Source organism: Salinibacter altiplanensis, from assembly GCF_002894645.1.
Classification (GTDB): domain Bacteria; phylum Bacteroidota; class Rhodothermia; order Rhodothermales; family Salinibacteraceae; genus Salinibacter; species Salinibacter altiplanensis.
In genome coordinates this window covers 382,804-440,474 of record NZ_NCQY01000020.1, presented here as the reverse complement: position 1 = coordinate 440,474, position 57,671 = coordinate 382,804, and the positions used below count along the sequence as shown (strand labels likewise).

Genomic DNA, 57,671 nt, shown 5'->3' with positions numbered 1-57,671 from the left:
ATGTCGTCTACGACCTCGTCTATACCCCCGAGGAGACCCGGCTTCTGCGTGAGGCTGCCGCCGAGGGGGCAACGACCATCGGCGGCCTCGACATGCTCGTCGAGCAGGCCGCCGCGGCCTATCGGCAGTGGACCGCCTGCGACATGCCCCGAGCGGCAGTGTATGATGCGCTCCGGGCCGGCTGAATGCCTCCACGTCGGACATGTCCAGCGGGCCACCGTACCTGGAGATTGGAGGCTTCGACACGCTGAGTCATCTCTGCGGAACCAGCACGGGGCGCAGCTGTCGGGGCCCGCGGCTTCTACACTTTCCCCGTAGAGACAATTAATTGGGGACCCAAGGTTAAGGCGACCCAAGGTGCCGACAGGCAGGAAGATCAGCACGCGCAACGAACAGAAGGCCCCTCAAACAGTGGAATTTGTCGGGATGGCGGGACCGGTTGCACAAGTGTGCCACGACCGCCAGCGCCGGGTTGCGCCTGCAAACGGCACCGCCAGATTGTCCACGGGGCAGACGCACCCGCACGACGCTCCCCCTCCATTCCTGGTCCAGGTCCGTCCCCCTCGCCTCGTCTTTCGCTTCCACAACGTGGTTTGCCCATGAGCACCGTCGTCCGTCTCTCTCTTCGCCCCGCCGACGATGCCAAGGTTGCCCCGTTGGAAATGCTTCGCGACTTTGCCGACGTGAAGACCAGCTGGAGCTACCTGGAAGAAGACTCGCAGCACTACGCCAAGCTGAAGGAGACCCCGGGCCTCGTTCTCCGGCACCGCGCTGACCGCTCCCAGTACGTCGACCTGGGGTTTGTGGAGGCGGCCCCCACCACGGTGCAACTGGCCGTGCTGGACCGCCCCGGTGCCGATGCCCCGCTGTCCCCCGACGAGCGGGTCGACCTTCTCAACGCCTTCCTCGACGCGATGCGCGACTACCTGAGCACCCGGCCCGACCACGTCCGCCTCACGGTGAACCGCGACCCGGCCTCGTCCTGACGTCCGGCTCGTCGGCCGCTGCCAAACACAAAAGGCAGAGACGGCACCCTCGTCCTCTTATTCTACGACGCCGGGGTCTCGTCTGGCCAGTGAAAAGTGATTCGAACCTCAACGTCCGGGTGAAGGCTCTCGTCGACCGGACAGTGGTGGGCCGCACGCTCCAGTCGCTCTCGGGTTTGTTCGTCGAGGGCGCTCGGCATCGTCACCTCCGTCCGGAGCGACGTGATGCGACGCGGATTGGACGCCATTTCTTTCTCGACCGAAATCTCGATGCCCTCCAAGTCAAGGTCGTGCTCGTCGGCCTGAATGCCGAGAATGGTCGCGATGCAGGTGCCAAGTGCCGTGGCGACAAGATCCGTCGGGGAAAACGAGCGCCCCTCGCCATGGTTGTCTACCAGAGCATCGGTGGTGAGGGACACGCCGGACGGCCCATGCTCGGCCTCGCAGCGCAGGTCCCCAAGGTAGTCTGTATCGATTTGAACCATCGGACTGCAGCGGGTGGTGAAGGAACTCGAAGAAAACCTGTCCGAAGGGGGAGCGAAGCCGCACTGGAGTTGTTGCCCCCACGTCTCCACCAGCGCCCCGTCTAGTCCTCCCACCGCCGGTCGGTCAGCTCGCGCACGTCCGTTTCCGAAATCACGCTCCAGTACGGACTGCTCAGGTTGTTGCTCTTCGTGCGGTTGAAGGTAGCGCGGAGGAAGAGCGCCTTGTCGGCGTCCGGGTCCGCCCCTTCGAACGAAAACCCGCCCCAGTACAGCACCCAGTACGCCCGGGTGGGGGCCACGCCGAGCCGGCGTCCCACCAGGTCGGCCAGGTACTGCAGGTCTTCGATCGTCGACGGTCCCTGATTCTCAGCGAGCTCCCACAACACAACGGTGTGCTCTTCCTCCTCGTCCGGGGGGCCGGGGTAGACCTGCACCTGCACGGTTCCGGTCCGGCTGTAGCTGCGCCACGTGAGGGTCGTATCGGTCTGCGGCTGTGCAGCGGCCGGGGAGAGAACCAAAGCCCCGAGAACAGTGAGAATGAGACCCCGACACACAGAACCCATGGGCACGGCGACGGTCGATGGGACAGGCACTCCTCGTCCGCTAGACACGTGCACTCCTGGATTCGTAACGTGCAGGGCCGTCTCCACGGTTCTACCACGGGATGCGCTCTCGGTCGCGGAAAAAGCCCCCACTCGGGCCGTCCTCCGGAAGCGTAGCCAGCCAGAGGGCCGTGTCGGCTCCCTCCTCGGGCGTCCGGGGGGCCGCCTCGCCTCCCATACGGGTGTGCACCCAGCCCGGCCCCATCGAATTGACCTTCACGTCGGGGGCGTCGGGCAGTGCGTCGTCGAGGGTCATCGTTAGGGCGTTCAGGGCCGCCTTTGAGGCCGAGTAGGCGGCATGATTCGTGTCGAGCCCCTCCCCAAACGACCCAGATCCGGACGATACGTTCACGACGCGGCCGTACCCCCGATCAACCATGTCCGGCACGAAGGCCTTAACCAGCAGCCACGGGCCGCGCGTGTTGACCGTCCAGGCCTGGTCGAGCTGGTCAATCGAGGCCTCGAGCGCATCGCCGTCCGGGTAAACGCCCGCGTTGTTGACGAGCACATCCACCGTCACGTCGTCGGCGTCCAGGCGCTCCTTACAGGCCTCGATCGAGGCGGTCTCGATCACGTCGAGCTGCTCAACGCGCACCGAGCCACCGCGCTCTCGAATCGGGGCTGCGGCCTCCTCCCCACGTTCGTCGTCGCGCGCGCCCAGGACGACGTGCAGGCCCCGGTCGGCGAGGCCCTCACAGATCGCGAGGCCAATGCCGCGATTGCCCCCAGTGACAAGGGCGGTAGAGGGGGTATCCATCTGATCGAAACGTATGAATTGCAGACATTACGTCTTGCACGAATGAGGCACACGGATCCAGGTTCAGATCTTTTTTCGCCTCCGCTGGAGAAAATGAAGGGCTCCTCCGTGCCCTCCTACACGGACTTCTTTCAATTTTGTATAAAGTGTTATATTTTCAAGGAGCGGGGAACAGCCTCGCGTGAAAACGCGATGCCTACACCCATTAGACGAAGCGAGTGTTAATCCTGATGTGGTTACTGACACTTGCGCTCGTTGCCCGCTGCTCTTCATCGCCCCCCTCACCACAGCCCCTACCGGTACCATGAACCCACGAGATGGCCTTCTTGACACCCGTGTAAAGGACATTATTCGATACGGGCCCGCCTCCCCAGTCGACGACGAGAACGTTCTCACCACAGCCCCCTCGGCGACGGTGTTCGAATGTATTGGTCGGATGGCGGAGCGGGACGTTGGCTCCATCGTGGTGATGGAGGGGGACAGCATCGCCGGTCTTTTTACCGAGCGGGACTACATGCAAAGAATCGCCCTGGAGGGCCGGAGTTCGGACGAGACGGAGGTCCAGGAGGTAATGATCGAGGACGTCGTGACCGTCCGTCCCAACAAGCCGCTTGAGGAATGTCTGCGTCTGATGACGAGGCTCCGATGTCGTCACCTCCCCGTCGTGGACGAAGACGGCAGCCTGATGGACATCATCTCCATTGGGGACGGTGTGAAGCAGATTATCGAGACGGCCCAGCGGGAGACCAGTCGGCTTCGCCAGTACGTCACCGGGACGTATGCTGGATAGCGCCCACCCGGGCTGGCGTGCACACACGGTGGCGTCTGTGGCCTGAGAGGAGGCCCAGCGAGACGACCACGGATGTTCTCCGTCCGTCCCCCCTGTGGTGCCCCTCTGAACTGGGACGGGCGGACGAGGCCAATGCCGTCTCTCCCACGCTGCATCCCGGACCTGAGAAGATGCGGCGGCTATGTGCGCGTCGACGACGGCTCATCCACCGGAGAAGACGTCACAATGCGCTGTTCCGAGAGGCTCGGCTCGGCAGACCGGTCCACGTCTCGCCGCTGCAGTGCCCACAGCTCCGCGTAGCGACCGCCCTCCGCCAAGAGCTCATCGTGGGGGCCTTGCTCCACCAGTTGCCCGTCTTCCAGCACGAAGATCGTGTCCGCGTTCTCGATGGTGCTGAGGCGATGGGCGATGACAATGGACGTGAGTTGGTCGCCCCGCGCGAAGAGCCCATCCAGGGCATCCTGAATGACCGCTTCCGACTCGCTATCCAGATCGGAGGTTGCCTCGTCAAGCAGGAGGATGCGAGCATCGGTGAGGATGGCACGGGCAATGGCGACCCGCTGCTTCTGTCCGCCCGACAGTCGCACGCCACGCTCACCAATCTGGGTATCGTAGCCGTCGACCAGCTGCAGAATGAACTCGTGCGCGTTCGCCATCTCCGCGGCACGACGGACGGCCTCGTCGGGCACGTTGGGCTCGGCGTACCGAATGTTGTCTGCCACCGTGCCCGAGAAGAGGGTCGGGGCCTGCGGCACGAGAGCCACGTGCTTCCGTAGGGCCTCGAGATCGAACGCCCGCAGGTCGATCCCGTCGACCGTAACGCGTCCCTCCTGCGGATCCCAAAAGCGGCCGATGAGATTGGCCACTGTGCTTTTGCCGGCCCCGGACGACCCCACAAGCGCGGCCGTCTCGCCCGGCTCGATGCGGAGCGAAAGATCCCGGAGCGCCGGCTCATCGGCGTCCGGATACGAGAAGCGTACCTCCTCCAGCGCCACCGGCCCGACGGGCACGTCCGCACGGTCGCCTTCCGCTTCGGGCTCGGTGTCAACGAGTTCGGAGAGCCGCTCCAGGGCCGCCATGCCGGCCTGTAGCTTGTCGTTGAAGAACATCACCGACTGCACCGGCCCCTGCAGCTGGCGCTGGTACATGATGAACGCCGTGAGCTCGCCGAGTGAGAGGCTGCCCCCGGCCACCATCCCCCCCCCAACGAGCAGAAGGGCCCCGGTTCCATAGTTGGAGGTGATGTTGATGAGGCCCTCCATCTTGCCCACATCTTTGCGGCGGTCGAGGTTGATGTCGACGTACCTCTGGTTGTGCGTGCCAAAGCGCTCACGCTCCTGCTCTTCGCCGACGAAGGCCTTTACGACCCGGATGTTGGAAATCGCCTCGGTGGAGGTGGCGGTGAGACGCGCCACCGTCTCGCGGATGCTGCGCGAAGCGGTACGGAGGGGCTCCTGGTAGTAGTAGGTGACGAGGGCCAGAAGGGGCAGAATCACCAGGTTTACCAGGGCCAACCTCCAGTTCATCCACACCAGAAAACCGGCCACCACCAAAATGGCCACGAGCTGGCCGGAAAGGCGAGACGCCGCTGCCTGAATCATTCCCTTCAGCGCGTTCGGGTCGCTCACGACGCGCGAGCTGAGGGAGCCGGACTGCTCGTTGGAGAAGCGGGACACCGGCAGCGTTAACAGGTGATCGTAGGCCTGCATGCGCACGTCGCTCACCACCTGCTGCGTGAGGGCAAAGCTCCAGTACATGCCCCCGTACTCCACGACCGCCCGAAACAGGTAGAACCCGGCAAAGGCGAGCCCAAACCACAGAAACAGCGTCCCGCGCCCGTCCGGAATCACCACGTCGAACGCGTAGCGCACAAACTGGGGGCCCGCGGCCTGCAGTGCCGCCGAGAAACTGATCAGCAGGGCGACCCCGATGACGCGAGCCTTGTACGGGGAGAGCACCCCCCAGAGCCGGCTCAAAATGGTAAGGGTGGACTCACGGTCCGGAGCAGCCATAGACGTGCAGCGAAAGCGAGGAGAAAAATACAGGTGAGGCGGCGGCACTCCGACAGGCAGACAGGGACGGGCCTACGCGTGTCAACATCGTCACCATTCTGCCGCCCTTAGGATCTACGTAGGCCAGCAAAACAACGTTAAAAATCGTCATTCCGAGCGGAGCGAAGTCGAGGCGCTAGAAGCACAGCGACGGAGTGCTCCTGGAGTGAGTCTCTTCGCACACTGGCAACACCGTCCTCTGTCGGCGGTTTCCGCCTGGTCTCAAGAAATTCCCAGAGGATGCCCCTAGGGCCCCTTCGACTCCCTCTTCCCTTTGTTCGTCGGTCGCTCAGAATGACTTTCGGTTCACGTATTCGTTCTGATCTGCTTAGTTTTCCGACCAGAGCTTCATGGGCCGCAGCTCGGTCAGGGCCGCCACCATCAGCACGTGCTTCCAGGACACTCCAGCCGCCCGTTCGGCAAACTCCACAGATTCTTGGCGATGCGTAGCGGCGTCCAGCGCGGCACGGTGCACCGTTTGCTCCACCAGGTGGCTGACAAGGTGCTCTGTGGAGACCTGCTCCCCCGTCCCAAGGCGACGTCCTTGGGCCTGAGAGCCATCGAGTTCTTGCTCAAAGAAGTCGCGAAGAGGAGCCTGAACGGTCATGACTTTGAAGGTCGGTTGTGGAGACGGCACGTATGACGAGGGGGGCCGCGGGGCCCTCACTCAGGCGTCATCGGAGGGCGACTCGGGTCGGTAATATCGGTGATAGGTTACGTACGAGGTCATCAGAAGCGCAAACGCGATCCCCGGTGGAAGGAGCTCGGACGGGGGGTCTCCGACGGCCGCGTGGGCGATGACAGCAGACACAAAACTGATCGCAAAGCCGGCGTAGGCCCACTCTTTCAAAGCCCGAGGTAGAGGGGCAACCAGCACCACCGCCCCGGCAAGCTTGGCGATTCCGAGCTCGATCCGAAAGTAGTCGGGGAAGCCAAGTCGCTTGAAGGCCGCCGCCGGGCCGTCGGCCACAAAGTAGAGCGTCGCCGAGACCATCATGAAGAGGGCCACGAGGCTGGTTGACCCCCAGTAGAGATACTTCGTGCGCATGGGCTGACCTCTTCTTGGCTAGGAAGATGATTCCTCTACGACAAGGGATGACGGGGCCTGCCAGTCGTCTCCGAACACAAATTCATCGAGCGACTGGCGGGAGCGGGGCGCTTGTTCGGCCGTTCGCTTGTCGTCGCTCAGCATCTCCGGGTCGCCCAACTCCCCCACTGCGAGCCCCGCCATTGGCTCAAAATCGTCCGGCACATCGTAGGTCTCGCGGGCCACGTCTTTCCGAATACCGGCCATCTGGTGAACGTAGAGGTCCATCGCCGTCGCCTGGAAGGTGAGCGCGGCGGAGGCGGCCCCGACATCGTGAGGGGCACATCGGTTCGGACGATCGTTTTCCGAAAACGTCTTCTTGTAGAAGGACATCATCAGCACCGGGGCCTCCTGGGCCCAGGCCTGATTTCCGTCGATCAGGCAGGCGAGAAGCTGCTCGTGCGCCTCCGGGTCGTCGTGCCGCGACGCAACGACGTACCGCCACGGCTGCTCGTTGTAGGATGACATCGTCCACCGAGCCGCCTCCAGCATGCGCCGAATCTTCGCCGGCTCCACACGCCGGTCGGCGAAGGCACGCGGACTCCACCGCTCACGGAGGAGGGCTAGGACGTCGTGGTCGGGATCGGCGGTTTTCGGGTGCTGTGCGGCTGGAGACGAGGCCATTAGATTGGGCAGGCAAACACGGTGCAGGAGGTGTCGAGGAGATTTGCGCTATTCTGTATCGCTCGTTTCAATACCATGCATCTAAATTCTTTTTGGAATGAGTGTTCCAAATTAAGTCATCACGTTTTTGTGACGAGACTCAGAACCTGTTTTGGTTTTGGATCGGATGGGGAGAGCGAGCATCGATGAGCCGAAAATCGGCGCATGGCCGAGGGCTGTCGTGGTGCGCCCTGAGCGCCAGCGACGCGACGCGAAGCTAGTGCTGCCGTGCAGTGAAGTGCGTTCAGAGTGCTACCGCCTGAGACCGGAGGCGATGTGCAGGCCCTCACTGCCGCTCGGAGCCCCGAGACAGAAAGTGAAACAGGTTCTCAGTCTGGGTCGGGCGAGCCGGGTCGGTGCGCGGTCGGTGAGTCGCTGGTGGCACAGGTAATTCCCTGGAGGGTCGCCTCGACAATGTCCTGCACGACTTCATTGGGAGGATCGGTCTTGGCGGTCAGGTGGATGCCGTTGTAAGCGTTTGTGAGGTGACAGCCGAGGGCCTTCGCGTCGCGGGAAGCGTCGATGGCACCTGCCTCCTGGGCCCGCTCCACGGCCGCCCGAAACAGAGAGCGCATTTCTTTAAAGCTTTCTCGGGCTCGTTCTTGGGTTGACCCGTCCCGCGGGGCGCACTCCACCGCCGCGTTGGTCGTAAAGCATCCACAGCAGCTCTCCGTCGCCCGCTCGGCCACCGCCACGAAGGCCTGCCGAATGCCGTCCACCGCGGTCGGGGCCCCTCGAAGCTGCCCCCGCAGCCACTCGATGTCTTCCTGCCGGTACCGGTCGAGCGCCTCCAGGTACAACTCGTGCTTGCCCCCGAAGGCATTGTACAGGCTGCTCCGGTTGAGCTCCAGGTGGTCCACTAGGTCCTGCACACTGGTCGCCTCGTAGCCCTTTTCCCAGAAGAGCTGCATCGCCTGCTCAATTTTGGCATCGCGGTCAAACGTCGGGGATCGGGGCATGGGGAAGGGCCCACCGTGGACGGCGGAGGAACGTTGGAGAATGGGAGGTCGCTCTTTTGGAACGACCATTTCAACTAGATGTTCGGCGGCCCCTGTGGGACGTCACGTGCTGCCTCCGCGTGCCAAGGACGTTTGGACGACTGGGCCCCGACACCTATCTTGCCCGTGCCTTCCATTTCTCAATCGAAGTGCCACGTTCGCCCTGGGTCATTCCCCGGGACCGACCCATTCCGGGCCGGCAACCGTTCCCCTTCCGGGCTTCTCTTCTTCCGATCCACTCAATTTCGCCCATGTCCCTCACCATCGACGACGTTCGTGCTGCCCGCAAGCGCCTGGACGACCCGTCCGTCGTACGCAGAACCCCGATTGACTCCTGCCGCTCGCTCTCGGAGCTGTCCGGGGCCACCGCCATTCTCAAGATGGAGCACCTGCAGCGCACGGGGTCGTTCAAGACACGCGGGGCGTACAACAAGCTCGTTCAGGCGGCGTCCGGGGCCATCGCGCAGGTGGTGGCCGCCAGTGCCGGCAATCACGCCCAGGGCGTAGCCCTGGCGGCGACGACGGTCGGCCTGCCCTCGACGATCGTGATGCCCCGCAATGCCCCCCAGGCAAAGGTCGATGCAACGCGCAGCTACGGGGCCGACGTGGAACTGACGGGCGACACGTTTCAGGAAGCGATGACGCACGCTCAGAAGCTGGCCCGGGGCACCGACACCCTCTTCGTCCACGCATACGACGACCCGGCCATCGTGGCGGGGCAGGGCACCCTTGGGTTCGAGCTCCACGAGCAGGTGCCCGATGTCGACACCGTCATTGCCCCGATTGGGGGCGGAGGCCTCATCGGCGGCCTCAGCGTAGCCCTCGCGCACATCGCCCCGGACGTGCGGGTGGTGGGGGTGCAGGCCGAGGGCGCCGCGACGGTTCCTCAGAGTCTCGACAAGGGCGTTCCGGTGCCCATCGACCATCCGGACACCATCGCTGACGGCATCGCCACCGGCGGGGTGTCCGAGCTTACCCTGGGGCTCATCGACGATCACGTCGACGAAGTCCTCACCGTCAGCGACGGCGAGATTGCCGGGGCCATTCTGCTGCTGCTTGAACGGGCCAAGCAGCTGGTGGAGGGGGCGGGGGCCGCTCCGGTCGCCGCACTGCTGTCCGACAAGCTGGACGTGACGGGGGAGACGGTCGTCCCCCTCCTGTGCGGCGGCAACATTGACCCCGCGCGGCTGCAGGAGGTGCTCGACCACGCCATGGCCGACCGCATCCAACTCCTCCGTCTTCGGGTCCGCATCGACGATCAGCCCGGGAAGATGGCCGACATTTCCCAACGTATTGCCGGTCAGGGCGCAAACATCCGGCACGTGCGCCACGAGCGGGCAGTGCATGGTCTCGACGTGGGCCAGGCGTACCTGGTATTCGAAGTCATCACCAGTGGCCGAGGCCAGGCCGAGAACACCATTGCGGCCATCGAAAATGACGGGTACGAGGTAACGCGGGTCCACTAAGAACCCGTTTTGATTTTGGATCGGATGGGGGACGCGAGCATCGATGAGCCGAAAATCAGCGCATGGTCGAGGGCTGTCGTGGGGCGCCCCGAGACATGAATTGAAACAGGTTCTAAGCCGATGCCCAGCTGTTTCTCCTCCATAAAAACGTGAGGGACGGGGTCGAGTAACAGATCATGCACTCTGGACACATTGCCTTCGCAGCTCCCGGGCCCTTGATTCCCTGTTCCCTCACGATTCCCCGCGGCGGATGCCAAGTGCGACGGATTGTCGGGGCCTCCCCGCAGATTCTCCGGGATGGGATCGGCCCTCGTCCCGTTTTTGTCCGAGCATTGCCGAAGTGACAGGCCCGATCCGACCTCCCGTGCACTTGGTGCGCATGTTGCTATCTAAACGTCGTGTTGTTCACCACTGATTTCCAAACAAGTTGCTCCGCTTCATGCACTACTGCCTGCAGGACCCTCAGGACCAGGTGGTCGGATTTGTACTCGACGCCGACCAGCTCAGCCACGAGATCTACCAAATACTTGACTGGGCCGACGAGCACTTTGGGTCCTACTCGGTCAATCAGTCTGACGGACGTGTGTACGTTCGCTCCGACGAGATTACGGACGAATCGACCCTCCACACCGAGCCCCTGTCCGTTGGGGACCGCACCCCCGCGTCCGACGGCGGTCGCGATGAGAACAACGACGGAGGAGAAGCCGAGCCCATCGGGATGTAGTCGCTTGGCGGGAGTCATGCGGCTCCCCCTGCCGCCGAATCCATCGTCCGGTCGGTCTTGTTGTGCTCCCTCCGCATCGTCGACGGATTTGTTGAGCCGACTGTCCGTTTCATGGATCGCTCCCGCCACATCCCCGAGGCCGTCCGGCGACGGGTCGAATACTTCGATGGGCAGACGTGTCGAGAGTGCGGACGCACCATTGACGGTGAGATCCTACGGAAGCACCTCGATCACCGCACGGCCTTTTCGGACGGGGGGGCGCACGCCGTCTTCAACCTTGACCCGCTCTGCCACACGTGCAATCAGGAAAAAGGCGACCGATCCACCGAGCGCACGAGGGCCCTGCGGGCCCAGCACGACCAGCAGCGCACCAACACCCGACGGTACTTCCAGGACGCCGACGCCAGCATCGCGGGCAATGATCAGCTACGGACGCCGCAGGAGGAGGGGTATCTCGCACTGCGCGACTATTTCGACGCGGAGCGCACGGCGCAGCTCCCGGCCATCGTCGTCCTGCCTACGGGCTGTGGCAAGTCCGGTCTCATCGCCTGTGCCCCGTTCGGCGTCGCGGAGGGGCGGGTCCTGGTAGTGGCGCCCAACCTCACAATCAAGGACGGCCTGGCGGAGGGGACCTTCAGCGGCACCGGCAACTTCTACCAGTTCTGTGACGTGCTGCCCCCGGACGTGCGCCTGCCCCGCGTGGTGGCCCTGGAACGGGGCCGCGTGAACGAGGAGGACTGTCGGCGGGCGGACGTGATCGTGGCCAACGTGCAGCAGCTGCAGGGCTGGCTGCCTCTCTTCCCACCGGACTTCTTCGACCTCGTCATGGTGGATGAGGCACACCACGCCCCCGCCGACTCGTGGCAGAACGTCAACCGGGCGTTCCCCGACGCAAAAAAGATCTACTGCACGGCCACCCCATTCCGAAGCGACGAGCGCCCCATCCGTGCCGAGCCGGTCTATCGCTACCCGCTGGCCGATGCCATCAACGCCGGGTACGTAAAGAACATCGTGCGGGTCGACGCGGTGGCGTCGGAGATGACGTTTACCGTGGAGGGCGACGAACAATCGTTCACCCACGAGGAGATCATGAACCTGCGGGCGGAGACGTGGTTTTCACGGGGCGTGGCACTGTCGGACGTCTGTAATGAGACAATCGTCGATCGCAGCGTGCAGCTGCTCCGGGCCAAGAATCGGCGCGGCACACAGCAGCACCAGATCCTCGCCGCCGCCTGCTCCATCCGGCACGCCGAACGGGTCGCAGCCCTCTATCGGAGTCGTGACGTGGAGGCCTCGTTCGTGGCGAGCCGCGGCATGACCACCGAGGACCGTGAGCGGCGTCTCCGTGCCTACGAGCACGGCGACCTCGACGCCATGGTGCACGTCGGCATTCTGGGCGAGGGCTACGACAACAAACACATCTCCATCGCGGCCCTCTTCCGCCCGTTCCGCTCCGTGGCCCCCTACACTCAGTTCGTAGGCCGGGCCCTTCGCGCCCTGCCCGACGGCACCGACACCGACAATCTCGCCCACGTCGTGGCCCACGCGGGGCTCAATCAGGAGGGCCACTGGCAGTACTTCAAGCACGAGACAGAGGAGGCGCAGGTGCTGGCCGACCTCGACGCCCGGGCCCAAGCGCACGAAGAGGACGGAGCCGACGGACCCGAAGAGCCCCGGTCGCGGGATCACAGCGACAATGACCCGGCGCAGGTGACGAGCGAGGAGATCGAGGGCTTCGACGTGGACGCGTACCTGCCGGTGGAAGGGGCCGAGGCCGAAGAGGCGGAGGAGCACCTGAACGACATGGAAGAGGCCCTCGAAGGGTTGCGCGAAAAGGGACTCGACGTGCCCGACGCCGACGACATCAAACAGGAGATTGCGGAGCGCAATCAGCCTTTGGGCGACGAGGACTTGCCGCCCCCATCCAACCGCCCGGCCCGCGAGCGACACGCCCACCGCAAAATCCTAAATCACGCCGTCCGCCGCGCCGCGGGCACCGTGCTGCATCAACTCGACCTTCCAGCGGGGGATTCCCTCGTGGGGACCGTGGGCCAGGGCGACGAGGAGAGCAACGTCGAGGTTGTGATCCGGATGCTGCACCGGCGCGTGAATGCCGCGGTGGGTCGAGACGACGAGACAGAGGGCCGCAACGCGTGGCCGCTCACCGCGCTGAAGGCCGCGAAGGAGCACATTCCTGAGATCCGGAGCGCTGTGCGTACCGACATCAGCGCCACCATCGGAGACGGCACGGAGGAAGGCGCCGCTCCTGCCCCCTCGCCCCCCAACCAGACGGGGCAAGAAGACGGACCGTCGGGGGACACGTGGACGGCCGACGACGTGGATTGGGGAAATCCGTTCTCATCGTCACACTGACGCGTTCTACGTCGCCTCTGGCCTCAACCGCCTCGAAGCACTAGGAGACTTGTTGCACATCGGCCCGCCGCTGCCTTGAGCGCACCACCTCACAGGTCGCTCCGTTGGGGACCATCACTGCTCGTTTTACTCTCTTCCACGGCGGATGCCTTTTTTTCCCTCGGTTCGGCCCCCTCCCCAGACACATTCCACCGTCCTCTTGGTCGGGGCGTGCCTTCTCCTGATCGGGAGCACGGCTCCGTACGCAGTGGCGCAGGATGCACGGGTCGGCGTGCGCACAGGCCCCACGTTCGGGTTTCTTAGTGACGGCCCACGCCTTTTCTCCGGAGGCCAACGCAGCACCAACGCAAACCCGCGGATCGACCTGCACGCCGGAGCGTTTTTGCTTCTCCCATTCACCGACGCCTACGCCCTCCAGCCGGAGTTGCTGTACGTCCGGAAGGGAGGACACTTTTCTCAGCCGTTGTCCGAGCGCTATTCCGTAGAGCGGTATCGTCTGTCCTACGTGCAGGGCCTACTTCTCGGGCGCCGTGCCCTCCCGATTCGGGGCCGCCTGTCTGCCCACGTCGTGGCAGGGCTTTCACTGGACTTTGCGCTCAGGGGCACCGTCCAGCGCGACGCACGCTCCGCTCAGGGGACATTTGAGGACCACATCGATCTCGTGGGCCACGATCATCTTCGACGCTGGGACGTGGGACTTGTCGCGGGGGCAGGACTGGGATACGGGATTGGGGACACCGGGCGCCTGAGCCTCGAACTTCGGTACAACCCGGGCCTCCGCTCCGTCTTTGATAGTTCGCAGAATGCGTTGGGCCCGTCGACGAGCGCGGGGGCGTTCCCACTGGCCTCCTCCCCATCTACGCTTCGCCACGACGTGGTGACCGCCAGCGTCACGTACACGGTGCCTCTGCAGCTCTTTTGACCAGCCACCTCTCTGCGGGGCCTACTCGGCCTCGCGTGCGAACAGGGTCCCCCGCATGTACGGCCCCGCCAGTGTGAGGATGCGGCCCACCATGAGCGTCGCGATGCCCCACCACACGCCGACCAGGCCCCAGCCCATTGGGGATACCAACAGCAGCACGACGGCCGCCGCCAGGGCCGTTCCGATCATGGCCTTCGCGAGGTACGGGAAGGCCTCGGCCCCCATGTAGATGCCATCTCCCACGAAGACGAGTCCGTTCAGGGGCTGGAGCACCACCACGAAGAGGTACACGTCGAGCAGTACCGCGACCGTGTCGGGGTCGTCGGTGAAGAAACCGGGCAGGACGGGCCGTAGGGCCCAGAATCCGAGGCCGAGCACGACGCCCACGGCCAGCCCCCACTGGACCAGTCGGTTGGCCACCTCCCGGGCCGATTCCGGATCGTCCGCCCCGAGGTGCTTCGACACGAGGGCCTGCGCCGCCACGGCCAGTGCATCGACCAGCAGGGCGAGGAAGGTCCAGAGCTGGGCCGCGACCTGATGCGCCGCCACCGCCGTCACGCCCACGCGGGCCGCCATGGCCGTCGCCAGCGTCATGGTGCCCACGAGCGAGGCGGTGCGCAAGAACAGGTCCCGCCCCACCTTCAGAAACGGCACGAGCGTGTGGGGGGACGGCCCCCGGAGCGTAATCCCGAGCTCGTCCCGCCGCGAATGGAGGAGCAGGTACAGAAACGTGAGTGCCCCGACCCACTGGCCGACGGCCGTGGCCGCCGCGGCCCCCGCCAGGCCCCAGTCAAAGACAAAGATGAGAACCGGGTCGAGCCCCCCATTGACGACGTTGAAGCCGAGCGTCACCACCATTGGGGTTCGGGTGTCCTGATACCCCCGAAAGGCCCCGTGGCTGGCCGTAATGAGGAGTACCGCCGGGCCCGCCAGGGCGCGGATGCGCAGGTACGAGAGAGCCGGAGCCATCAACTCCTCACTCGCCCCCATCGCAAGTAGGATGGGCCGGGCGAAGGCTTGAAGGGCCACGAGGGCCACGACTCCCACCCCGACGGCGAGCACGAGGGCCCGCACCACCACCCGCCCGGCCTCATTCCGGTCATCGTTCCCCAGGGCCCGTCCCACGCGCGGGGTAGTACCGTACGCGAGGAAATTGAAGACGACGAACGTCATCGAAAAGATCGACGTGTTCACCCCGAGGGCCCCCAGGGGCACACGTCCGAGCTGCCCCACGAACGCGGTGTCGACCAGCGAAACGAGCGGCCCGGCGGCAAGTCCCGCAAGGGCCGGCACCGCCAGGTCCAAAATGTCACGATCGTACGGACTCGAAAGAACCAAGCGTGCCGACCCCACACATTCGACGCAACCACGAAACTGTCTTTCCTCACGGTCCCCACCACCAATAGATTCCCCCATGCCGCATCCGCGCGGCCCGCCCCCCAAAATTCACCGAGGGGCCATACCCGCCTCCTCGAATTTGGACGGCAGACACAAAAACCGCTCATGCCAAAACCAAAAAAGCTCTCGCCAACAAGAGGCTACGGGGGCTTTGCCGGGCCGAACGCCCCATTTGCAAAAATTCCCTCCGGAGCCTCTTCCTCAACAGGTGGACGCCGTCGTTCGTACGTCACCTCCCCTACGTCATTGCCCTTGGGGACCAACGACTCCATTTCATTTTACGCACGCCCGCCCGACCGCGATCGGAATGGGCGCAACGTCGGCGTCGGAGCCGCCCCTTTCTCCCATCAGGGCCCTGCATCCCCTCGACGGCCCCGTGTGCCCGGTGGATCGCGATCATGTTGAGCTTGTTCTGAAGGAGGGCTCTTGCCGTGCCATGGGTCCGATTCTCCACGAAAAACCGGCGAAGGGAACGCATCGGAGGCGGATGATAATGGTTCGATAACAACAGCGACGTAGATCTGGAAGTAGAGTGCACACCATGCGCACTCTTCGGGATGATTGCCTTCACACACCGTGACGGAACAGCAGCTCGGAACGAAGGAGTCCACCATCCTCGTCGTTGACGACGAGGAGGATCTGCTCAGCCTCGTGGAGTACAATCTGGAGCAGGAGGGCTTCGGCGTCGTGCTTGCCCGCAACGGGGTAGAGGCGCTTGAACAGGCGCGTGAGCACGACCCCGACCTCATCATTCTTGACATCATGATGCCGAAGATGGATGGCATCGAGGTGTGTCAGAAGCTGCGCAAGGATGCCCACCTTCGCACCATCCCCATCATGATGCTAACAGCCCGAGACGAAGAGGACGACAAGGTGCAGGGCCTGGACGTGGGGGCAGACATTTACCTCGGAAAGCCGGTGTCTGTGTCCGTCATCGCAAGCCAAACTCGGGCCCTGTTGCGCAGTGCGCACCGCTACGAAGACCCCCCCGATCAAATTGAGGTGCACAACCTGCGGGTGGACCGGGACCGTTACCTCGTGTACCAGGAAAATGGAGACGGCGAGACGGAAATGCGCTTTCCCCGAAAGGAATTTGAGCTGCTTTACTTTCTGGCCTCCCACCCTGGACGCGTGTTCTCTCGCCAGGAGATCCTCGACGAAGTCTGGGGCCGCGATGTCTACGTCGTCGACCGGACCGTGGACGTACACGTCCGCAAAATCCGTGAGAAGATCGGCAGCGAATACATTGAAACGGTCAAGGGGGTCGGGTATCGAATGAAAGAATAGGGGCTCAGCGCGGCACACGGGCTTTCTCTTGGCCCGACTGAGTATTATGATTGATTCAGCGTCTTCTCTACCGCCATCCTTTTTACTCGTCCACGTCCACAATGTCTAGGTTTTGGTCTTTGCTCGCGCAGTGTTCTTCGGGGTCATTGTCCGCCCTTCTCGGAAGCGCTGCACTGGCAATCGTACTCGTCGGATGCGGCGGCTCGTCGGTCGACTCCGTGAGCATTGATGGATCTAGCACGGTCTTCCCCCTCACGGAGGCCGTCGCCGAAGAGTTTATGGAGGACACGCAGAATGTCCGTGTAAACGTCGGCGTGAGCGGGACTGGAGGGGGGTTCTCAAAATTCCTGCGAGGAGAGACGGCCATCAACGACGCCTCACGGCCCATTTCGCCCGGAGAGATTGAGAAAGCCAAAGCGAACGGCATCGAGTTTATCGAAGTGCCGGTGGCCTATGATGGACTGGCGGTCATGGTTCACCCCACGAACGACTGGGCAAACTGCCTGACCGCCGATGAGCTCCGAGAGCTCTGGAAGCCGAACAGTTCCATTGACCGTTGGAATCAGCTCCGGGATGAATTTCCGGACCGCCCAATCGAACTGTACGGCCCCGGCACCGCCAGCGGCACGTACGACTACTTCACGGAGGCGATCGTGGGGGAGAGCGGGGCCAGTCGCGCCGACTACACGGCCAGTGAGGACGACAACGTGCTCGCCCAGGGCATCAGAGGCACCGAACTCGCCCTCGGGTACTTTGGGCTCGCCTACTACGAGAACAACGTGGACGAGCTGAAGGCCCTCGGCATCGACCCGGACGCGCGAGACCGTGGGGCCTCGTGTGTTACGCCGAGCGCCAAAACGGTACAGAACGGGAGCTACCGTCCCTTGTCGCGGCCCCTGTTCATTTATGTAAACGTGGACAAGATTACGTCCTCCACCGAGGACCTCGTCACGTTCTACCTCAACAATGCCGATGAACTGGCGAGCGACGTGGGATACGTCGCGATGCCGGACGACGCGTACGAGCTGGCCCTCGAGCGTTTCCGTACGCGCACAACCGGGACCGTCTTCGGGGCTGAGGGGGTCGACGCAACCGGCACCCGCGTCGAAGAGATGCTGCGGACGGCCATGACCGATACGACAGCCCAAGAATAACCCCGTCTGCCCGCCGACCGCCCGACCAGGCTGAGTGTCTATGAGTACGCCCCCATCTCCCCCCCCGACGACCGCGGAGAACGAAGCCACGCGCGATTCGCGTCCGGCCGAGGACCTCCGGCAGCAGGTCTACGACAGCCCGAAAGAGCAGGCCATTCAGTATGCACTCGGGGCATGCGCCCTGATTAGCGTGCTTACGACCCTCGGCATTGCCGCCGTGCTCATCATCGAGTCGCTCCCATTCTTCCAAGCGGTCCCCCTCACCGAATTCTTCGGGGAAACGCGCTGGACGCCACAGTTCACGGAGAAGTACTTCGGCATCTGGGCACTGCTGAGCGGAACGTTGCTCGTCACCGTGATCTCGGCGGTGGTGGCCCTCCCGGTGGGACTGGCCAGCGCCATCTTTGTCTCCGAGTACGCCGCGGACTGGGTCCGAAAATTGCTGAAGCCCGGCCTAGAACTGCTGGCCGGCGTGCCGACCGTCGTGTATGGCTACTTTGCGCTCACCTTCGTCACGCCGCTCCTGCAGACGGTCGTGCCCGGGCTCGGCGTCTACAACGCCCTTAGCGCAGGGGTTGTCGTCGGGATCATGATCATCCCCATGGTGGCCTCTCTCAGCGAGGATGCCCTCCAGGCCGTGCCCGACAGCCTGGCGCGGGCCGCCTACGCCCTCGGGGCCACCAAGTACGAGGCCGTGGTACGAGTGAATGTACCGGCCGCTTTGGGCGGCATTATGGCTAGCTTTATCCTCGCCGTGAGTCGGGCAATCGGAGAAACAATGATCGTCACGCTGGCGGCGGGGGCCTCGCCCAAAACGACCCTCGACCCGACCGCGGCCATTCAAACCATGACGGCCTTCATCGTACAGGTGAGCAAGGGCGATACGCCACAGGGGACCATCGAGTACCAGAGCATCTTCGCGGTCGGACTGGTGTTGTTTCTCATCACCCTCGCCATGAACATCTTTGCCAACCGCATCACCCGCCGTTACAAAGAAAAGTACTGAGTTAGGGGGGTAGATTGAGAGTTGTGCGCCACAAGCCGTCTGTTCTGGCACGCGCACGCGCTCCCCTCAGTCCAACAGCCTCACACTAACATGGAGCCCTCTCCGAACGGAACGTTTGAGCTTCGCCGATCGCAACGCAAGCGTGTCGGAATGATTTTGGCCGGGGTCCTCTTTCTGGCCACAATCTTCGGCATTGTGGTGCTCGTGGCACTCCTGGTGGACGTGATCTTGACGGCCGCCCCGTGGCTCGACGCGCAGTTCGTTCGTAGCTTTCCGTCTCGCACGCCGGGCGAGGCGGGAGTCTGGTCGGCGCTCATGGGCACCCTGTGGCTGATGGGACTCACAGCCCTCATTTCGGTCCCCTTGGGGGTGGCGTCCGCCGTCTACCTCGAAGAGTACGCGCAGGACGGATGGTTTTTGCGACTGATTCGGGTCAACATCGCCAACCTCGCGGGCGTGCCGTCGGTGGTCTATGGCATTTTGGGACTCGCGCTCTTCGTGCGGTTCGTGTCGCTGGGAAGCAGCCTTCTGGCCGGTGCCCTCACACTGAGCCTCCTGATCCTTCCGATCATCATCATTAGCACCCAGGAGGCCCTCCGGAGCGTTCCCAGTGGGGTTCGAGAAAGCGCCTACGCCCTCGGCGCCACGCGCTGGCAGGTCATTCAGAGCCACGTGCTGCCAATGGCCGCCCCCGGCATCATGACGGGCGTCATTCTCGCCCTCAGCCGCGCCATCGGCGAGACCGCTCCCCTCATTCTCGTCGGGGCGCTGACCTTCGTTTCCTTCGTGCCCCAGGGCGCTTTGGATCAGTTTACCGCCTTGCCGATTCAGATCTTTAACTGGGCGGCCCGCCCCCAAGACGAATTCCGGGCGCTCGCGGCCGCTGCCATCGTGGTGCTCATGATGCTCTTGTTTACCATGAACCTGACGGCAATCCTGCTGCGCAACTACTTCGAAGAGCGCCGTGCCGGCTCGTAGCCCCTCGCTCCCCCTTGCCTTGCTCGCACGACCAACTGTGCCCACCATGCCTGCCGACGAGTCTACCGACGACGTTTCCACCTCCCCAGCCTCCGCCGACCCGGTGTCCCCCAACGGCCGCCCGGACACCTCCGAGGCTTCGGGAAGCAGAGAGGACTCGTCCGGGGACGCCCCGACCGTCCATCCGAAGCTTGAGATCGAGGACCTGCACTTCTGGTACGACAACGGGGGGACCCATGCCCTGCAGGGCATCAGCATGGACGTTCAGCCCCATCGGGTGACGGCCCTGATCGGGCCCTCCGGATGCGGCAAGTCCACACTGCTCCGGTGCCTGAACCGCATGAACGAACTGATTCAGGGCACCACGCTCGAAGGCACCATCCTCGTCGATGGCCAGGACATCTACGCGGAGGACACCGACCCAGTGATGGTGCGGCGACGGGTCGGGATGGTGTTTCAGAAGCCGAACCCCTTTCCCAAGACCATCTACAAGAACGTGGCGTGGGGCGCCGAGATCAATGGCTACACCGGAGACCTCGACGCCCTCGTGGAGCGGTCGCTGCGTCAGGCTGCCCTCTGGGACGAGGTGAAGGATCAGCTGCACAGCCACGCGACCAACCTGAGTGGGGGGCAACAACAGCGCCTCTGCATTGCCCGGACCCTTGCCGTGCAGCCCGACGTGGTGCTCATGGACGAACCGGCCAGCGCCCTCGACCCGATCGCCACCTCGAAGATCGAAGAGACGATCACGGAGCTGAAGGAGGACTACACGATCGTGATCGTCACCCACAACATGCAACAGGCCTCCCGCATCAGTGACGAGACGGCCTTCCTCTACATGGGCCGGCTCATCGAAATGAACCCGACCGACCAGCTCTTTACCCGCCCCGAAAAGGACCGCACGGAGGCGTACGTAACCGGACGCTTCGGGTAGCGTCCTTCGGCTTTCATCCTGTGCTGATCCCTCTCCACTCGGCTCATGCCCAATCGATCGTCCCTCGACCAAGAACTGGCGTCCCTGCGCGGCCTGATCGCCGACATGGCCAATCGCGTCGACGAGCAGTTCGCAAACGCGATGAACGCTCTCCTCCAGGGCGATGTGGACCTCGCAGAGGAGGTCGTGGCCGGGGACGATGCCGTCGACGCCCTCGAGCTTCGAATCGACGAGCAGTGCGAGCGGATCCTGGCCCTCCACTCCCCCGTGGCGGTGGACCTGCGCATGCTCATCATGGCCGTCAAGATCAACACCGACTTCGAGCGGATCGGGGACCACTGCCGCAACCTCTCCCGCAACGCACGCTACCTGGCCGATGCCCCGGGGCTGCTCGCCGACACGCGACTCCCCAAAATGGCCGACATGTCGCGTACGATGCTGCGAGAGGCCGAGATGGCGTTCCTCGAAAACGACCGGCTGAAGGCACGCAAGGTCATCGCCCGGGACCTGCAGGTGAATCGCCTGCACGAAGAGACCTTTACGACCCTCGTGGAGATGTGCGAAGAGGGGCACGAGCAGTCCGAGGTGATTGCCCACCTTCTGACCGTAAGCAAGGCGCTGGAGCGCATTTCCGACCACGCCAAAAACATCGCCCAGAGCATTGTCTTCATGGTGGAGGGCCAGGACCTCCGACATCGGGGCCTTCAAGACGATCCCCAGCCCCCCGATCTTCCCCCCCTCGACGAATCTTCGACGGACGAACTGTTTAGTGAGGGGACGTAGACTGCCTCTCATCCGGCCATCTCTACCGTACAATGGTCAAACGCCGGGTGCGGGTGCGTCCATCTGCTCGGAGTTGCACCACGTACGCCCCACTGGAAAGCCCACCCGCATCAAAGCGCAAGGGGGTTGATTGGCCAGCACGGGGGGTCCCTTCGTAGAGCGTCTTGACCTGTTGCCCGAGCATGTTGTAGAGCACGACCTCGGCCTCGGCCCCTTCCTGCACGGCAAACGAGAATGTCGCCCGTTCAGAGACCGGATTGGGCGCCGGTGCACTCAGGTGCAGTGCCCCTTCCATGCCGACGGCAATCTGTACCGTGTCGCTGAGGGCCGTCGTCTCGTCAAGGTCGACCTGTTCGAGCCGGAAGCGGTGCGTGCCCGGCCCCAGTCTGCGGTCAACTGTAAACCGATAGGACTGCGCCTCTCCGGTGCTTCCGTCGGCCGCGTTGCTCGGGACGAAGTCGAGGGTCTGCCAACTGCCGGTCTGGTCGTACTGGACACGAAAGCCCGCGTTGTTGGTCTCGTTCGCAGTCTGCCACGTCAACAGCACCGACGAGCCATTGCGCACCGCCGAGAAGCCGGTCAGGTCCACCGGCAGGGCCGTCGACGCGCGGATGGGTACCAGCTGGGGTCCGTTCCTCGACGCCCCGAGGACCCCTTCGTAGGTGAACGTCCCGGCCGGAATCGACTTGCCGCCCAAGTTTGTCTCTTCGGCTCCTCCTACCTGATAGTCAAGGAGGGTCGTCCCCTCCTCCACCTCGTACGTCGTGTTTTCGGCGAATGTCCCACTGGCGTTCGGAAACGAGAGCCCATCGACCCGAAGGAGTTCGCTCTCAAATTTGTCCCCACTCGACCGAAGGGTGCTCAGTGACACATCCTGAGCCATTGGAAGCGATCCTTGCTCCAAAATGATGTAGTTCTTAAGACCTGAGTTATCGATCCGAAGAAGCCCATCGGGCTCCGACAGTGTGCCTCGCACGTAGAGACGGGTTCCTTTCGTGATATCTCCTCCGATGTCGTCCTTCAGAGCCCCACTCACCGGACCGACCGTCAGACCACTCGGATCGCTGTTGTCACTCTCATCCTGAAACCGGACGTACTCTCCGAATGCTCGTGTCACGGTACCCGTCACTGTAGCGGTAGTACCATCTCCCCCCTGACGTCCATCTTGCATGTTTAAATTCCCAACCCGCCCTTGGTCGATGTCTGAGATCTCATAGACAGTGCCGTCTTTTTCAAATACACTGGTGGGGACCTCACCAACTAGATTATTACTCGGAGTGAGCCTGAAGGGAGTGCCAGGCTTTTGTATACCCTGTGTCAGTTCGACATCGATCTGGAGGAACTCTCCACTCCCGGACACGGAGCTACCGGCGGTGTTAGATACCCGAAGCTTACCTGAGCCTTCGTTTGTCGTTAGGTTGTTTGACCCAAAACTGAGCTCATTTCCGTCTCGGACCTCAACAATAGTCAGAACCGTGTCATCGAATATGAACTCCATACCTGAGTAAGACTTCGCGTCTTTACCTCCAAGATCCACCTCGATGCTGAGAGTAACAGTATTCCCAGGCGTCGGCTCCACCTCCGGGACGGTCACAGAAGGAACCTTCTGTGCCTGAGAGGACAATGGACTCCCCACAACGAGGGTAACAACAAGCAGAGCCAGGAGTGCAGGCAGAAACCGATCACTCATCGTGGTCGAAAGGGGTTTGTGTACGAGCTCGGCGATTTCCCCCAAGAACCAAAGGGGTCCGAGGAGCACAGCTCCTCGAACCCCTTGGTCATCTAGGGAAGCCGATCTGGATAATGCGCTGATCGGGGCTACCGAACGACCGTCATCTTCCCAGTCTCGGTAACACGGTTGTCGTCCATCTCCACGCGGGCACGGTAGAAGTACGTGCCGGACGAGAGGTCCGAACCGTTGACTCGAACCGTGCGGCCCGCTCCGGCCGACAGTTCGCCGCGGTGGGCCGTCTGTACCTTCCGGCCCAGCAGGTCGTAGACCTCGACGGTCACGTTCGCCTTCTGAGGCAGGTCCATCTCCAGCGTGGCGGCCTGCCGGAAGGGGTTCGGGTACGCCCCCTCCAGGGCAAACTCGTCCGGGATGGAGACCAGTGACTTCGTCTCCAGCTCCTGGGTGGCTGATTCGTTCACGGCCACGTTGCCGCCAATCTTCAAGGTCGCGTCCTCCTTCTCCCGTTCAAGGGTGAGGGTCGCCACCTTGCCCGGGTTGGCAATCGGCGTGGTTCCGGCCATCGAGATCTTCAGGGTGCCATTGTCGGCCACATGGTGCACCGCCTGCCAGTCGTCCGGCAGCTGGGCGGTCATGTCATTGACGGCCACCTTGTCCCGGTCGATCTTCGTGCTGACGTCGATGGCCTGCACGGACGTCCCGATCTGGTTCAGGACGAGCGGCAGTTCCGTCTTCGCACTCTCCGCACTGACGGACTGCTTCGGTTCCGTCACATCCCCCCAGGCGAAGGACGTGCCCGCATCGCCGGACGCCTTCGATGTCGTCGCCAGGGCCTCCTCAGTGCCTTCCTCACAGTCCGGCGCGGCCGGGAAGCAGGAGATGCCTCCCACCGTGCGCTGCAGGATCAGCGAGGCGTCGAAGGCACTGACGTCCCCGTCGCCAGTGACATCCCCGTGGGTCTGCTGCGCATCCAGCAGGTCCGTTGTGCCAACCACGAAGTCGAGGGTGCTCCCCGCGTCTCCCGCGGTGATGCTGAGGTTAAGGTCAGTGTCGCCGTAGAGCGGCACGACCTCCATGGTGTCATTCGCCGGCGTGGCCGGCGGCTCACCCTCGTTGAAGGTCATTTCCTCCATGTTCATGACCATCTCACCATGGTCGGGCTGGCCGGTCGCCTTGATCGACACGAGAACGCCTTCGCCTTCGATGTCGAAGAGAGCGGCCCCATCGTCACCGTCGGATTCTCCGCTCTCGGTGCTGTTACTATTCAACCCATCGTCGGCCGCGGCGATGGTGACGGTACCGGCCTCGTTGTTAATGTCCGAGGTCAGCGTGAGGCCTTCACTGAGCGTACCCTCGGTCGTGACCTCCTGCACCTGCATTCGATCAGTGTTAAAGCCCATCTCCATCTGGTAGGAGAAGACCTCCAGGTCATCGAGGCTTTCGACGTCCATGTTCAGCGTAAACGTCTCGCTGGGGAAGACCTCGCCGTCTCCCTCGTCCTGAGGGGTGACAGAAAGGGCCTCGATTACATCGAGCGTGAACGGCAGCTCGGCGGTCTCCGCAAGCGGCGCGTTGGTCACGAAGCCAAGGCCCGACTGGTACGTGCCCTCAGTCAATCCAGGCACGGTCGTATCGATGTTGAGGCCGAGCGTGTCCGACTCGGACGGTTCGAGCGTACCGGTCGTCTGATCAACAGCCAGCCACTCGCTGCCGTCGAACACCCGGACATCATCAACGCTCCACCAGTTGATCTGGAAGGAGTCGCCCTCGAACGTCCAGGCCAGGTGGAATTCATCCGAGCCCACATCCTCATTCTTGACCACGATCTGCTCTTCGATCGGACCGACATCTTCGGCCGGGAATTCCTTGACCGTGGTCCAGGTCTCTCCACCGTCGCCGGTGCTTTCGAGCCGCAGGTCGAATTCATCAGGGGAGAAGGCATTGATCAGGTGGGCAAACTCGACCACCACCTCCGATTTGCCTTCGGTGTCCAACTGTGGCGTCACCATGCGCTGCGTGCCCACAGTGGTTGGGCTCCAGTAGAACTCTGCCTCGGGGGATTCGGCGGGAGAGCCAAGGCCTCCCTGTCGCCAGTTTTCCCCATCGTTAGCACCGGTTCGGAACCAGCCTCCCTCCGGCGGAAACTCACCGCCGAAGTTTTCCTCACTCAGGAGGACATCTTCGACCGGCGGCTGCGACGGCAGGACCGAAAGCTCGTAGTCCAGCGGGGCGTCTCCCACGTTACTGACTGCGACTGTCTCCTCCTGCGTCTGGCCAATGTAGGCCTGCTTGTCGAAGCCTTGCGGATCAAGCGCGAGCTCCGGCGCCGGGATGCCCTCGCCGACAAGCGTGACCTCGCGGGTCGAGATCTCTTCGCCCTCGATGGTCATCGTCGCCGTGAATTCGCCGACGCTCTGCGGCGTGAAGGCGACGTCGAAGATTTGTGCATCCCCCGGCTCGAGGGTGAACTCTGAGCCGCCGGTGAAGGCGAAGTTCTCCGAGTCGACCGACACGTTTGTCACGTTCAGGTCAGCCGCGCCGTCATTTCGGAGCGTGACCATCTGCGTGCTCGACGTATCGTCCACGAAGAGGTCCTCGTATCCGAGCGAATCCTTCGAGACGAAGGAAATTGGTGCAGCCTCTACCGAGAGGTTGACCGAGACCGACTCGCTCGGCTCGCCCTGCAGCTGATTCCCGACGATGCTGATTTGGGCTTCGTAGTCGCCCTCGACGATCTGGGTGGCGTCGTACTCTGCCTCTAGTTCCAGCGTGGCGCCAGCCGGCACCGTGCCGTTTTCTAGGTTCGTCGCGAGCCACGGAATGCCCTGTCCCGGCGTGGCCATCCAGCCAAGCTCGTCGTTTCCTCCTTCCGGGAAAGGCCCAATCAGCGTCGTGTTGCCGGTCTCGCGGTCCACCTGGCGGAGAGTACCACTCCCGCAGCCGAAGAGACCGCAGTCATGGAGCGCGGCCATGAGCACCTGGCCCGTCTCAGCGTCGTAGGTCATGCTCTGGGCAAAGTTGGCGTCGATGCCCGTGGGCCCCACGACCTCCGTCTCCGCCGTCTCAAGGTCAACGCTCAGAATTTCGTCGTTGGCGATCTCGTGGGCGTACGCATTTCCTTCGCCGTCGATCGCAAGGGCCACCACAAGGTCTCCACTCGCGTACTCCCCCACGAGGTCAAGCTCGGCGTCGTCTACGTCCAGCTCGTAGAGCCGGTTGGTATTGCCCTCACCAGCGGTCACGTACGTCGTGCCGTCCGTCGGATTGGTTTCCAGGTCCGACCAGGAGACGTCCGACCCGACCGGGTTCAGTTCCCCGATGCTCTCGACGGTCCCGTCCGCAAGCGCATACGTCTTGAGGGTGTTGTCCGTATTGTCGATCCAGTAGATTTCTTCGTTGTTGCCGAAGGTGAAGTTACCAGCGTATGAGTCGACCCCTTCGTCGACCACCGTGAATTCGCCCGGCAGGCCCACGTCGAAGGCCACGAGTTCAGGGGCAAGGACCTCTGCTCCGTAGGCCGTCACGCCCGTTTCCTCCAAAACCTGAGGACCATCGAGGAGGCGTGCCGCGGCAGGAGTGGTTGCCTGCCCCTCACTGGGAACGGGTCCGAGAGATGGCTCCGGGGTCTCTCCGTCCAGTTGCGGCGCGGTCTGCTGAAGCTGACGCCAGCGCTGGAGCTTCTCATCCGCCAGCTTCGGCGTAATGTCCATGCTTTCCGACTCCAGAGATTCGATCAGGACCGAGAACGGAAGGCTCTCACTGAACTCGTTGGTGATGGTAAACTCCTGGGTGGCCGTCGAGTCACCGGTCGTCAGGTCGATCTCCTGCTCCAGCGCGTCCGGCTCAATCGAGACGAACGGCGATCCCTGTCCGGTGATCGTGACCTCCTGGGTCCCCGTGGCCGAGTTCGCGAATGAGAGCGTGGTCTCGAACGAGCCATTCTCCGTCGGCTCGAACACGAGCGGGATGCTTCCACTCTGTCCCGGGTTGAGGACAAACGGCGATGCGTCCGCCACCGAGAATGGCGTGTCTCCCTCGGCAAGCTCGATCGAGGCCACCTGCAAAATGGCGTCGTCACTCGTGTTCGTGACGGTGAGCGTGTCCTCTCCCGTCGTGCCGGCGAAGACCTCGCCGAAGTCGAGGCTCTCGTCCACGGAAATCGCCGGGGTTCCTTCCACGGTCAGCGTGACCGGAACTTCCTCGACCGGTGTGCCCGGGTCGTTGCTCTCGACCTGAACGCTTCCGGAGTACTCGAGGCCCCCGATGAGGTCATTCGCATTCTCATCGTCCGCCACGGTCTCGAGGGTAAGCGTGATTTCTTCTCCCGGGTCCCCCGCAGCCACTTCCCCCTCGGTCGGCTCGGCAGCCAACCACTGGAAGCTCGGCCCCGGCGTGGCAAACCACCCGAGTTCGTTGGACTCGCCTTCCGGGCCAATCGGGGCAATCAGCTCCGTGTTGCCCGTCTCCGTGTCTACCTCTCGGAGTTCGGCGGGCACAGAAGCCGTGGACCCCTTGTATGCCGCCATCAGAAGCTGATCCGTCGCGTGGTCGTAGGTCATGCTCTGGGCGAAGTTGGCGTCGATGCCCGTGGACCCGAGCACCTCCGTCTCCGCCGTTTGCAGGTCGACCGTCAGGATGTTGTCCCCCTGAATGTCGTGGAGATACCCTTGTCCCTCAGCGTCGATCGCGAAAGCGACAGGCAGAAGGCTTCCGGGAAGTTCCCCGACGAGCGTCAGCTCCGCGTTCTGCGGATCGAGTTCGTAGAGCGCATCGGTGGTCGTCACGTACGTCGTCCCAGTGGAGTAATCCGTCTCGAGGTCGGTCCACCCTGGATCACTGGACTGCGGATTCAACTCCCCAATCGTCTCGACCGTCCCATCGTCGAGAGCGTATGTTTTCAGGTTGTTGTCCGCGTTGTCAATCCAATAGAGCTCCTCATTATTCCCCTGGATGAAGTTTCCGGCGAAGGAGTCCACGCCGTCGTCGACCAGCGTGAGTTCGGAGGGAACGCCAAGATCGAAAGAGTAAATTTCGAACTCCTGGTTGAAGGTGTCATTCCCGAAGCCGGTCGTCCCGACCTCGTCAAGTAGCTTGGCGAGAGAGCGACCCTCCACCTCCGTGGATTGCTGCTGCACGGCTCCCTCCTCGGGCTTGTGCGTCGTCTCACTCGCCGAGAATCGGTCTTGGGGTTGATTGGCCTCGATCTGCTCAAGGCGCGGGGGGAGCGCACCAACCAAGCTGCGAACCTCCGTTGGTTCACCGATCGGGTCGGCGATGTCAGAGCCACCAGTGCCGGCCTGCAGGGCGAACGATAGCGTGTCTTCTCCGACATTCAAGATTGAGAAGTTGTCTGTGCCGGACTCTCCGGTATTCAGCGTTTGGGACACCGACTCTGGATCCACGGCGATCGCCGGTGCGTTCTCGGTGGTCGCCGACGCGACGTTGGACAGGTCCGACGTACTGCCAAACGTGTCCGACGACTTGACGGCGAAGAAGTATTCCGTGCCGGGCGTCAAGCCCTCAACCTCTGCCTCGTCGGTCTCTCCCGGTGCAGACGGGGACGGGAGATCATCGGCCTGCGTGGCGTTCTCAAAGTCCTGGTCGCCCTCGATCGGGTCGGTGGAGTAGCGAATGTCGTAGACCGTTGGCTCCCCATCTGGGGCGGTCCATTGCAGATCGACGTGGGCCGACGCAACGTCGGTGACCGAGAGGTCGGTGATCGCCGCCGGGGCCGTACCGTCATCCTCCTGCAGTGCCTGGGCTAGGTTGAGGCGACCCGCCCCAATGTCCAGCGTCGCCCCAATGTCGTCCGCAGACTCCTTCAGGATCGACTCCACCTGGTCGGGGCTGCTGACGTCGGAGAACTCGGACACCACCAGCGCGGCGGCCCCCGACACGTGAGGGGCGGCCATCGAGGTCCCACTCAGGAACTCAAAGTTACTCTCGACACTCCCCTGCCCCGCAATCCAAGTGCTCAGAATCCCGGTGCCCGGGGCGGCGATGTCCACCCATTCCCCAAAGTTGGAGAAGGTGGACACGTTGTCGGCCTGGTCTGTGGAAGCCACCGAGACGATTGGCTCGTAGGCCGCCGGAAACCAGTCCCCGTTGTCGGCGTCGTTTCCAGCGGAGAACACGACAATCCCTCCGTCGAGATCATCGCCACCGCCGTTGTCAATAAAGTAGTCGATGGCGTCCTGCAGGGACTGCGGGAATACCCCCGGGCTCGTAAAGCCCCAGCTGTTCTGGGAGACGGCCGCGCCGTTGTCGGCGGCGTATATGTATGCATCCGGCTGGTTGAGGCCCGGAGTGACCATGAAGCGAACCCCGTCCCCACGTCCGTCCGCAAACTCTCCGTTTCCGCCGGCCGTCCCCGCCACGCCGAAGCCGTTGTTGGTCGCGGCGGCAACCGTCCCGGTGACATGCGTCCCGTGCCCGTTGTTGTCGGTCAGGTCTGCGGGATCACCAGCACGAAAGTTCTTCCCGTGAACACTTCCGTCACTCGGGTCCCCGCCGTACCAGACGTTCGGCTCAAGGTCCGGATGATTGAGATCCGTTTCGGACCCGTCGAAGCTTCCACTGATGCCCGAGTCGTGAATGCTCACGACGACGGTCGTGTCTCCAGTTCGGGTCTGCCATCCGCCTCCCGCCTCGATATTCTGGAACCCGTACTGGTCCCCAAACAACGGATCGTCGGGGGGACCGGGCAGTGGGTCAAGCAGAGAGGTAGCTGGGGCCGACCCGCGCTCGGTGACATGCTGCTCGGCCCGAGCCTTTCCTTCGGCCACAGAGACGGCCGAGGCATTCGAGTATGCCCCCATGACCCTCTCCACGTCCGTGTCCGCCGACGCCTTTCCGTCGGCGAGACGGATCTCGTACCACCGGTGGAGGCCGTAGTCGCGGTGACGTTCCTCGTACTCGCCCCCTACATCAAACAGGGGCTCAATCGAGACGGCGTCGTACTCCTGATTGAGTGCATCAATGGAGGGGACGCCGAGCATCGCAACCCCGTTTTGCTTCATGGGCGTCGCCTGACCGGCAACGTCCGGGGCCACCTTGATCCGGAGCACGTCCTCGTGCCAGGTGCCTTCTCCCTCCTGTTCAACCGATGTGCCTGGAGGGTCAGCCCCTTGACCGAGGGCCGCCCCGGCAAAGAGCGATGCAGAGACAAGAAGTGCAAAGGCAGCGCCCAAGAACAATGTCCATGGGCGTGCCGCAGAACCTATCCTTTGTACCGTTGTATCCATTGGGCTTGCAGCGGTAGCTGTGGGCGCCCCGCGTCGGCCGTCCCTTCCAAAGACCAGTCCGGCGCGGGGCTTCAGTATGTTATGTCAAAATGTAAGAATCGTCGGGGTCGTGTGAGGAAAATTCCTCACACCTCCTACCGAGATCTTTTTTCTTTGCTGTTTTTGTTCATGGCATGTCAATTGTACCTAGAGAAAAATTTGTTGTCAAGACGAATGAAGTCGGAAATTCCTGACTGGCTGAAGCATCAGTCATGGTAATCCAAAAGTACCACTGATCTCATCTGGGAACGGGGACTCTTTCTGCACTTCATCCGCACGCATCTCGATTTTGTACCTGTTTCTCCTCCCATCCATCGAGTTGCCCCGTATTCCTCCGGACTCGCTATATATATCTTAATTTTTTATTCATGTTAAGGAGAAAAGTAGTTTTAGAAAGACACAAGGAATGGAACCAATGGACCCTGTCTTACAGTCCCCTAAAACGGTGTTTTTTACTCCGTCCGATAATTCTCACCGCTCTTTCGTTTCTTTCGGAAGGCGGTGCGGCACTCGCAGGGTTTTGGAGGCGTGCCTGGCTTGCTCAGGGCTGTGGGACGGCGTGTCTTTCTTTTTCCTCTCGTGAGCCGCTGCAGTGGGACGAGCAGAAAGACGGGACAAATGCTCGACTCCGAAGGCATCGGGAACCTCTTCTCGAAGCTACTCCACGTGGGCCTCAATTCTTTTCCGTCGGGGCACCGTGAACATCTCTTTCAAACCCCCAAGACAAAAATGCCCCGCAGCATCGATGATGCCACGGGGCACGGGGAGATGGAGTTGGTTGCCCAGGGTGGATTCGAACCACCAGCCTCCCGGTCCAGAGCCGGACGCTCTGCCAATTGAGCTACTGGGCAATCGTTTGGGGACGCCGTTTTTGAATCAATACACGAAATGAGTCCTCTATCGGCCCGGTTCCGACATGCCGGACGGTCCAGAGGGTTTGACGGACGCTTCACCAGAGGGCTCGTCTCTTGCGGATCGGGGCTGGGCCTCCGGGCCGTCGTTAAGCCACCGGGCAGCCGCGGCCTCCGTGCCCTTTCGCCCGTCCACCGTGTCGAGGTCGGCGTGGCGCCAGGCTGCGATCTGGTGCACGATTTGGGCCCGTACGTGCCGCTGCAGGGTCCGGGCCTGGTCCGGCGTGTAGTCGTCGGTCTCGACCGGATCGAGCACTCGCACGCGGATGGGCTCCGGATTGGGCTCGAACCAGGGGGAGTGCTTCGGCAGGGCCTCGTGCGTGCCGTCGATGGCGATGGGCAAAACCGGCACCCCTTCTTCGATGGCGAGCCGGAAGGCCCCGTCCGAAAACTGTTGTACCCGCCCGTCACGGGAGCGTGTGCCCTCCGGAAAGAACATGACGCTGCACCGCTTCGCCAGGTAGTCGCGGGCCGTGGTGAGGACCTGGGCACGGCTCTTCTTGCGCCGCCGGTCGACCGAGATGTCCCCGCTCAGGCGCAGAAGCCACCCGGCCACCGGCAGGTCGAAGAGCTCCTTCTTCGCCACCCACTTCATCTCCCAGGGCACGCGGGAGATGATGGGGGGATCCGCCTGCGAAAAGTGATTTCCGACCACCACGCGCGGGCGGCGGCCATTCTCCGGAAGCGGGCCCTCCAGGTGCACCTCCCAGAACGGATTCACGTACGTAAGCAGGCGCCCCAGGATGCGAAGCGTGTACCCGGCGTAGTAGTGAGCGGGATCGCGGTCCACGACCCGCGCGACGAGCATTACAGGCACCCACAGGACGATCAAGAGGCCGATCGCAAACCACACCCAAAGGGACGTGAGTACCGAGCGCATTGTACAAGAGAAGCGAAGGACAGACAAGCAGTACGACAGAGTCTATGCCCGGCCGAGGGCATTTGGTTCAGGGCCGGCTCGTGTGGACGCACCCAGGATGGACGCCCTCGCGCGAAGCCCGTGAGCGAAGAGGCAGAATCTCGTGAATCTTTTCTGATCGGCATCGTACCGCCCTGCTGTGCATAGAAGTTGTTGTGGCAAAACAGCCCCAATAACGCAACGTGCTTCCTCCGCCCCGTGGCTGCTCCCTCAGATACCCTTAAATACTTCCACGAGGAGCCCGCGCTTCTCGAAACCGTTACGCCCGACGGCAATCCCGACGCCCGTCGGCGTGATGATCGCCCGGAGCCCCCTAGGACCCTCTCCGACCTTCGCGACTCCCCGTTCGACACGAACGACGTCTACCGTGGCTACCTCGCCGGCACCAACCACGCCGACGACGCTGTGGGCCTAACGACCCTCCGCGCCCCCGACGCGTACGTAGCACCGCTGCTCGACGCCGTCGGTCGGTCGTGGTGGGGCCGTGTCACGACCCAGGGCACCGCGGAGTCGTTGGCTCCGGACACGGCGAGACGGGTTCTCCGTACGCCCTCCCACACCACACTGTTGGTGTCGGCCGACGCCCCAGTTGCGGCGGAACGGATGACCGCTGTGGCAGGTAGGGCTCCGCGTCGTGCCGCCGGCGCCCTGCAGTCCCTACTCGAAGACGCCCATGTCGTCTTTTTTCCGGAGCCAGCCCACGACGGACACGATTGGGGCTTCTTCTCCCCTGTTCCGGTACGGGACCGGCTCGTAGCGGCATTTCGAAATGCTCCTGCCGAGAAGACCCGCCGATTTGTCCTTCCCTACCAGAAGGCCCGTTCTGAATCCAAGTTTTACTTTGACACATGGCAGCTGACGGACTCGCCGCTCCCGAGCTACATCGAGGAAGTGTAACCCCTGTGGACGATGCCGGCCATGTGCCCTGGATGAAACGGTGCCTGGACCTGGCACGGACGGGGGCGGGCAGGGTGAGCCCCAATCCCATGGTGGGTGCCGTTCTCGTTGCTCCGGACGGGACCGTACTGGGAGAGGGTGCTCACCGGGCCTATGGAGAGCCCCACGCGGAGGCCCACGCCCTTCAGGCAGCCGAACGGCAGCACGGCCCCGCCGCCCTCCGAGACGCCACGCTGTACGTCAACCTTGAGCCCTGTAGCCACCACGGCAAGACGCCGCCCTGTACCAACCTGCTCATCGAGAAGGGGGTGCCTCGCGTCGTCGTGGGGACGGTGGATCCGTTTCCCCAGGCCCAAGGCCGTGGCATTCGTCGGTTGCGCGAGCAGGACGTGGAGGTGGAGGTTGGGGTCCACGGGCGTGCCTGCCACCGCCTCAACGAGGCATTTTTTCATCACGTCGACACCGGGCGCCCGCTCGTCACGCTCAAGACGGCCCAGACGCTGGACGGGCGCATCGCCACCCGCACGGGCGACAGCCAGTGGATCACGGGGGAGGCCGCACGCACCCTCGTCCACGAGTGGCGGGCCGAACTAGACGGGGTCCTCGTGGGCCGCGGCACCGCCGCGAGCGACGATCCGCGCCTCACAGTGCGTCACGTGGACGGCCCCCAGCCGCTCCGCCTCGTCCTCGACCGCACGGGCAGCCTGTCTCCCAACTGCACCCTCTTCACCGACGCTCACGCCAACGACACGGTCGCCGTCATTGGGAATGACCGGCCTCGTCCCGACTACGCCGATGCGTTGACCGACCGCGGGGGCACGATCCTCCGCATCCCCGAAACGGACAATGACCACCTCGACCTGGATGCCCTCCTCCGGCGCCTCGGCACCGACGCCGGCCGCGACGCGGAGCCGCTTCAGTCGCTGCTCGTCGAAGCGGGGCCCGGCCTTGCCACGGCCCTCTTCCAGCACGACCTCGTGGACCGCTTCTTCTGCTTCGTCGCGCCGAAGGTGGTGGGGGACGGCATTCCCACGCTGCGCGACCTGGGCGTCACGGAGATGGACGACGCCCTCACGTTCGCCGAGCAGGAGTGGCAAACCGTGGGCGACGACGTGCTTCTGCGCGGCTATCGGCGCCCCGCGTAGAACGTTCTCCCTCTTTTCGACGCAGAACTTCCTCCCTCACAGAGCCCAACGCAATGTTTACCGGTATTATCGAAGACGTCGGCACCCTCACGGCAATCGAGTCCCTCGGCAGCGACCACGCGGGGAAGCGGCTCACGATTGAGACTAACATGGCCCCCGAGCTGCGTGTCGACCAGAGCGTGTCGATCGACGGCGCGTGTCAGACCGTCGTGGACGTCAATCCGGACGCCTCCACCTTTGCCGTCGACTCGATCGAGGAGACCCTGCGCAAGACGACCTTCAGTGCCCTGGAGGCCGGCGCGCCGGTGAACCTGGAGCGGGCGCTGCAGGCGGGCGATCGGCTCGACGGCCACTTCGTGCAGGGCCACGTCGACGCCACCGGCACCATCACGAACGTGGAGCGGGAGGAGACCGACTGGCTCTACACGATTCAGTTCGACCCGCAGCACGCCGCGTACCTGATTCCGGTCGGCTCCGTCTCCGTGGACGGCATCAGCCTCACGGTGGCCCGCCTGGAGGAGGACACGTTTACCGTCGCCATCATCCCGCACACCCACGACGTCACGAACGTGTCGGAGACGTGGACGGACGGGGCGGCGGTGAACCTGGAGTTCGACCTGATCGGCAAGTACGTGGCCCGCAGCTTCGCCGCCAGCGGCGAGACGCCCGACCCAGACGCGCTGGCGAAGACCTGGATGGAAGACTAACCCCTTTCTCCTCCCAACCGTCTCAGCGTGCCGTGTCGGATGCGTCCCTCGTCACCGTCGCCCGCCACGACCGGCAAGGCAGCGCGCAACTCGCAAAAGCCAAGCTGGAGGGTGCCGGCATCCCGTGCATGCTCGCGAATGCGGAGCAGTCCGGCCTCTCTACGATGTTTGACGCCACGGAAGGGGGCGTACAGGTAAAAGTGCCTGCCAGCCGCGCAGATGAGGCCCGGGACGTGCTGACCCTGGGGCCCTCCTCCTGACGCATTGCCCCGTTCCCGACGCTCTGCCCTTCAACCGTCCAGCGTTCGACGCCATCACGCCGCCCCCGCGGCACCGGCCCCACCACCGCCGGCTGCACCGGCAGCCCCAGCCGCCCCAACCGCCCCGGCCGACGACGACTCGACCGCCCCCATTACGGTCACCACCGGGAGAAACGTCGTGACGGGGGCACTCGCCCCCTCCTCCGGATCCACGAGGCTCACGAATCCGTCCGGCAGCTCCGGCACCTCGGTCGTCGCGTTGAGCGCCTCTTTTGTGTCCTCGATCCAGGATTTTGACACCTCGTCGTGGAGGAGCAGCCACGGCAGAGCGTCCACGAGCCGCTCGGCCGCCCGCGCCGGGCTCGTCTCTTGCAAGCGTTCGATCTCCGACGTCTCGTGGTCAAGGTACGAGCGGAGGGCCCCCGCCCGGCGCGCCCCCTCCTCGGTCCAGGTGTAGCGGCGCACCGCGGCGATGACGCCCCCGAGTCCCATGCCCACTCCGGCAAAGAGGAGGAAGAGACGAAAGGCACTGTCCCCCGTAATGACGGCGGCAAACCCGCCGAGGAGTGCCACGAAGCCCCCTCCCAAGAGCAGTCCGGAACGCAGCGTGTGGTCCTCCATCCACCCGCGGTCGAACAGCGCGTCTCGGACGTCGCTCATGACGTCGCCCCGAAACGATCGGGTGTCCGACCAAAAGTCGTCGAGGGTCTCGTGTCCATCCAGCTCGTCTACGAATCGACGCTCAAAGTCGGAGAGATCTGTGGGATCCGGATGCACCTCCAGACGAACCACGTCGGTCGTCCCAATGATCTGGTCTTCGCGGTCGTGGCGAAGGGTGACGTGGCCGCGCCGGACGAGGTCGAACAGCGTCGCGAGGAACGCCTGCCCGTCCTGGTTCCCGAGCAGCGCCACCGCCATCGGCCGGTCAAGGTCGGCGGGCGGGCGTCGGGCCGTCGCCTCCGGACGCGGGCCCCGCCAGCGCCACGCGGCAACGCCCCCCGCGGCCCCGCCCACGACCACGAGAACCAGCCCGAGGAGGAGATCTAGGGCCGTCGGCAGGTACTCGCCCGCCACCTGCCTCGGAAACGACATCTCGACCGAGAGGCTTTCTCCCTCCTCGACAAGGTCTCGGTGAATCGCCCCCACGAGCCGTCCCTCCTCTCGCCGGACCGCCCCCGCATCCGGATCGAGCGCCACCTGGTCCAGTCGTACGTCGAAGGCCGCCGGCAGGGCAATGCGCACATCTACGTCCCGGGTGGGCACCACGGCCCCGTCGGCCATCACATCGAGCTGTACGACGTTGCGGTTGCCCCGCTCGTGGAGCGCCGCCTCCAGAACGTAATGCACATCGAACTGGGCCGGCGCGGAGCGATCCGGAAACGCCCACCAGACCTGGCGCACGCCGTTTGTCTCCTCAACTCGGACTGAGTCGATGGAGGTCTCCGGACTGGTTACCTCCACCGCCCCGAGAGCTCCTGCGTCCTCCCGCACGACCGATCGGTAGGCCCGCGAGAAGGTCCCCCGTTGGAAGCCGTACGCGATCGACTCCTCCACCGCGTAGCCCCCATCGGGCTGCACATGAACGGTGATATCCACATCTGACAGCACGTACTCTTTCTCCTGGGCCGCGGCGGGGCCAGCGGCGAGGAGCACCGCAACAGCTGCAAGGCGAAGAATGGAGGCGGCGGACATGAGAAGCCTGGATCTGTGAGTGATCTCTTGTTTTTCGACGAGGCTCTCTCCCGAGTCGTTACAGACAATCCCCGGTGAGTCTCCAGGTCGCACATTCCCGCTTAGAAACGCAGCACGCCTCGGTTGGTATCAACATATGAACATATAAATTTGTAAGGCACCTTTTAGGACACCCTCTTCGTCGAGGCGTCCAGCCTTCTCGCCCACGCTTCCAATTCTCCTTCCCATGTCCCCCATGAAAGCTGCCCGCGTTCCCAGTGCCGGTGCCGACTTTGAGATTGTAGATCTGCCCGTTCCCGAGCCGGACGCCCACGAGGTGCGCGTTCGGGTGGAGGCGTGTGGGGTCTGTCACAGCGACGCCTTCGTGAAGGAGGGGACGTTTCCCGGCCTTGAGTATCCTCGCGTGCCGGGCCACGAGGTGGCCGGGGTGGTCGACGCTATGGGACCAGACGTCCCCCAGTGGGCGGAGGGCGACCGCGTCGGCGTTGGATGGCACGGCGGCCACTGCTTCACCTGCGACGCCTGTCGGGAGGGCGACTTCGTCAACTGCGAAAACGGCCTCGTGACCGGGATTCACTTCGATGGGGGCTACGCGGAATACATGACCGCTCCCGCGGAGGCCGTGGCGAAGATGCCGGAGGAGCTGGCCGCCGAAGACGCTGCGCCCCTGCTCTGCGCCGGCATCACCACGTTCAACGCGCTCCGCAACCAGGACCTCCGCCCCGGCGACCTCGTCGCCGTGCAGGGCATCGGCGGGCTGGGCCACCTGGGCGTGCAGTACGCCGCGGCGATGGGGCTGGAGGTCGTGGCCCTCTCCACGAGTGCCGACAAGAAGGCACTGGCCCACGACCTCGGGGCGGCCCACTTCGTCGACGTGTCGAGCACCAATCCGGCCGAGGCGCTTCAGGCCCGGGGCGGCGCCGACCTGATCCTGGCCACCGCGCCAAACGCGGACGCCATCACGTCGGTCGTCGGCGGGCTGGGCCGCGACGGCGATCTCGTGATCGTCGCCGCGACGGGGGAGGCCGTAGAGGTGCCGCCAATGGCGCTCATTCAGGGTCGCAAGTCGGTCTCCGGGTGGCCCAGTGGCGACGCGAAGGCTTCGGAGGACACGCTCGCGTTCAGCGCGCAGGCCGAGGCGCTGCCCGAGATCGAGACCTTTTCTCTGACGGAGGCCGGGGCCGCCTACGACCGCATGATCAACAACGAGGCCCGCTTCCGCGCAGTCCTCACGATGGACCACTAAGAACGGCGCGGGGAGAGGCGCCGCCGCATCGGCAACCTGGACAAGGGCCTGGTCCCTCGTCCGGACGTCCCTACGCCGTGTTCAGGAGCCACAGCGCCGCGAGGCCCACCAAGAAGGCCACGCCCCCAGCCGCGTAGAAGACCGCCTCGATGCCGCCCAGGGCGAGCGCCAGGCCCATCAAAAGCGGCCCTCCAGCCTGCCCCAGGCGCAGGATTGTGCCGTTGAGGGACAGGATCACGCCGCGAGAGGCCTCCGACGACAGCTCGGTCAGCCGCGTCTGCAGGGCCGGTTGGTTAAGGCCCTGGGCCACGCCGTAGAGCAGTGAGGCCAGCCCGACGCCCCACACCCCAGGGGCCAGCGGCATAAGGGCAAGCGCCACCCCGTCGATCACGATTGAGCCCTGGATGAGGCGGCGGGGCGGGATCCAGGTCGCGAGGCGCCCAATCTGGGTCGCCACGAGGGCACTCGACACCGACGCCGCGGCCAGCACGCCCCCAGCCGCAACCGACGAGGCCCCGAAGCGGGTCTCCACGAGCTCCGGCACGTACGTGAGGAAGGCACCGAAGATGAGGACGAAGATGCCGAGGTTGACCGCGAGCAGGCCGAAGACCCGTCGATCCCGCAGGCGCTTTCCCACCGTCCGGAGGTATCCCCGAAAGCCCTCCGCGCTCGACCGGCCATCGACCGCGGGGGCCTCCAGTTTCCACGCCACCGCCGCCCCCACCGGAAGGGCCAGGAGCGGAAGCGCAAACGGCACGTACCACGCAATGGCCGCCAGCATTCCCCCCACGGCCGGAAAGGCCGCCGTCCCCACGTTGAGGGCCGTGGCGTTGTAGCCGACCACCGCGGCCCGCGTTGCGCCCTCGTACCGGTCGCCAATGATTGTGATGGCGAGTCCGACCAGCGGCGCCGCGGCGAACCCCTGCACGGCCCGCAGGCCGAGCAGCACGGGAAACGAGCGGGCCAGGGCGCACGCCCCACCGGCGATCCCAAACACAAACAGCGTGGGCACCAGCACCCGCTTTCGCCCCAGGCGGTCGGCACCGATGCCCGCAAGGGGCGCACTCAGAAGGCCCGGGAGCGAGTAGACCGTTACGACCCAGCCGACCTGGACCCGAGAGATGCCGAGCACGTCCACCACCTGCGGGAAGGCGGGCGACACGCCGGACACGTTGCCGACACCGACCAGGGTGACGGCGAAGAGCAACCAGACGTCAAGCTCGGCGAGGGGCGCTTCCGACGACGCGACTGGGGAACGAGACGAGCCCTTGGCGTCATCGGGGGATTTCATAAGCGACATCTACGGGAACATCGGTACAACTCATCGACTCCGGGCACGCACGGAGGCCCCGCGCCCTCCGTGTTCTCGCGCCTCGGTCACTCGGCCGCCGCCCGCCGGAGGACACGGTAGCCGTAGCCCTCTATGGGCAGCGTCGGCCCTTCCACGGACGCCCCCGTCAGGGCATCGGTGAGGGACACGTCGGCGTAGCCGTCCGGAAGGGGCACCTCGTGTGAGGCGTCGCGGACATTGACCGCAAAGAGCAGGCTGTCCGTGTTCGTCGCTCGCTCATACACCAGCACATCCTCGGCGTCCGGGGTGTGGACCGTCAGGGTCCCCGTTCGCAGGGCCGGACTGTTGCCGTACAGCCCGAGGTAGTTCCGATAGAAGCGTCGGACATCGGGGGCCTGCGACCAGTCGTACGGCGTGCGGGCGAAGAACGAGACCGAATCGGCCACCCCCAGCTCCTGGCCGTTGTAGACCAGCGGCGCGCCGGGCATGCTCGTCGCCAGCACGAACGCCGCCTTCGCCCCCTCCCGTCCGTCGAAGAGGACGGGCGGGGGGGTGTCCCACATCGTCTCGTCGTGGTTCGTGGTAAAGCGCAGCCGCCGGGCCGCATCCGGCAACTTGGCGAGCGTCGTGTCGACCTGCGTGGCGAGGGTGCGGACCGGGACGTCCTTCTCCCACACCCGCTTCAGCGCCCCGTAGAAGGGCCAGGCGTAGGTCTGGTCGAAGCCCACCGTGTGCATCTCTCCCCCAGCCGCCTCGGCGAGCATGAGCACCTCCTTGTGGGCCTCCACCGAGTCGATTGCGCTCTCCCAGAAGTCAAGCGGCACCGCGTGGGCCACGTCGGCCCGGTAGCCGTCGATGTCAAACTCGCGGACCCAGTACTGCATAACGTCGATCAGTTCCTGCCGCGTCCGTGGGGTCTCGAAGTCAAGCTCCACGACGTCCGTCCAGTCGGTCGTATCGCCGTTCAGCACCGGCACCGTGAAGCCGTCGATGGGCCCATCGCTGTACATGTCCGGGTGGTCCTCCAGCCACGGGTGGTCCCACGCGGTGTGGTTGGCCACCAGGTCGATGATGATGTGCATGTCGCGGGCGTGCACCGAGTCGACGAGCGCCCGGAAGTCGGCCTTCGTCCCGTAGTCCGGATTCACGTCGTAGTAGTCCCGAATCGAGTACGGGGATCCGAGCGCCCCGATGTCGCTCTTGCGCCGCTCTTCGCCAATCGGGTGGATGGGCATGAGCCAAAGCGTGTTGACACCCATCTTCTGAATCTCATCGAGCCGCCCGATGAGCCCCTGGAAGGTGCCCTCCGCGGAGGCATCGGGCACGAACACCTCGTAGACGGTGGCGTCCTGCGTCCAGGCCGGCTCGCCCACCCCGTCGATGGAGCCGGGCGCGGGCTCGTTGGACGGGCTTCCGCACCCGACGAGACCGATGACCAAGGCGGACGCGAGTGCAAAGAGGACCGAGCGGCGGAGCATGGCGGAGACGCTGGCTGAACGAGAGATCGCTGCACCCGCCGCCCCCTGGAGCCTTATGGGCCGACGGAAACACAACATAGGAAGTAGGCCGAACGCCCCCAAGTCCCTCCGTCTCCTGTCGGGCCCACCGCGAGCTCGTTGGCGTGGACTGACGGCTTTGGGAAGACGCTGTGTCCATGTTCAGCCGTCCATTCATCAACTCGAACAGCCGGAATATCACTACAAAATGTCACTAAAAATGAGCCATCCCTCGCACCAGAGGAGGGCCTCCGCAAACTCGAAGCCGATGGCAATCTCCCCGGCCGTTGCGTGTCCGGGCCCAGGAAAGGGCTGCGCCTCAGCCCCGAGCCACTGAGAGGAGCAGGAGAAAAGCCAATGTCCGAAGCCCGTTTTAGGGTCAACCCGAGGAAGAAACGAAGCGAAATGCCATTGCTGGACAATGGAGCGAAGTCGAAGTGACATGAGCAGTGGATTGCCCGCCATGCAAGAGCCGAGACAAAAATGAGAAGTGTCCTGAGACCGTCGAGTATCGTTCGGGCTCTTCAGAGAGCAGTCCGGTCTGGGAATTGAAAACCTGCTTGGCGGATGGACATTCAGCCGAGCCACAGCGGGCGAAGTGGACGACCGGGGCCCAATCGAGCCCTGCAGCAGGGGCCGAGCAAGAGCGAGGTCGTGGCGAGGTTATGCCCCTGGTGAGCTCTCGGACGAGTGCAGAACCCGTTCTGCACGAGATCCGCGAAGCCACAGCGCTGGGAGCAAAGCGACCGAGTGCTTTCAGAGTGCGCTGGGAGCAGAGCGACCGAGTGCTCTTGGGGGGCCATAGACAGTCCGCCAAACAGATTTTGATTACTTTGTTCTTCATTCTTCTTCGTCTCCACCAACAACGACAAGACTCGCGTCCGCCATCGGCGCATCTCGTGTCTCCACGTTCCTCCGTGTGGACTGAGCCTCACGAACGCTTCACGCCCAACAGTACGAACAGATGCGGCAGGGCAGTGTATACACGTATGCTTTGACATTTTGACCTCGTAGCTCAGCTTGGCAGAGCAACGGACTTTTAATCCGTGAGTCGCAGGTTCGAATCCTGCCGGGGTCACCACAATCGGGAGTCCCGAACGGCAACGGGAAGATACAGAAACATCTTCTCCGTATACAGCATTCGTACTCCAGCATTTGTCGACACTCTGCCCGAGTGGCGGAATTGGTAGACGCGCATGGTTGAGGGCCATGTGGCCGTTATAGGCCGTGGAGGTTCGAGTCCTCTCTCGGGCACTGCCCCCTGGTTGCGATTTGCAGTCAGGGGGTTTTCTTTTGGAGGGGAAGCACGCCTGCCCCAACGGGTCGGCCGCCCTCCCACGCCACCCTGCTTCGAGCCTTGTCTTCTTCCTGAATGACTACCCCCGACCGCACGCCCGTCAAGGTGGGCCTCTTGACCGCCGCGTCCCTCGTGGTGGCCAACATGGTCGGCACCGGCATCTTCACCAGCGTCGGGTTTCAGGTCGAATACCTGGACTCCCCCTTCGCACTGCTCATGCTCTGGGCGGTGGGGGGCGTGATCTCCCTCTGCGGGGCGCTCACGTATGGGGAACTGGGCGCTGCCCTGCCTCGCTCCGGCGGCGAGTACCATCTCATCTCAGAATTGTACCACCCGTCGCTCGGCTTCATTGCCGGATGGATCTCCGCGACCCTTGGCTTTGCGGGCCCTACGGCACTCGCCGCCATCGCCTTTGGGGACTATACGACCGCCGTCTTTCCGAGCTGGTCATCCACCCACCTGGCAGCGGGCATCGTGCTCCTCTGCTCCGCCATCCACGCCACCAGCATCACGTGGGGGAGCTGGTTCCAAAACACGTTCACGGCCCTGAAAGTACTGCTCATCCTCGTCTTCGTAGGGGCAGCGCTCCAGGCCAACCCGACCACGCATAGCATTACGGTCGTCCCGGACGGGCACGCCCTGGGCGAGCTCGTGAGCCCCGGCTTCGCCGTGTCCCTCGTGTTCGTGTCGTACGCCTACGCTGGGTGGAACGCCGCCATCTACATCGTCGGGGAGATCCGGGATCCGCAGCGCAACCTGCCCTTCTCGCTCGTGCTGGGCACCGCGCTGGTGACAGTCCTCTACGTGCTGCTCAACCTCGTCTTCCTCTACACGGTGCCGACGCAACAGATGGCCGGGGAGGTGGAGGTGGGCTTTCTCGCCGGCTCCGTCATCTTCGGGGACGCAGGGGGAGATGTGATGTCGCTCTTCATCGCCCTGCTTCTGGTCTCGACCGTGAGCGCCCTCATCTACCTGGGCCCGCGCGTGACCCAGGCGATGGGGGAAGACGCCCCCGCGCTCCGCTGGCTCGCGGTCACGAACGACCGCGGCATCCCGGTCAACTCCGTCCTGTTCCAGATGGGCCTCGCGCTTCTCTTCATCTACACGTCCACCTTCGACCAGGTGCTCGTGTACGCCGGGTTCACACTCATTCTATCGACGATGGTGACCGTGGCCGGCGTGTTCGTGCTGCGCTGGCGCCACCCCGAGATCGACCGCCCGTACAAAACCTGGGGCTACCCGGTCCCGCCGCTCCTCTTCCTGGTGGCGAACGCCTGGATCCTCGTGTACGTGTTTCTCGACCGGCCCGCCGAGTCGCTGATCGGGCTTGGCATCGTGGCCGTGGGGGCGGCCCTCTATTTTGCCAGCCAGTGGATCGCCCCGGACGAGGCCCCGATCTCCGAGCCCCGTCCGTAGCCGTTCGTCACACGTCGCAAGCGGAGGCCGCTACAGCTGGATGTTGAGGCGGGCGAAGTAGAAGGCCCCGTTGAAGCCCTGCTGCACCGGCGCGTAGTCGAAGACGCCGACAAAGGAGTTCGGGAAGATCTGCTCGTCGGGGAGGTTGTCGAACAGGTTGTTGGCACCGACGCTCAGTCTTGCCTCTTCCGTGAGCTGGTAGGAGACCGTTGCGTCCAGGACCCACTGCGGGTCGTGCACCTGCTCACTTCCGAACGGGAACTCATTGCGCGTCACCTCTCCAAATCGAACCGTCCGGAGGAAAAGCGAGGCGGGACCGATCTGGTAGTCGGCCGACACGTTCAGCTTCGTGCGGGGACTGCTCGTCTCCAACAGCGCCCGTTCTTTGGGGCTGAAGTAGGTGTTGCGCAGCTCCTCAGTCGTGCCCTGAAAGTTGTCGCGGAGCGTCCGCGGGATGTTGAGTTCGTCGTCGGCCTCCGTCCGGTTGTAGTTGCCCGCCGCCGAGAGGTCGACCGTGCCGTAAGCGGTCTGCAGCCGGTAGGTGGCCACTACGTCAAGCCCGAGGGTTTCCGTGTCGACGGCGTTGGAGAAGAACTTGGCCCCCGACGCCCCGACCTCCTGCAAAAGCCCCTGGATGTTGCCGCCCGAGAACTCGCCGGTGAGCACGATGCGGTCCTCGATACGAATGCGATAGCCATCCACCGTGAGGTCAAAGTTATCGGTGGGGCTGGCCGTGAAGCCGACGCTGGCGCTGCGAGACTGCTCCTCGTCGAGCTGTGGCACGCCGAGAACGCGCGCCACCTCACTGTCGTTGCTAAACGTCCCGATCTCGGCGAGCCGGCCCTGGTCGTCGAAGTCGGTCTTCACGTCGTTGAAGTAGAGTTGGTGGAGGGACGGAGCCCGGAAGCCGTTGCTCACCGAGCCGCGTAGGTTGAGTTGGTCGTCGACCAGGCTCCAACGGGCCGCAAGCTTGCCGGTGAGGGTGTTGCCGAAGTCGCTGTAGTCCTCGAAGCGCCCGGCGGCCGTCACGAGAACGTCCTCCGTCAGGTTGAACTCCGTGTCCAGGTACGCAGCCACGTTGCTACGAGTGCGGTCCACCTCGTTCTCGGGACGGAAGCCCACGAAGCCCTGTGCCCCCCCCTGTTTGCCCAGCGTGTCTCGGGTCACCAGCTCTGGCTCCGGGCCGCTGTTGTCGATCACCTGCGCCCGTCCGTAGTCACGGTAGGAAGCCTCCTCCCCCGAAAAGATCTGGTAGTGGTCCACGCGGTAGGCCCCTCCGAAGGCCACATTAACGCCCGCCAGGGTCTCGTCGAAGAAGCGCGACACGTCGATCTGAGCCGTGTTCTGGCTGAAGGCGTGCTCACCGGCATAGATGCTGGTCGGGCTCGCCCCCAGAAGCGAGGCGTTGACCGTGTTGTCGACCTGATAGTCGAGTGCGTTGCGGCCGTAGGTATTGCTCAGGTCCCACGTCCAGCCCCCGATTGTGCCCTGTACGCCCAGCGTGAGGGCCTGATCGATCACATCGGAATTCAGTTCCGGCTGAAAGCCGTTCGGGAAGAAGCTGGGGGACGGATCGTCGGCGCGAAACGGCATGGAGGCGAGGTCCGACGGCAGGCGGCGGAAGGGAGCGCCGATCCCGTTCTTGTAGGAGAGGCCGCCGAAGGCGTAGAACGTGGCGTCGTTGCGCAGGCCGACCTCCGAGTTCAGAAACACGGCCCCCTGCTCAATCTCCGACTGGCCGACGCGGAAGCGAACGTCCTCCCGCTCCAGCCCGCGATTTGCGAGGGTCTGATTGTCGATCTGCCGGGCCTCCGACGGGTCCTGGGGACTGTCGTCTGACGGGTACGAGAAGAAGTTGCCCCGGTCCGACTGGTCGAAGATGATCAGGCTGTTGCCGTCGGCCCGGTTCGTGCGGCCGCGGTCCCGAAGCGTACCGGTCACGTTTACGAAGCCGTCCTCTCCGAGGCTGAACCCGTAGTTGGCTTCGACCTTGAGGAGCTCGCCATCGCCCTCCTGATGGACGCCGCTCGTAACGCCTGCCGTCAGCCGATCGGTGTCTTCCTTCAGCTGAATGTTGAGGACGCCCGCGATGGCGTCGGACCCGTACTGGGCCGCGGCCCCGTTGCGCAGCACCTCAATCTGCTCGATAGCGGCGGTGGGGATGGCATTCAGGTCGGTCCCCGCGGCGCCGTTGCCCGCCGTCTGTAGGGTGTTGATGAGCGAGCTCTTGTGGCGCCGCTTGCCGTTGACGAGCACAAGCAGCTGGTCGGGGGGGAGGCCGCGCAGCGAGGCCGGATCGACGAACTCAGTCGCGTCGGCCGACGACTGCCGGTTGGCCTGGAAGGAGGGTGCCGAGTAGGTAAGTAGCCGGTTCAAGTCCGTCTGGGGCGACTGGGCCGTCAACTCATCCACCGGGAGCGCGTCGACCGGTACGGCCGACTGGAGGGCCGAGCGGCTCCGGCTCCGGCTCCCGACAACCACCACGTCGTCGAGCGTCGAGCCGGCCTGGAGTCGAAGACGCACTTGAACCGTCTCGTCGACGTCGACCTCCACGTCTTTCCGCTGGGACGTATAGCCGACAAAGCTGGCCCGGAGAGAGACAGTCCCAGCTTGCACTTGGACGCTGAAGCGACCGTCTGTATCGGCCGTGGTGCCGCGCTCGGTGCCGAGCACCTGTACGTTGGCGCCACTGAGTGGATCGCCCGTCTCGGCGTCGAGGACGCGCCCTTCAATGGTGCCCCTCGTCTGGGCCTGTCCGGAGATTGGAGAGGCCGCCCACACGCTACACACAAGCGCTGCGCCCAGCGCAGCGAACCAGAACGCGTGAAAACGGCGAGTCGATAGGGAAGAGTGCATAGCGGAACCCATAACATCGGTTGGTATGAAATGGACGATTCATAATTAAGACATCGCCCCAGAGAGATCCTGTGGAGATCCTGTGGAGAGGCCGGGCCGTAACGGAGCCTGCACACTTTCTCACTCCTCTGTTTCTGTTTCGGCCCGCTTCCGGACGGATCGCATCCGTCCGTTCAAGACGGGCGTTCTCGCTTGTCCCTTCTCCACCATGCTCACCGCTCTCCCCAGTCTCTGTGTCGCTCCTCCTTCCCGGTCTCCTCGCGCGCACCTCCCTGCTTGCTCCCACGTCCCTTCGCTTTTCGTTGGGGCCCGTGTCACGTATCTTGACGACGCACTTTTCATCGCACAGGCTCTTGTCTCCGCCATATGCGTCATTCGGCCGTCGCCGCACTGCTCGTCGCCGCGCTCGGACTCTCCACCGCCCCTGTCGCCCAGGCCCAATCCCAGCCGCTTACACACGACGACTACGACCGGTGGGAGGAGATCGAGACCCAGGCCCTTTCGGACGACGGCGCGTGGGTGCGGTACCGCACGAGCCCGCCGAAAGGGGACGACACCCTGCAGGTAAAGCGCGTAGAGCCCCGGCAGACCTACACCGTGCCCCGCGGCGAGGCGGCCCGGTTCACGGCGGACGCGCAGGTCGTCGTGTACATGATTGCCCCGCCGCACGACTCGACCCGGCAGGCCCGGCTCAACGACGTGCCGCCGCCGAAGCGCCCGACCCACGACCTCGGCCTGCTTGCCCTGGCCACGGGCGACACGACCCGCGTCGACCGCGTGCAGTCGTACAAGCTGCCCGACGAGGGGCGCGACTGGGCTGCCTACCACCACGAACCGCCCCGCCCCGACAGCAGCGACTCGGACGAAGAACATGACGATGAGACCGACGGGGCACCGCTTACGCTCCGGCACCTCGACAGTGGGGAGACGTGGCGGTACGACCACGTGACCGACTATGCCGTCGCCGAGGAGGGCCCGCTGCTCACCTATACAGCCGCCGACAGTACTGGAAAGAGCCTCCACGCCGTCCGGCTCGACGGCGACGCCCCACGGGAAACGACGCTCCACGCCAGCGAGCAGACATATCCGCAGGTCGCGCTGGACGACACGGGCACGCAGGTCGCTTTTCTGAACGGCCCCGACAGCACCGACGCGCCCCACCACGACAACACGCTCTATCACTGGAAAACGGGCAACACCGCCCTCCAGGCCCTTGTCCAGTCCGGTGCGGCGGCCCTTCCGAACGAGTGGCTCGTCAGCGAGCAGGCCGGGCTCTCCTTCTCCGCAAATGGGGCCCGCGTGTTTTTCGGCACCGCCCCTACGCCGCCCGCCCCCCTCGAACAAGACAGCCTGCTGGAGGACGAGCAGGTGGAGGTGGACGTGTGGCACTGGCAGGACCCGTACCTGCAGCCGATGCAGAAGGAGCGGGCCGACGACCGGAAGGAGCAGACGTACCGGGCCGTTCATGTCGTGGACACGGGCCGGACGCTGCAGCTCGCCACCGAAAAGATTCCGGCCGTCACCGTCGCCGCTGAGGGCACCGGCACCGTGGCGCTCGGCATCACCAACCGGCCCTACCGGCAGGAGCTCTCGTGGGACTGGCCCCCCGCGTATGACGCGTACCTGATCGACCTCCAGAGCGGGGAGCGCACCCGCGTGCTCCGGGACGTGCAGGCCGTTCCGCAGCTCTCACCGCAGGGCAACTACCTCGCGTGGTGGGACCGTGAGGCGCGCGCCTGGAGGGGGCTCGACACGGACACACGGGAACGAATGACGCTCTCCGCGTCGATCCCGCACGCCGTCCACGACCACCGGCACGACGTGCCCTACCCGGCGGGGCCGTACGGCCTCGCGGGTTGGACCGAAAGCGACGACGAAGTCCTCCTCTACGACCGCCACGACGTGTGGGCCGTTCCCCCCGATCGGCCCGACGACGCGCAGGCCGTCACCGACGAACTAGGGCGCGCGAACAACCTACGCCTTCGCCACGTCTCGCTCACCGACGATCGCACCCCCGCCGCGTGGGGCGACTGGCCGACCCCCATCACCCCGCCCACCGTGGTGCCGGACACGCTTCTCCTCTCGGCCTTCAACACAGAGACGAAGGCCGGAGGCTTCTACCGCGACCGGATGGGCAGCGGGGAGCGCCCCACGGAGCTCCGCATGATGGACCGGTCGTTCTCTACGCCGGAAACGGCCGACGACGCCGATCGGCTGCTCTACACGCGGGAGAGCGTCCAGGAATTCCCTGACCTGCGCGTGGCGGACCGCTCGTTCAACGATCCCGAGCGGCTGAGCACCGTCAACCCGCAGCAGGACGCGTACCGCTGGGCGACTGTGGAGCTCGTGGAGTGGACCTCGGCGAACGGCGAACCGCTGGAGGGCCTGCTGTACAAGCCGGCGGACTTTGACCCGGACACGGAGCACCCGATGATGACGTACTTCTACGAGCAGTACAGCGACGACCTGCACGAGCACTACGCGCCGGCGGCGCACCGGTCGATCATCAACTTCACCTTCTACGCCAGCCGCGGGTACCTCGTGTTCGTCCCCGACATTCACTACGAGGAGGGCTACCCCGGCGAGAGCGCGATGCAGTCCGTGATGCCGGGCGTCACGATGCTTGCCAATCGGGATTACGTGGACGGCGCCCGCATCGGCGTGCAGGGACACAGCTGGGGCGGCTACCAGATTGCCCACATGGTGACCAAGACGGACCTCTTCGCGGCGGCCGAGGCCGGGGCGCCCGTCTCCAACATGATCAGCGCGTACGGCGGCATTCGGGGGGGCACCGGCATGAGCCGGATGTTTCAGTACGAGGAGACCCAGAGCCGCATCGGCGGCAGCCTGTGGGACACACCGATGCGCTACATCAACAACTCGCCCATCTTCCAGGCCGACCGCATCGACACCCCGCTGATGATGATGCACAACGATCAGGACTCGGCCGTGCCTTGGGAGCAGGGCATCGAGCTGTTCGTGGCGCTCCGGCGCCTCAACAAGCCGGCCTGGCTCCTCAACTACACCGGCGAGGTGCACTGGCCCACCGACCTCGCAGAAATGCGCGACTGGACGACCCGGATGCAGCAGTTCTTCGACCACTACCTCAAGGGCGCCCCCGCGCCGGCGTGGCTCGAAGAGGGCGTTCCGGCCGTCGACCAGGGACGCACACTCGGCCTGGAGCCGGTGACGGGCACGCCAGAGTAGTGGGGCATCGCAGCCTCGCCAACCGCCCCGCCCCCACTCCTTCCCTCGTCCCCCGTCCCCATCGTGCCCACCCCTTCCGCCGACTGGCCTCCCCTCAACCCCGACCAGCGAGCCGCCGTGACGGCGTCGATGGACCCGCAGCTCGTGGTGGCCGGGCCGGGAACCGGCAAGACACGCGTCCTGGTGTGCCGGGCGGCCTACCTCATCAAACGGGAGAACGTGACACCCTCCCACCTTGTCCTCGTCACCTTCACACGGCGCGCCGCGCAGCAGCTCACGGCCCGCCTCACCGAACTCGTGGGGCCGCAGGCACAGCACGTCCGCGCCGGAACGATTCATCACTTCTGCTACAAAACGCTCCGGGCCTGCACGGACCGGGCAGACGTGCCCGACGACTTTATCGTGGTCGACGACACGGTGACGGACGCCTTCTGGCAGCGCTGGTACGAGGCGCACGAGCGCTGGTGCGAGGCGAATGATCTCCACAGCTACCGCCAGGTCAAGACCCACGTCAGCCGCATCAAGCTCGGAATCGACACCGTGTCGGGCCGGCTCACCGAGGGCCTGCGGGCCTACGCCGCAATGCTTGCGGACCGGGGCGCGCTCGACTTCGACGACCTGCTCGTGAAGATGCGTGACCTGCTGCGTACCCATCCCGACGTGCGGGCCCGCCTCACTGAGGAGACAAAGGCGGTGCTCGTCGATGAATTTCAGGACACCGACCCGGTGCAGTTCGACGTCATCCGTCGTCTGGGAGACGCAGGCGCCCACCTCTACTGCGTGGCCGACGACGACCAGTCTGTCTACCGCTTCCGCGGGGCCCGGCCCGCCAACCTCCGCCGCTACATCGACCGCTTCGACTGCACCGAAGAACGGGGCACGCGACACGTCCTCACCACCAACTACCGATCGAACCGCTCCATCTACGCGGTGGCGGAGGCCGTGCTCGACGGGAAGGGGCGACTGAAACAGCGTGGCGACATTCGGACGGTGGACCCGGGCACGGAGCCGGTGCGCCTCGTCGCGTGCGACGACCCCGAGGCCGAGCGGACCTACGTGCTTCGCCAGCTGCGCACCTGGATCGACGAGGGGGCCGACCGGAGCGACCTGGCCGTCCTGACCCGCTGGAACCGCCGCCTGGCAGCCCTGGAGCGGGCCTGCCTGCGGGCCGGCCTCGCCTGCGAGACGAGCCAGAGCGAGGCGCTGCTGGACGCCCCCCCCGCGCAAAAGCTGCATGCTCTGCTCCGCGTCGTCGATGCCCGTCGCCGCGGCCGGCCGCTCGATGCCCCGATGGCGGAGCTGCTGTCTCGCCTGCTGCCGGACGACACGGTGGCGCGGCTGCGTGACTTTGGCGAGCGGAGCCTGCCGGACACGAGCCTCTGGGGCATCTTCCAGACCGTCGTCACCAACGAGCAGGCCCGCCGAAGTGCCGGCCTCGGCCCCGCCGTGGACCGCCTCGAGCAAACCTACGCCACGATCACCAACCTCTTGCAGAACACCCAGGAGGACGACCTGACCATCGGCGCCTTTGCCCGCGACGCCCTGCGCCAGCTCGGCGATCCCCTCCAGCTGCTTCGTCGCTACGCCGCCCCCCTCACCGACCCCGCCTCGCTCTCGTCGTTTCGCACGGCCGGTGGCGTTTTGCGGAAGTGGCGCGAGGCGTCGGAGGCCGCCGCCAATCCGCCCCGTCTTCTTCTGCACCATCGCACACCGCAGATCACGCGGCTCTGGCGACAGCTCGTGCGGCGGGCCCTCGACCTCGAAACCGATCCCCCCGCCCCACTGCCCGAGATGCAGGAGGCCCTCTTCGCCCGCCCCGCCGACGAAGGGATCCCGCCGCTCAGCGCCGACGACGTGGTCCTCACGACCGACCTGGAGGCCCTCCTCCGCTGGGCCGAGCGCACCAACGCCCTCTCGACGGACGGCGAGACGCCTCACATTCTCCTCCTCACCCCCGGCGCCTCCCTGCCGTCCGATCAGAAGAGGCTGCTCGGCATCGACCCAAACGACGTGCACGTGGTGGACGCCGACGCCACCTTCCACAGCCCGTCCGTCCGGCTGCTCAAGCTGCTGCAGGCCACGACCGGCCCGTCGGCGCCCGAGCCGCTCTTTCCCGAATACGTGATGGTCGACCTGGAGGCCACAAGCACCGACCCGCGCCACTGCCGCGTGGCCGAAATTGGCGCGCTGAAGGTACGCGACGGAGACGTGGTTGATCGGTTCTCCGCGCTCGTGCAACTGCCCGAGGACCTGACGGCCGACGAGCGCGAGACCCTGCACTCGGTATGTGGGCTGGACCCGGAGACGGACTTCGACGAGGCCCGGCCCGAGGCCGCGGTCTGGGCTGACTTTTGCGAGTTCGTAGGCGCCGCGCCGCTTATCGCCCACAACGGCCAGCGCTACGACTTTCGGGTCCTGCGCCACCTTGCCAAAGAGCACGACGCGGACGCGGAGTGGGCCACCACCTACGACCTGCTGCCCGCCGCGCACGAGCTGTTCCCCGGCCTCCGCCGCTACGACGCCGCGCACCTCCGCGAGACGCTCCTCGACGACGCGACAGACACCGCCCATCGTGCCCTGGCCGACTGTGAGGACCAGCAGCGCCTCCTGAAGCGGATGCAAGCGGAGCGCGCCCGGCAACGCCGTGCCCTGGCCCACGAGCCCCTCCTGCCCCTCCTCGTGGCCGCCCTCACGTACGAGTCGTCCGCCCCCGAAGCACTGTCGGAGGACGCCCGCATCTTTCTACAAGTGGGACACACGTGGGCCCTTCGCGACGCCTCCCCCGCCGGCGACGACCTGCGGTCGCTTCTGCCGCGGGCCCTCCCGGACCGCCTGCGCCAACACGCGCTCTACACACTGATCGACGAGGACGCCCTGCTCACCGTCTCCGCCGGCCTCCAGCCCGGCCTGGCCCGCCGCCTGGACGCGCTCTTTGCCCCCTACGCCGACCGGCCGCTCCGGAGCACCGCCCTGGACGACCTCCTCACCCACCTCGCGCTCTGGGGGGAAGAGACGGCCCCGCAGGGCGAGGATGTGATTACCCTCTCCACCTACCACAGCGCGAAAGGGCTCGAATTCGAGCGGGTCGTCTGCATGGACGCACACGACAACGCCTTTCCGCCCTACTTCGCCCGCGCCCCGGAGGAGCGCCGGGAGAGCCGCCGCCTCCTCTACGTAGGCATGACGCGGGCCGAGCACCGCCTCGTGCTCACCTACCCGGAACGCGAGCGGGGCTACGACCGCCGGCCCACTGCCTTCCTCGACGCCGCCCCCGAGGAACTCGTGCAGACCACGTCCGCCCCTTCCGGGTGACCTCGCAGTCCTCTCCGCGGCCACTCGCTCTCTGTAACGCTGCCTCTCGTTCGCTCCCCATTGGAGCCCCCCACTGCTCCCCCTCTCCTCCCGCCACTACCTTCCTACTCCATGTCGATCGATGAGATCGTGCAGCGCATCGGCGCCCATTCGTTTCCTCCCGTCGACAACGGATTCACGGTCGATCCGGACACGGGCTACGACGGGGTCCCCGACCACGAGCGTACAGACTGGCGCGTGCGAACCCTGGCGCTGCGCGACCTCATCCGTCAGGGCCGGAAGGACATTGCCCCCCTCGTCGATCTTCTGGAGCACGACAATCCACACGTCCGGCAGGTCACGACAATGGGGCTCGGGCCCCTTCGGGCAGAGAGGGCAGTGGGTCCCCTGGAAAACCGACTGCGCCACGATCCCGAACCGGTCGTTCGTGCCCACGCCGCCATCGCGCTCGGACAGATTGGTGTGCCCAGCGATGCCGTCGCCCACCATGCGGAGACCGAAGACCACCCCGACGTACGCCATCAGTGCATGGTGGCCCGATCCCGAATTGAGCGCGGGAGGCCGGTCGAACCGGCGGTCGCCGAGCAGTTTGCCACGCTGGACCCGTCCACGTTCGGACGAGTGCGAGACGGGGACTTTGCCCCAGACTTCGTGCTTGATGACACGGAGGGCCGGTCCTGGCGGCTCTCGGACGTGTTGGGGGAGAAGACGGTGGTCCTCCTCTGGGTCTTTGCGGACTGGTGCCCAGTCTGCCACAAAGAGTTTCACGAGCTGATTCGGCGGAAGGACCGGTTCCGTGCACTCGACGTGGAGGTGGCAACTCTCGAGTGCCACGACCGCTACCGCGGCCGGGTCATGACGGGCAAAGAGGTCCGCCCCCCATACTGGTTTGCCGACAAGCTGCCGGGCGAGCACCCCCTCGCCCCATATCCCGACGAGATTTGGTGGCCCCACCTGGTGGACCGGGCCGCCTCCGTCGGCCTGCGGTACGGCATCGATCCGTGGCAGTTTGCGGTCCACTCCGAATGGGTCAACCGGCCCAGTACGGTGATCATCGATCCCGAGGGCATCGTCCGGCTCGCGTATGTCGGGACCTACTGGGGAGACCGTCCAAGCATCGGACAGATTCTCGATATGATCGAGACCGGTACGTACAACGTCGACCCGCCCCCGCCTCGACGAGGCCCACATTGACGGTCGTCTCCCAACGCGACCCGGCATCCCCAGAACGTTACGAGCTGCTCCCGGGACTGCTCCTCATGCAGAAACGAAGCGGACCGTTTCGTCTAGGAGACATGATCCCTTGTCCAAAAACCGCTTCACCGACGCGTGCCTGCTTCTGATCCTGCCACTGCCCCCGAACGGGAAGCCACCCTTTCCGGCCACGATCTCAACCGACTTCGGAAGGCGGATCCGTCCCGTGCCGAGCGCGCGTTTACTGTCCTGGCCGGCCTCTTCATCGGGGCACTCGTGATCACGAATGCGGTCGCGAGCAAGTTCTTCGTCCTGTTCGGACAGGAACTCTCGTGCGGCATCATCGCGTACCCGGTGACGTTCCTGGCGACGGACCTCATCTCCGAGATCTACGGCCGGAAGCGGGCCAACACGGTCGTCGGGGCCGGCTTCGTGGTGAGCGTCTTCATCACGCTGGTGGTGTGGATCGCCAACGCCGCCCCGACCTACGAGCAGTCGCCCGTGACCGCGGAGGCGTTCAACTCGGTGTTCGGCCTCCTGCCCGGCATCGTGCTCGGGTCGATGATCGCCTACCTCGCCTCCCAGTTCATCGACGTGCAGATCTTCGAGTTCTGGCGCCGCCTCACGGACGGGAAGTACATGTGGCTCCGCAACAACGGCTCCACTTTTTTCAGCCAGCTCGTCGACACAGTGATGGTGGTCACCATCGCCCTCGTCATCTGGCCCGAGGTCGACGGCAACCCGGCCACTGATCCCCTCACGTTCGAGACGTGGCAGGGCATCGTCGTCGGCCAGTACGTCTTCAAACTCGGCATCGCGGCGCTCGACACGCCCCTCTTCTACGTCGCCACCCACTACCTCACGAACTGGATCCAGGCCGATCCGCGAGGGCTGGAGACGGACGGCGCGATGGAGTAGGCGCTACCCAAACCAAAAGTGGGCCCTCCCACAGAGGACGGGCCCACACAGTTGTTCAGTTCTGACCACCGGGTCCTCCTACGCAGTCATCTCCGCTTCGTCCGCCGCCGGCACATCGACGAACGTGAGCCAGTCGTGCGGGTCCCGCCCCCCTTCCACGACCTCAAAGAACGCGTCCTGCATCTCCTTCGTGACGGGCCCGCGCGAACCGGCGCCGATCGTGTAGTCGTCGACCGTGCGGATGGGCGTGACCTCCGCGGCCGTCCCGGTAAAGAAGAGCTCATCGGCCGTGTAGAGCGCCTCACGGGGAATTTGCTTCTCTTCCACCTCGTAGCCGCGGTCCTCCGCCAGGGAAATGATGGAGGCCCGCGTGATGCCGGGCAGGATGGACATTCCTGTTGGGGCTGTGTACAGCGTGTCGTCCTTCACCACGAAGAGGTTCTCGCCGCTCCCCTCGGCCACGTAGCCGTCGGTGCTCAGCATGATGCCCTCCATCTTACCGTTCTTGATGGCGTTCATCTTCACGAGGGAGGCGTTCAGGTAGTTGCCGCCCGCCTTCGCCATCGCCGGGAGGGTGTTGGGGGCCATGCGGTTCCAACTGGCCACCTCCACGTCGACGCCCTGTTCGAGGGCCTCCTCGCCCAGGTACTGTCCCCACTCCCAGACGGCGATGAAGGTCTCGACCGAATTGTCGAGCGGGTTGACCCCCATCGGGCCTTCGCCCCGGAGCACGACGGGTCGGATGTAGCACCCCTGAAGGCCGCTGCGCTCGATCGTGTCGACCACCGCCTCGGCAAGCTCATCCAGCGAGTAGGGAATCTCCATCCGGTACACCTTCGCGGAGTCAATCAGGCGCTGCATGTGCTCCTCCAGCCGAAAGACCGCCGGCCCCTGCTCCGTCTCGTAGCACCGAATGCCCTCAAAGACCGAGGAGCCGTAGTGGATGACGTGGGAGAGGACGTGGATTTCGGCGTCCTCGTGGTCGATAAAGTCTCCGTTGTACCAGATGTCAGGCTCCATGGCAGCGTGCGGGGGCGAAAGGACGGGAGATACGATGACGAACCAGGAAGAAAACGACGCCTCTGGGAAAAGGTTCAGCCCTTTGGTTCGAGCGTGGGGGCGTCGGTCCGGACCCGGTCCACCCGTTCTCGGAGCTGCGGGGCACGCCGGCGTGTGGTCGCGGCCATGCGGCCGATGGTCCACAGAATCTTGGCCGAGGCCTTCACAGTCCCGGAGAGTGTGCCCGTAATTTTGGAGGGCCCGATGCCGCGCCGGTACGAGACTGGGACTTCCTCCACGCGGAGCCCGGCCTCCAGGGCCCGGATTTGCATTTCGATGGTCCAGCCGAAGGTCTCGTCCTGCATGTCGAGGGCCTGCAGGTCAGAGAAGCGGATGGCCCGGAACGGCCCGAGGTCCGTGTAGCCGGCCCCCCAGACGCGCCGCATGAGCGAGCAGGCAAACCGGTTGCCCACCCGTGCCTGCGGCAACAGTGCGCCGGACTCGGTGTTGCCGCGGATGCGGGAGCCCACCACGAAGTCCGCCTCATCGGCGGCGATCGGCTCCACGAGGCGCGGCATCTCGTCCGGATGGTCGCTGTAGTCGCCGTCCAGGAAGACGACAATGTCCGGCTTACGTGTCGTCGCATACTCGATGCCGCGCAGGCACGCGGCCCCGTAGCCCTGTTGCGGTTCGTCGACCACGGTCGCCCCGGCGGCCCGGGCATTTGCCTTCGTCGCATCGGTCGAGGCGTTGTTGACGACCACCACCTCATCCACCAGGCCCTCAGGGATATCGCCCACGACCGGGCCGATGGCCTGTGCTTCGTTAAAGGCGGGGATGATGGCGAGCGTCGTCACGGTGGGGGGCAGTGGCCTGGACAAAGGGTCGTCGGACGGCTCCTTGGGGAGCAGAGCACCATGCGGCGTTACGCCGCCGCCTCTGCCGTGGCCACCGCTTCGATCGCCTCTTCGTCCAGGCGCATGGTCGTCCAGTCGTCGAGCGGCTCGGCCCCGAGCGCGTCGTAGAACTCAATCGCCTCCGTATTCCAGTCCAGCACCGCCAGGTCGATGCGACGGCAGCCCCGCTTCTCCGCAATCTGTGCAAGGTGCCGAAACAGCGCGTGCCCGATGCCTTCCTCCCGGTACGTGGACCGCACGAAGAGGTCCTCCACGTACAGGCCCGCGTTGGTCTGGAAGGTGGAGTAGTTGTGGAAGAAGAGCGCAAAGCCCACCGCCGTACCGCGCTCCGTCTCGGCGAGGAGCGCCTCACAACCCGTGAGCGCCTCTGCCGACAGGTGCTCCTCCAAAAGCTCTACGCTCGGCTCCGCCTCGTCAAGTAAGTTCTCATAGGCGGCGAGCTCCAGAATGAGGTCGACGAGCGTTTTCGCGTCGTCGGGCGTGGCCTTGCGGATGGATGCCGTCACGGGAGAACTGAGAACATTGAGCAGACAGTACGTCGTGGAAACGAAAGAGTCCTCCACCGCAGCGTTCC

Annotated in this window: 42 protein-coding genes, 3 tRNA genes and 1 pseudogene (1 of these 46 running past the window's edge); 25 read left to right on the top strand and 21 right to left on the bottom strand. The window is 64.6% G+C overall.

Annotated elements, in window-relative coordinates:
• Both B7R93_RS09340 and B7R93_RS09335 read left to right on the top strand, forming a co-directional pair.
• Nucleotides 1-185, top strand: the 3' portion of a protein-coding gene (locus tag B7R93_RS09340) for a shikimate dehydrogenase (RefSeq protein WP_103020489.1). It extends 673 nt beyond the left edge of the window; the window shows 185 of its 858 coding nt (coding positions 674-858); its start codon lies off the left edge, out of view; the stop codon is at nucleotides 183-185.
• A gap of 414 nt (nucleotides 186-599) precedes the next feature.
• Nucleotides 600-986 carry a hypothetical protein gene (locus B7R93_RS09335; protein ID WP_103020488.1) on the top strand — a complete coding sequence of 129 codons (387 nt, stop codon included), beginning with the start codon at nucleotides 600-602 and terminating at the stop codon, nucleotides 984-986.
• 62 nt (nucleotides 987-1,048) lie between these two features.
• On the opposite strand, the gene B7R93_RS09330 is transcribed toward B7R93_RS09335, so the two are convergent.
• From B7R93_RS09330 to B7R93_RS09320, 3 genes are all read right to left on the bottom strand, one after another.
• On the bottom strand, nucleotides 1,049-1,471 hold the full coding sequence (locus B7R93_RS09330; protein WP_103020487.1) for an OsmC family protein: 423 nt from the start codon (nucleotides 1,469-1,471) through the stop codon (nucleotides 1,049-1,051).
• A 101-nt stretch (nucleotides 1,472-1,572) separates the two neighbouring features.
• The gene (locus B7R93_RS09325) at nucleotides 1,573-1,989 is read right to left on the bottom strand and encodes a hypothetical protein (RefSeq protein WP_232798249.1); all 417 of its coding nucleotides are present in this window, start codon (nucleotides 1,987-1,989) and stop codon (nucleotides 1,573-1,575) included.
• A gap of 136 nt (nucleotides 1,990-2,125) precedes the next feature.
• Entirely contained in the window at nucleotides 2,126-2,830 is a 705-nt protein-coding gene (locus tag B7R93_RS09320) for an SDR family NAD(P)-dependent oxidoreductase (RefSeq protein WP_103020485.1), read from the bottom strand.
• A gap of 304 nt (nucleotides 2,831-3,134) precedes the next feature.
• On the opposite strand from B7R93_RS09320, the gene B7R93_RS09315 reads away from it, so the two are divergent.
• Nucleotides 3,135-3,620, top strand: coding sequence for a CBS domain-containing protein (locus tag B7R93_RS09315; protein WP_103020484.1), 486 nt, complete (start codon nucleotides 3,135-3,137; stop codon nucleotides 3,618-3,620).
• Between the two features lie 179 nt (nucleotides 3,621-3,799).
• On the opposite strand, the gene B7R93_RS09310 is transcribed toward B7R93_RS09315, so the two are convergent.
• The 5 genes from B7R93_RS09310 to B7R93_RS09290 all read right to left on the bottom strand — a co-directional run bounded on the left by B7R93_RS09310 (nucleotide 3,800) and on the right by B7R93_RS09290 (nucleotide 8,380).
• Entirely contained in the window at nucleotides 3,800-5,632 is a 1,833-nt protein-coding gene (locus B7R93_RS09310) for an ABC transporter ATP-binding protein (protein ID WP_103020483.1), read from the bottom strand.
• Nucleotides 5,633-5,999: 367 nt separating this feature from the next.
• A complete protein-coding gene (locus B7R93_RS09305; RefSeq protein WP_103020482.1) occupies nucleotides 6,000-6,278 on the bottom strand; it encodes a hypothetical protein in 279 nt (92 codons plus the stop codon).
• Between the two features lie 60 nt (nucleotides 6,279-6,338).
• A complete protein-coding gene (locus tag B7R93_RS09300) occupies nucleotides 6,339-6,719 on the bottom strand; it encodes a DoxX family protein (protein WP_103020481.1) in 381 nt (126 codons plus the stop codon).
• 18 nt (nucleotides 6,720-6,737) lie between these two features.
• The gene (locus tag B7R93_RS09295; RefSeq protein ID WP_103020480.1) at nucleotides 6,738-7,382 is read right to left on the bottom strand and encodes a nitroreductase family protein; all 645 of its coding nucleotides are present in this window, start codon (nucleotides 7,380-7,382) and stop codon (nucleotides 6,738-6,740) included.
• 368 nt (nucleotides 7,383-7,750) lie between these two features.
• Nucleotides 7,751-8,380, bottom strand: a complete 630-nt coding sequence (locus B7R93_RS09290) for a TetR/AcrR family transcriptional regulator (protein WP_103020479.1) — start codon at nucleotides 8,378-8,380, stop codon at nucleotides 7,751-7,753.
• A 290-nt stretch (nucleotides 8,381-8,670) separates the two neighbouring features.
• Between B7R93_RS09290 and ilvA the strand changes: the two genes are divergently transcribed.
• The 4 genes from ilvA (at nucleotide 8,671) to B7R93_RS09270 (ending at nucleotide 13,904) form a co-directional block, all read left to right on the top strand.
• The gene (ilvA, locus tag B7R93_RS09285; RefSeq protein ID WP_103020478.1) at nucleotides 8,671-9,885 is read left to right on the top strand and encodes a threonine ammonia-lyase; all 1,215 of its coding nucleotides are present in this window, start codon (nucleotides 8,671-8,673) and stop codon (nucleotides 9,883-9,885) included.
• Between the two features lie 439 nt (nucleotides 9,886-10,324).
• Nucleotides 10,325-10,609, top strand: coding sequence for a hypothetical protein (locus B7R93_RS09280; RefSeq protein WP_103020477.1), 285 nt, complete (start codon nucleotides 10,325-10,327; stop codon nucleotides 10,607-10,609).
• Nucleotides 10,610-10,720: 111 nt separating this feature from the next.
• The gene (locus tag B7R93_RS09275; RefSeq protein ID WP_232798248.1) at nucleotides 10,721-12,982 is read left to right on the top strand and encodes a DEAD/DEAH box helicase family protein; all 2,262 of its coding nucleotides are present in this window, start codon (nucleotides 10,721-10,723) and stop codon (nucleotides 12,980-12,982) included.
• A 145-nt stretch (nucleotides 12,983-13,127) separates the two neighbouring features.
• On the top strand, nucleotides 13,128-13,904 hold the full coding sequence (locus B7R93_RS09270; RefSeq protein ID WP_103020475.1) for a porin family protein: 777 nt from the start codon (nucleotides 13,128-13,130) through the stop codon (nucleotides 13,902-13,904).
• Nucleotides 13,905-13,925: 21 nt separating this feature from the next.
• Here the strand turns inward: B7R93_RS09270 and B7R93_RS09265 are convergent, their stop codons facing one another.
• Entirely contained in the window at nucleotides 13,926-15,242 is a 1,317-nt protein-coding gene (locus B7R93_RS09265; protein WP_103020474.1) for an MATE family efflux transporter, read from the bottom strand.
• A 636-nt stretch (nucleotides 15,243-15,878) separates the two neighbouring features.
• On the opposite strand from B7R93_RS09265, the gene B7R93_RS09260 reads away from it, so the two are divergent.
• The 6 genes from B7R93_RS09260 (at nucleotide 15,879) to phoU (ending at nucleotide 21,444) form a co-directional block, all read left to right on the top strand.
• On the top strand, nucleotides 15,879-16,589 hold the full coding sequence (locus tag B7R93_RS09260; RefSeq protein WP_103020473.1) for a response regulator transcription factor: 711 nt from the start codon (nucleotides 15,879-15,881) through the stop codon (nucleotides 16,587-16,589).
• 101 nt (nucleotides 16,590-16,690) lie between these two features.
• On the top strand, nucleotides 16,691-17,743 hold the full coding sequence (locus tag B7R93_RS09255) for a PstS family phosphate ABC transporter substrate-binding protein (RefSeq protein WP_103020655.1): 1,053 nt from the start codon (nucleotides 16,691-16,693) through the stop codon (nucleotides 17,741-17,743).
• Nucleotides 17,744-17,783: 40 nt separating this feature from the next.
• Entirely contained in the window at nucleotides 17,784-18,749 is a 966-nt protein-coding gene (gene pstC / locus B7R93_RS09250; RefSeq protein ID WP_103020472.1) for a phosphate ABC transporter permease subunit PstC, read from the top strand.
• A 90-nt stretch (nucleotides 18,750-18,839) separates the two neighbouring features.
• A complete protein-coding gene (pstA, locus tag B7R93_RS09245; protein WP_103020471.1) occupies nucleotides 18,840-19,727 on the top strand; it encodes a phosphate ABC transporter permease PstA in 888 nt (295 codons plus the stop codon).
• Nucleotides 19,728-19,773: 46 nt separating this feature from the next.
• The gene (gene pstB, locus B7R93_RS09240) at nucleotides 19,774-20,661 is read left to right on the top strand and encodes a phosphate ABC transporter ATP-binding protein PstB (protein WP_103020470.1); all 888 of its coding nucleotides are present in this window, start codon (nucleotides 19,774-19,776) and stop codon (nucleotides 20,659-20,661) included.
• Nucleotides 20,662-20,706: 45 nt separating this feature from the next.
• Nucleotides 20,707-21,444, top strand: coding sequence for a phosphate signaling complex protein PhoU (phoU, locus tag B7R93_RS09235; RefSeq protein ID WP_103020469.1), 738 nt, complete (start codon nucleotides 20,707-20,709; stop codon nucleotides 21,442-21,444).
• A gap of 22 nt (nucleotides 21,445-21,466) precedes the next feature.
• On the opposite strand, the gene B7R93_RS09230 is transcribed toward phoU, so the two are convergent.
• The 5 genes and pseudogenes from B7R93_RS09230 to B7R93_RS09215 all read right to left on the bottom strand — a co-directional run bounded on the left by B7R93_RS09230 (nucleotide 21,467) and on the right by B7R93_RS09215 (nucleotide 32,208).
• Complete coding sequence (locus B7R93_RS09230) at nucleotides 21,467-22,561, bottom strand: T9SS type A sorting domain-containing protein (protein ID WP_232798297.1); 1,095 nt, start codon at nucleotides 22,559-22,561, stop codon at nucleotides 21,467-21,469.
• Nucleotides 22,562-22,771: 210 nt separating this feature from the next.
• A pseudogene (locus tag B7R93_RS16225) lies at nucleotides 22,772-23,134 on the bottom strand (cohesin domain-containing protein); the annotation flags it as partial.
• Between the two features lie 128 nt (nucleotides 23,135-23,262).
• Nucleotides 23,263-30,324: a S8 family serine peptidase gene (locus tag B7R93_RS09225; RefSeq protein WP_232798245.1), complete on the bottom strand. Its 7,062-nt coding sequence runs from the start codon at nucleotides 30,322-30,324 to the stop codon at nucleotides 23,263-23,265.
• An 868-nt stretch (nucleotides 30,325-31,192) separates the two neighbouring features.
• Nucleotides 31,193-31,268: transfer RNA gene (locus B7R93_RS09220), tRNA-Gln, on the bottom strand.
• Nucleotides 31,269-31,314: 46 nt separating this feature from the next.
• On the bottom strand, nucleotides 31,315-32,208 hold the full coding sequence (locus tag B7R93_RS09215; RefSeq protein ID WP_103020467.1) for a lysophospholipid acyltransferase family protein: 894 nt from the start codon (nucleotides 32,206-32,208) through the stop codon (nucleotides 31,315-31,317).
• Between the two features lie 237 nt (nucleotides 32,209-32,445).
• On the opposite strand from B7R93_RS09215, the gene B7R93_RS09210 reads away from it, so the two are divergent.
• Genes B7R93_RS09210 through B7R93_RS15315 form a run of 4 tightly spaced genes read left to right on the top strand, consistent with a single transcriptional unit; the run spans nucleotide 32,446 to nucleotide 35,256 of the window.
• A complete protein-coding gene (locus B7R93_RS09210; RefSeq protein WP_103020466.1) occupies nucleotides 32,446-33,144 on the top strand; it encodes a hypothetical protein in 699 nt (232 codons plus the stop codon).
• Nucleotides 33,096-34,289, top strand: coding sequence for a bifunctional diaminohydroxyphosphoribosylaminopyrimidine deaminase/5-amino-6-(5-phosphoribosylamino)uracil reductase RibD (gene ribD, locus B7R93_RS09205; protein ID WP_103020465.1), 1,194 nt, complete (start codon nucleotides 33,096-33,098; stop codon nucleotides 34,287-34,289). Before B7R93_RS09210 ends, ribD begins: the two co-directional genes overlap by 49 nt.
• A gap of 53 nt (nucleotides 34,290-34,342) precedes the next feature.
• Entirely contained in the window at nucleotides 34,343-34,996 is a 654-nt protein-coding gene (locus B7R93_RS09200; protein ID WP_103020464.1) for a riboflavin synthase, read from the top strand.
• A 32-nt stretch (nucleotides 34,997-35,028) separates the two neighbouring features.
• Nucleotides 35,029-35,256 carry a putative signal transducing protein gene (locus B7R93_RS15315; protein ID WP_157942261.1) on the top strand — a complete coding sequence of 76 codons (228 nt, stop codon included), beginning with the start codon at nucleotides 35,029-35,031 and terminating at the stop codon, nucleotides 35,254-35,256.
• 54 nt (nucleotides 35,257-35,310) lie between these two features.
• Here B7R93_RS15315 and B7R93_RS09190 read toward each other — a convergent pair whose 3' ends face one another.
• Nucleotides 35,311-36,948 carry a DUF2207 family protein gene (locus tag B7R93_RS09190; RefSeq protein ID WP_103020462.1) on the bottom strand — a complete coding sequence of 546 codons (1,638 nt, stop codon included), beginning with the start codon at nucleotides 36,946-36,948 and terminating at the stop codon, nucleotides 35,311-35,313.
• 235 nt (nucleotides 36,949-37,183) lie between these two features.
• Here B7R93_RS09190 and B7R93_RS09185 point away from each other — a divergent pair, with 235 nt between their 5' ends.
• Nucleotides 37,184-38,194 (top strand): alcohol dehydrogenase, encoded by a 1,011-nt coding sequence (locus B7R93_RS09185; protein WP_232798242.1) that lies wholly within the window; start codon nucleotides 37,184-37,186, stop codon nucleotides 38,192-38,194.
• Between the two features lie 70 nt (nucleotides 38,195-38,264).
• On the opposite strand, the gene B7R93_RS09180 is transcribed toward B7R93_RS09185, so the two are convergent.
• Both B7R93_RS09180 and B7R93_RS09175 read right to left on the bottom strand, forming a co-directional pair.
• The gene (locus B7R93_RS09180; protein WP_103020460.1) at nucleotides 38,265-39,485 is read right to left on the bottom strand and encodes an MFS transporter; all 1,221 of its coding nucleotides are present in this window, start codon (nucleotides 39,483-39,485) and stop codon (nucleotides 38,265-38,267) included.
• Between the two features lie 86 nt (nucleotides 39,486-39,571).
• Nucleotides 39,572-40,963 carry an alpha-amylase family glycosyl hydrolase gene (locus B7R93_RS09175; protein WP_232798241.1) on the bottom strand — a complete coding sequence of 464 codons (1,392 nt, stop codon included), beginning with the start codon at nucleotides 40,961-40,963 and terminating at the stop codon, nucleotides 39,572-39,574.
• Nucleotides 40,964-41,985: 1,022 nt separating this feature from the next.
• Here B7R93_RS09175 and B7R93_RS09165 point away from each other — a divergent pair.
• The 3 genes from B7R93_RS09165 to B7R93_RS09155 all read left to right on the top strand — a co-directional run bounded on the left by B7R93_RS09165 (nucleotide 41,986) and on the right by B7R93_RS09155 (nucleotide 43,694).
• Nucleotides 41,986-42,062: transfer RNA gene (locus tag B7R93_RS09165), tRNA-Lys, on the top strand.
• 87 nt (nucleotides 42,063-42,149) lie between these two features.
• A tRNA-Leu gene (locus B7R93_RS09160) sits at nucleotides 42,150-42,235 on the top strand.
• Between the two features lie 118 nt (nucleotides 42,236-42,353).
• Complete coding sequence (locus B7R93_RS09155; protein WP_103020458.1) at nucleotides 42,354-43,694, top strand: APC family permease; 1,341 nt, start codon at nucleotides 42,354-42,356, stop codon at nucleotides 43,692-43,694.
• Nucleotides 43,695-43,724: 30 nt separating this feature from the next.
• Here B7R93_RS09155 and B7R93_RS09150 read toward each other — a convergent pair whose 3' ends face one another.
• Nucleotides 43,725-46,550, bottom strand: a complete 2,826-nt coding sequence (locus tag B7R93_RS09150) for a TonB-dependent receptor (protein ID WP_103020457.1) — start codon at nucleotides 46,548-46,550, stop codon at nucleotides 43,725-43,727.
• A gap of 366 nt (nucleotides 46,551-46,916) precedes the next feature.
• Between B7R93_RS09150 and B7R93_RS09145 the strand changes: the two genes are divergently transcribed.
• The 4 genes from B7R93_RS09145 (at nucleotide 46,917) to B7R93_RS09130 (ending at nucleotide 55,181) form a co-directional block, all read left to right on the top strand.
• Nucleotides 46,917-49,757 carry an alpha/beta hydrolase family protein gene (locus B7R93_RS09145; RefSeq protein WP_103020456.1) on the top strand — a complete coding sequence of 947 codons (2,841 nt, stop codon included), beginning with the start codon at nucleotides 46,917-46,919 and terminating at the stop codon, nucleotides 49,755-49,757.
• A gap of 63 nt (nucleotides 49,758-49,820) precedes the next feature.
• Nucleotides 49,821-53,069 (top strand): UvrD-helicase domain-containing protein, encoded by a 3,249-nt coding sequence (locus tag B7R93_RS09140; protein ID WP_103020455.1) that lies wholly within the window; start codon nucleotides 49,821-49,823, stop codon nucleotides 53,067-53,069.
• Between the two features lie 111 nt (nucleotides 53,070-53,180).
• Nucleotides 53,181-54,263, top strand: coding sequence for a HEAT repeat domain-containing protein (locus B7R93_RS09135; protein ID WP_103020454.1), 1,083 nt, complete (start codon nucleotides 53,181-53,183; stop codon nucleotides 54,261-54,263).
• A gap of 135 nt (nucleotides 54,264-54,398) precedes the next feature.
• Entirely contained in the window at nucleotides 54,399-55,181 is a 783-nt protein-coding gene (locus tag B7R93_RS09130; protein WP_103020453.1) for a queuosine precursor transporter, read from the top strand.
• Nucleotides 55,182-55,259: 78 nt separating this feature from the next.
• Here the strand turns inward: B7R93_RS09130 and B7R93_RS09125 are convergent, their stop codons facing one another.
• The 3 genes from B7R93_RS09125 to B7R93_RS09115 form a co-directional block, all read right to left on the bottom strand.
• Nucleotides 55,260-56,201: a branched-chain amino acid transaminase gene (locus B7R93_RS09125; RefSeq protein ID WP_103020452.1), complete on the bottom strand. Its 942-nt coding sequence runs from the start codon at nucleotides 56,199-56,201 to the stop codon at nucleotides 55,260-55,262.
• A 74-nt stretch (nucleotides 56,202-56,275) separates the two neighbouring features.
• Nucleotides 56,276-57,037, bottom strand: coding sequence for a glycosyltransferase family 2 protein (locus B7R93_RS09120; protein WP_232798240.1), 762 nt, complete (start codon nucleotides 57,035-57,037; stop codon nucleotides 56,276-56,278).
• A gap of 68 nt (nucleotides 57,038-57,105) precedes the next feature.
• Complete coding sequence (locus B7R93_RS09115) at nucleotides 57,106-57,603, bottom strand: GNAT family N-acetyltransferase (RefSeq protein ID WP_103020652.1); 498 nt, start codon at nucleotides 57,601-57,603, stop codon at nucleotides 57,106-57,108.
• Nucleotides 57,604-57,671 lie beyond the last annotated feature (68 nt).

Coding starts and splice junctions, on each gene's coding strand:
- B7R93_RS09335 (WP_103020488.1), top strand. CDS start 600: ATGAGCACCGTCGTCCGTCTCTCTCTTCGCCCCGCCGACGATGCCAAG.
- B7R93_RS09330 (WP_103020487.1), bottom strand. CDS start 1,471: ATGGTTCAAATCGATACAGACTACCTTGGGGACCTGCGCTGCGAGGCC.
- B7R93_RS09320 (WP_103020485.1), bottom strand. CDS start 2,830: ATGGATACCCCCTCTACCGCCCTTGTCACTGGGGGCAATCGCGGCATT.
- B7R93_RS09315 (WP_103020484.1), top strand. CDS start 3,135: ATGAACCCACGAGATGGCCTTCTTGACACCCGTGTAAAGGACATTATT.
- B7R93_RS09310 (WP_103020483.1), bottom strand. CDS start 5,632: ATGGCTGCTCCGGACCGTGAGTCCACCCTTACCATTTTGAGCCGGCTC.
- B7R93_RS09305 (WP_103020482.1), bottom strand. CDS start 6,278: ATGACCGTTCAGGCTCCTCTTCGCGACTTCTTTGAGCAAGAACTCGAT.
- B7R93_RS09300 (WP_103020481.1), bottom strand. CDS start 6,719: ATGCGCACGAAGTATCTCTACTGGGGGTCAACCAGCCTCGTGGCCCTC.
- B7R93_RS09295 (WP_103020480.1), bottom strand. CDS start 7,382: ATGGCCTCGTCTCCAGCCGCACAGCACCCGAAAACCGCCGATCCCGAC.
- B7R93_RS09290 (WP_103020479.1), bottom strand. CDS start 8,380: ATGCCCCGATCCCCGACGTTTGACCGCGATGCCAAAATTGAGCAGGCG.
- ilvA (WP_103020478.1), top strand. CDS start 8,671: ATGTCCCTCACCATCGACGACGTTCGTGCTGCCCGCAAGCGCCTGGAC.
- B7R93_RS09280 (WP_103020477.1), top strand. CDS start 10,325: ATGCACTACTGCCTGCAGGACCCTCAGGACCAGGTGGTCGGATTTGTA.
- B7R93_RS09275 (WP_232798248.1), top strand. CDS start 10,721: ATGGATCGCTCCCGCCACATCCCCGAGGCCGTCCGGCGACGGGTCGAA.
- B7R93_RS09270 (WP_103020475.1), top strand. CDS start 13,128: ATGCCTTTTTTTCCCTCGGTTCGGCCCCCTCCCCAGACACATTCCACC.
- B7R93_RS09255 (WP_103020655.1), top strand. CDS start 16,691: ATGTCTAGGTTTTGGTCTTTGCTCGCGCAGTGTTCTTCGGGGTCATTG.
- pstC (WP_103020472.1), top strand. CDS start 17,784: ATGAGTACGCCCCCATCTCCCCCCCCGACGACCGCGGAGAACGAAGCC.
- pstA (WP_103020471.1), top strand. CDS start 18,840: ATGGAGCCCTCTCCGAACGGAACGTTTGAGCTTCGCCGATCGCAACGC.
- pstB (WP_103020470.1), top strand. CDS start 19,774: ATGCCTGCCGACGAGTCTACCGACGACGTTTCCACCTCCCCAGCCTCC.
- phoU (WP_103020469.1), top strand. CDS start 20,707: ATGCCCAATCGATCGTCCCTCGACCAAGAACTGGCGTCCCTGCGCGGC.
- B7R93_RS09215 (WP_103020467.1), bottom strand. CDS start 32,208: ATGCGCTCGGTACTCACGTCCCTTTGGGTGTGGTTTGCGATCGGCCTC.
- ribD (WP_103020465.1), top strand. CDS start 33,096: ATGGCAGCTGACGGACTCGCCGCTCCCGAGCTACATCGAGGAAGTGTA.
- B7R93_RS09200 (WP_103020464.1), top strand. CDS start 34,343: ATGTTTACCGGTATTATCGAAGACGTCGGCACCCTCACGGCAATCGAG.
- B7R93_RS09190 (WP_103020462.1), bottom strand. CDS start 36,948: ATGTCCGCCGCCTCCATTCTTCGCCTTGCAGCTGTTGCGGTGCTCCTC.
- B7R93_RS09185 (WP_232798242.1), top strand. CDS start 37,184: ATGAAAGCTGCCCGCGTTCCCAGTGCCGGTGCCGACTTTGAGATTGTA.
- B7R93_RS09180 (WP_103020460.1), bottom strand. CDS start 39,485: ATGAAATCCCCCGATGACGCCAAGGGCTCGTCTCGTTCCCCAGTCGCG.
- B7R93_RS09175 (WP_232798241.1), bottom strand. CDS start 40,963: ATGCTCCGCCGCTCGGTCCTCTTTGCACTCGCGTCCGCCTTGGTCATC.
- B7R93_RS09155 (WP_103020458.1), top strand. CDS start 42,354: ATGACTACCCCCGACCGCACGCCCGTCAAGGTGGGCCTCTTGACCGCC.
- B7R93_RS09150 (WP_103020457.1), bottom strand. CDS start 46,550: ATGCACTCTTCCCTATCGACTCGCCGTTTTCACGCGTTCTGGTTCGCT.
- B7R93_RS09145 (WP_103020456.1), top strand. CDS start 46,917: ATGCGTCATTCGGCCGTCGCCGCACTGCTCGTCGCCGCGCTCGGACTC.
- B7R93_RS09135 (WP_103020454.1), top strand. CDS start 53,181: ATGTCGATCGATGAGATCGTGCAGCGCATCGGCGCCCATTCGTTTCCT.
- B7R93_RS09125 (WP_103020452.1), bottom strand. CDS start 56,201: ATGGAGCCTGACATCTGGTACAACGGAGACTTTATCGACCACGAGGAC.